Below are 57,671 nucleotides of genomic sequence, written 5' to 3'. Positions count from 1 at the left end.
CAACCAGAGCGACGCCCCGGCGCTGGACACCCGCGTGGACCCGGCCAAGGCCAGCCGCGCCTACCAGTTGAACGCACCGGCCCAGGCGCCGTCACTGCCGCTGGAAGATGCCAGCAACGCACTGCGCATCCTGCAGCAGATGTCCGCCGGCGTGCAGGACGGCGCGCAATCGTCGGTGGCACCAATGGAACAGGCGCTGGACCTGATTGCCGGCCGCGAAAGCAGCAGCGCGCACCGTGCGCTGGGCACCGAGGATCCGTACGCCAGCAACATTGGTGGTGCCGATTGGGCCGCCGCCAGCGACCAGTGGGCGCCTACAGCCAGCAACCGTGGCAGTACTGGCACCGCCGCCGACGCACTGGCCAGCCGCACCGCGGTGGCCCAGCTGGGCGCACACACGCCGGAAGGCTTCGTGGCCAGCATCTGGCCGCACGCGCAGAACGCGGCCAAGGAACTGGGCGTGGATGCCCGCGCCCTGGTGGCCCAGGCGGCGCTGGAAACCGGCTGGGGCAAGCGCCAGATCAAGCACGCCGACGGCAGCACCTCGCACAACCTGTTCGGCATCAAGGCCACCGGCTGGAAAGGCCAGAGCGCAGTGGCCGGCACCCACGAATACGTGGATGGCGTGCGCCGTAACGAAACCGCCAGCTTCCGCGCCTACAGCTCGCCGGCCGAAAGCTTCGCCGATTACGTGCGCCTGCTGAAGACCAGCCCGCGCTACCAGCAGGCCCTGCAGGCCGGCACCGACGTGCAGGGCTTCGCCCGTGGCCTGCAGCGCGCCGGCTATGCAACTGACCCGAGCTACGCCGCCAAGATCGCCGCCATTGCCGGTGGCCCGACCATCGAACGCGCGGTTGCCGCGGTGACCGATGCCGGCGCCCGCCTTGGCCAGACCTTCGCCAGCACCGCAACCGCGGCGCTGGGTATCACCCGCCGTTGAGGAACCCCATGTCCAGCGTCCTTTCCACCGGTACCAACGCGCTGCTCGCCTTCCAGCGTGCCCTGGCGACGACCAGCCACAACGTCGCCAACATCAACACGCCCGGTTACAGCCGGCAGAAGGTCGACTTTGCCACCGCCGATCCGCAGAACTTCGGCTATGGCGACGTCGGCAACGGTACGCGTATCGTTGATATCCGCCGCACCGCCGACCAGCTGGCGATTTCCCGCCTGCTGGACAGCAGCGGCGAACTGGCGCGGCTGAAGCAGCTTTCCACCATGGCCGACCGCGTCGATGCGCTGTTCTCGGACACCGCCACCAATGTGTCCGGCGTCTGGTCCAACTTCTTCGATTCGGTCAGCGGCCTGTCGTCCAACGCGTCGGGCAGCGCCGACCGGCAGAACGTGCTGGACAGCGCCAACACGCTGGCCAACCGCTTCCAGCAGCTCAACAACAGCCTGAACACGCTCAACAGCGAAGTGAACAACGGCCTGACCGCCGCCGCCACCGAAATCAACCGGCTGGCTGCGGAAATCGCCCAGATCAACGGAGTGATCGGCAGCAATGCGGCCACCGCTGCGCCCGACCTGCTGGACCGCCGCGACCAGCTGATCGCCAACCTGGTGGGCTACACCGGCGGCACCGCCGTGGCCCAGGATGGCGGCACCCTGAACGTGTACACCGCCGGCGGCCAGGCCCTGGTGGTCGGCACCACCGCCTCGAAGGTGACCACGGTCACCGACCCCTACCAGCCCGAGCGCCTGCAGTTGGCGCTGCAGACCCAGGGCGGCAAGATCACCCTGGACCCGAAGCAGCTGGGCGGCCAGGTCGGTGGCATGCTGGAATTCCGCGACACCGTGCTGACCCCGGCCCAGGCCGAACTGGGCAAGCTGGCCGTGGGCCTGGCGACCACGTTCAACGAGACCCACCGCAACGGCGTGGATCTGTACGGCAACATGGGCGGCGACCTGTTCAACATCGGCAGCCCGCGCGTGACCGGCAACACCAGCAACACCGGCACTGCCTCGATCACCGCCAGCTACGGCGACCTGTCATCGCTGGATGCACAGAACATCGTGCTGAAGTACGACGGCACGCAGTGGCTGGCGATGCGTTCGGATACCGGCGCCAGCGTGGCCATGACCGGTACCGGCACCGCCACCGATCCGCTGAAGATCAATGGCGTGGAGCTGGTGGTGAGCGGCACCCCGGCCACCAATGACCGCTTCCTGCTGCAGCCCACCGCGGGCGTGGCCGGCAGCATCGGCGTGGCGATCACCGATACCTCGCGCCTGGCCGCGGCCGCGCCGATCAAGGGCAGTGCCGCGCTGGCCAACACCGGCACCGGCAAGCTGAGCGACGTGAAGGTGGCCGACGCCAGCAACGCGAACCTGCGCAACCCTGCCGCAATCGTGTTCACCTCGGCCACCGAATACACCATCGATGGCAATGGACCGTTCACCTACACCGCCGGCCAGGCGATCACCGCCAATGGCTGGAGTTTCGTGCTCGATGGCGCGCCGAAGACCGGCGATACCTTCAACATCACCCCCACCCCGGTCGGTTCGTCCGACAACAGCAATGCCCTGGCCCTGGCCAAGGTCGAGGACGCCAAGGCATTCAACGCCGGCACCATCACGTTGAACGGCGCACTGGGCGGGCTGACCACGCAGGTGGGCGCCGCCGCCCGTGCAGCGGAATATTCGCTGGATGCGCAGCAGGTGATCACCGACCAGGCACAGTCCGCGCGCGATTCGATTTCCGGGGTGAACCTGGATGAAGAAGCTGCCGACATGCTCCGCCTGCAACAGGCCTACCAGGCCGCTTCGCAGCTGATTTCCACTGCCGACACCATGTTCCAGACCATCCTGGGAGCTGTATCGCGATGAACAACCGCATTTCCACCGGGATGATGTTCAGCCAGTCCGTCTCGCTGATGTTGTCCAAGCAGGCCAAGATGAGCCACCTGGAACAGCAGCTGGCCACCGGCCAGCGCCTGGTATCGGCCAAGGACGACCCGGTCGCCGCCGGCACCGCGGTCAGCCTGGACCGCGCCGTGGCCGAACTCGATCGTTTCAAATCCAACGCCGACGTGGTGCAGAACCGCCTGGGCCTGCAGGAAAACGCCCTGTCCGGCGCCAACGAACTGATGGCGCGCATTACCGAACTGACCCTGCAGGCCAACAACCCTGCCCTGTCGGCGGCGGACCTGAAGTCGATCGGCTCGGAACTGCAGACGGTGTACGACAGCCTGCTGTCGCTGGCCAACACCACCGACGGCACCGGCCGCTACCTGTTCGGCGGCACCGACGATGCCGACGCGCCATTCAAGCTGGGCAACGGCACGGTCAGCTACAACGGCGACCAGACCCAGCGCCAGGTGGAAGTGGCACCGGACACCTTCGTGAAGGACGCCCTGCCCGGCAGCGAGATCTTCCTGCGCATCCGCACCGGCGATGGCACCCTGGATGGTGCGGCTGCAGCCGGCAATACCGGCAATGGCGTGCTCACCACGTTCGGTTTGAATTCTTCTTCCGGCAATTGGAATGGCGGCAGCTATTCCTTGAACTTTACCGCTGCCGATCAGTACGAAGTGCTCGATTCCACCGGCACCGTGGTCAGCACCGGCACATTCAAGGCCGGCGAGGACATCAGCTTCGAAGGCGTGTCGATGCGTATCGAAGGCACGCCCGCGGCCGGCGACAGCTTCAGCATCGGCCCGTCGGGCACCCGCGATGTGTTTTCCACGGTGCAGGGCATGATCGATGCGCTGAACACCGCCGCCAACACCCCCGCCGAGGTGGCCAACCAGCAGAACGCACTGCAGTCGGGCATCCGCGATATCGCCCGCGCCGCCGAACAGTTCATCGACGCGCGCTCGGCCGGTGGTGCGCAGCTGAAGGCCATCGACGATGCCGCCGCTACCCGCGAATCGAACGCGGTCACCCTGAAAACCACGCTGTCGTCGATCCGCGACCTGGATTACGCCGAAGCCGTGGGCCAGTACCAGCTTGAGCAGATCGCGCTGCAGGCCGCGCAGACGATCTTTACCCAGATGCAGCAGATGTCGCTGTTCAACGCGATCCGCTGAGCAGGCGCCTTCGTCGCGCGGCACTCCCCCGGGCCGCGCGACGAAGGCCGCTGAACCGCAGCCCGCCTGGGCTGCGGCACCCAACCACCGCCCCTCGGGACGGTGGCGTTGGCGTTTGTGCTAAAGACCGCCTTCCTGGCGCCGTTACTGGACCTTGCAAACGCGAAACACCTTCGCGTCGTGCATCGGTCGGCCACCTGGCGCCGGCCTTCGCCCACAGGAAGAGAAAAAATGGCACAAGTCATCAATACCAACGTGATGTCGCTGAACGCTCAGCGCAATCTGTCCACCAGCGGCAACAGCCTGGCGACCACGATCCAGCGCCTGTCGTCGGGCCTGCGCATCAACAGCGCCAAGGACGACGCCGCCGGCCTGGCGATCTCCGAGCGTTTCGGCACCCAGATCCGTGGCCTGGACGTGGCCGTGCGCAACGCCAACGACGGCATCTCGCTGGCCCAGACCGCCGAAGGCGCGATGGTTGAAATCGGCAACAACCTGCAGCGTATCCGCGAACTGTCGGTGCAGTCGGCCAATGCCACCAACTCCGACAGCGACCGCGAAGCGCTGAACGCCGAAGTGAACCAGCTGGTTTCGGAAATCGACCGCGTTTCCCGCCAGACCAACTTCAACGGCACCAAGCTGCTGGACGGTTCGTTCTCCGGCGCGCTGTTCCAGATCGGCGCCGATTCGGGCCAGACCATCGGCATCAACAGCATCGTCGATGCCAGCACCAGCGCCCTGGGCGAAGGCAAGTACGCTGCCACCCAGACCAGCACCGCAGCCATCTACGGCGACGCGGCTGCCGCTGATGGCAAGGTGACCGGCCTGAAGGTAAACGGCCAGGACATCGGTGACATCGCCTTCAAGGCCGGTGATACCGCCCTGTCGGTGGCCAAGAAGACCGTCAATGCCATCAACGACAAGATGGACCAGACCGGCGTCTACGCCGAGCTGGACGACGCCGGCAAGATGACCCTGACCTCGCTGAAGTCGGGCCAGGCGCTGGAATTCACCGCCGGCACGACCACCGACGCCGATCTGGCCCCGGCCTTCGCCGGCATCTCGGCCACCAAGGTCGACGCCACCGAATCGTCCACGGTCAGCAAGGTCGACATCTCCAGCATCGCCGGCGCCCAGAAGGCCCTGTCGATCGTTGACGATGCGCTGAAGGCGGTGAACTCCTCGCGCGCCGACATGGGTGCGATCCAGAACCGCTTCACCTCCACCATCGCCAACCTGAACACCACCTCGGAAAACCTGTCCGCCTCGCGCAGCCGTATCCGCGACACCGACTACGCCAAGGAAACCGCTGAACTGACCCGCACGCAGATCCTGCAGCAGGCCGGTACCGCGATGCTGGCCCAGGCCAACCAGTCGCCGTCCAGCGTGATGAGCCTGCTGCAGGGCTGATCCCCCGCAACGGCTGATGCAACACGGAAAGGCCGCCTTCGGGCGGCCTTTCTGCGTTTGGGCGCGAGCGCGATCACGCCCCCGTTGACATTGGCAAAAAAACTTTTCGCTGATCCCTAAAGGTCCGGCGCGGGGTGTCGTTATTGGTATCAACGGGGCACAACACCCCAGCGGTCCTCCCCCGGGGACCTCCCCTTTCCAGCACCAGATACAACTCTCGGAGAACGGCAATGGCACAAGTCATCAACACCAACGTGATGTCCCTGAACGCACAGCGCAACCTGTCGACCAGCGGCTCCAGCCTCGCCACCACGATCCAGCGCCTGTCCTCGGGCCTGCGCATCAACAGCGCCAAGGACGACGCCGCTGGCCTGGCCATCTCCGAGCGTTTCGGCACCCAGATCCGCGGCCTGGACGTCGCAGTCCGCAACGCCAACGACGGCATCTCGCTGGCCCAGACCGCCGAAGGCGCGATGGTCGAAATCGGCAACAACCTGCAGCGTATCCGTGAACTGTCGGTGCAGTCGGCCAACGCCACCAACTCCGACAGCGACCGCGAAGCGCTGAACGCCGAAGTGAAGCAGCTGGTTTCGGAAATCGACCGCGTGTCCCGCCAGACCAACTTCAACGGCACCAAGCTGCTGGACGGTTCGTTCTCCGGCGCGCTGTTCCAGGTCGGCGCCGATTCGGGCCAGACCATCGGCATCAACAGCATCGTCGACGCCAGCGCCAATGCACTGGGCGGCGTGAAGTTCGACGCCAACGACTTCACCGTTGCAGCGCAGACCGCCGGCAACAATGCCGACGTCAAGATCACCGGCATGAAGGTGACCGGTTCGGACGGCAAGGAAATCACCCTGGCGGACATCAACGTGAAGGCCGGTGTTGACGAGGCCGCCACCCAGAAGGCCACCGCCGCTGCCATCGCCACCGCCATCAACGAGAAGATGGACCAGACCGGTGTGTACGCCGAGGTGGACGCCACCGCCGGCAAGATCAACCTGACCTCGGTGCAGAACACCATCGCTGACGACGGCACCTTCAACGCCATCGACATCGACTTCGGCACCTGGACCGGCAACACCGCGCCGACCGGCTACACCGCCACCGCCGCGGCCACCGGCATCGATGCCCAGTACGCCTCGAACCTGGACATCTCCAGCGTGGCCGGTGCACAGCAGGCCCTGTCGATCGTCGACAAGGCGCTGACCGCGGTGAACTCCTCGCGTGCCGACATGGGTGCGATCCAGAACCGCTTCACCTCCACCATCGCCAACCTGAACACCACCTCGGAAAACCTGTCGGCCTCGCGCAGCCGTATCCGCGACACCGACTATGCCAAGGAAACCGCTGAACTGACCCGCACGCAGATCCTGCAGCAGGCAGGTACCGCGATGCTGGCCCAGGCCAACTCGGCACCGCAGAGCGTGATGAGCCTGCTGCAGGGTTGATTCCTGCCGCCGCGCATTGAACGCAGAAAGCCGCCTTCGGGCGGCTTTTCTGCGTCTGCAGTTCCGCTGTCGGGCCACACCGCGCGCGCATGAACACACTCAGCAAAACACGGCCAAATTCCTGCTAAAGACGGTTGACATGTCGCCGTTATTGATTTCAGCCGAGGCATTCCAACTGCAGCGGCCCCTCCTACGGGAGGCCTCTCAACCGTCGGCGACATCATCGCCACCAGGAGCAAGAAAATGGCACAAGTCATCAATACCAACGTGATGTCGCTGAACGCCCAGCGCAACCTGTCCACCAGCGGTTCCAGCCTGGCGACCACGATCCAGCGCCTGTCTTCGGGCCTGCGCATCAACAGCGCCAAGGACGACGCCGCCGGCCTGGCGATCTCCGAGCGTTTCGGCACCCAGATCCGCGGCCTGGACGTTGCCGTGCGCAACGCCAACGACGGCATCTCGCTGGCCCAGACCGCCGAAGGCGCGATGGTCGAAATCGGCAACAACCTGCAGCGTATCCGTGAACTGTCGGTGCAGTCGGCCAACGCCACCAACTCCGACAGCGACCGCGAAGCGCTGAACGCCGAAGTGAAGCAGCTGGTTTCGGAAATCGACCGCGTTTCCCGCCAGACCAACTTCAACGGCACCAAGCTGCTGGACGGTTCGTTCTCCGGCGCACTGTTCCAGGTCGGCGCTGATTCGGGCCAGACCATCGGCATCAACAGCATCGTCAACGCCAGCGCCAACGCACTGGGCGGCGCCCAGTTCGACTCGAACTCGCTGACCATCGGCGCCACCGCCGTCACCGCTGGCGAAGGCCTGAAGATCACCGGCATGAAGGTGACCGGTTCGGATGGCAAGGCCATCGACCTGGGCGACATCGAGGTGAAGGCCACCGGCACCACCGCCGCTGACATGCAGGGCGCCGCCGCCAAGGCCGTGGCCGCCGCCATCAATGAAAAGATGGACCAGACCGGCGTCTACGCCCAGGTTGACGGCACCGATGCCACCAAGATCAACCTGACCGCGATCAAGGACAGCGTTAACGCCTCGGGCGCCTTCACCGCCTTCGGCGTGACCGCCGGCACCTGGACCAACACCGCCGGCACCCCGGCTGCCACCACCGCTCCGACCTTCACCGCTTCCACCGGCGCCCCGACCAACAAGACCTTTGCTGCTGACCTGGACATCGGCAGCGTGGCCGGTGCACAGCAGGCGCTGGCCGTGGTCGACAAGGCGCTGACCGCAGTGAACTCCTCGCGTGCCGACATGGGTGCGATCCAGAACCGCTTCACCTCCACCATCGCCAACCTGAACACCACCTCGGAAAACCTGTCCGCCTCGCGCAGCCGTATCCGCGACACCGACTACGCCAAGGAAACCGCTGAACTGACCCGCACGCAGATCCTGCAGCAGGCCGGTACCGCGATGCTGGCCCAGGCCAACCAGTCGCCGTCCAGCGTGATGAGCCTGCTGCAGGGCTGATCCCCTACGCCGGTTCATGCAGTACGCAAAGGCCGCCTTCGGGCGGCCTTTCTGCGTTTGGGGCGGCTGCCGGAACCGCACGCACCCCGGCTGGCACGGGCCTTGCAGCGGCGCATGCATCGGCGCACGCGCGTGCGCTCAAGCTTCCATTCCGGCGGCCGATAGCCATTGCAACGGCAGTGGCTTCGCCCGCCCACAGCACAAGGAATCCTCATGGCCATCGGAACCATCGGTACGGGTCTCGACATCCCTACCCTCGTCGCGCAGTTGGTCGCCAAAGAGCGCGAGCCGCAGGAAAACCAGATCAACGCGCTGGGCACGGCTGCGACCTCGAAGCTGTCGGCCATCAGCACCATCAAGAGTGGCCTGGCCAACCTGCAGACCGCGCTGGCCACCCTGGTGAAGAGCGCCGACAACCCCGGCTACAAGACCACGCTCGGCACCGATGCCACCTTCACCGCCGCGGTCGATACCGGCGACAACGCCACCAGCCCGGTGGCCGGCACCCACCAGGTGCAGGTACAGCAGCTGGCACAGAACCAGAAGCTCAGTTCCAAGGCCTTCGACAAGGATGCGGCGATCGGCGGCGGTAAATTGACGATCGGCTACGGCGACACCAGCCTGGAAGTGGATATTGCCGCCGACAGCAAGCTGGCCGACGTGGCCAAGGCGATCAACAAGGCCTCGGCCGGCAAGGGCGTGGTCGCTTCGGTGGTGACCGCCGACGATGGCCAGCACCTGGTACTGACCGCCGTGGATTCCGGCGAAGCCGGCGCGATCACGGTCACCCCGTCCGGCGGCAACGGCACCCTGGATGACCTGGCCTATGACGGCACCGCCGCCTCGAAGATGGAAGTGATGGTGGAAGCCAAGGACGCGATCGTGATCGTGGACGGCTTCACCCGTACCTCCAGCTCCAACACGATCTCCGACCTGGTGCCGGGCGTCACGCTCACGCTGACCAAGGCCAACCCGGACGTGAAGCAGACCCTGACCATCGGCCGCGACAACAGTGCGCTGAAGGCCAACCTGACCGCCTTCGTGACCGCCTACAACGCGATCAACACCACCCTGAAGTCGGCCACCGCCTATAACAGCGAGACCAACACGGCCTCGGCACTGACCGGCGATGCCATGGTGCGCGGCCTGCAGCAGCAGCTGCGCGGGCAGATGAGCCCCAACGTGAACGAACTGAAGGCGCTGGGCATCACCCTGGCCACCGACGGCACCATGAGCCTGGACAGCACCAAGCTGGACGCAGCCATCGCCAAGGATCCCGAATCGGTCAGCAACCTGTTCGGCGCCGACGGCAAGGTCGGCAAGTCGATGACCGACATGTTGAAGAGCAACCTGGACGCCACCACCGGCACCATCACTCAGCGCACCAACACACTGAACAAGCAGATCAAGGATCTGGAAAAGCGCCTGGACGATCTGGATGCGCGCATGGAACAGGTGTCCACCCGCTACACCAAGCAGTTCACCTCGATGGAATCGCTGGTCAGCCAGATGCAGACCACCAGCGACTACCTGACCCAGCAGCTGGCCAAGAAGACCAGCAGCTGAACCCGCACGGCGGCGCTCAAGTTTGGCGCTGCCGGCGCCGATACAAACAGCAACACAATGCAGGGCCCGTGGCGGGCCCTGATGCCACCGACAGGCCATGCGCCGGGTGGCCAACCAGGAGACTCATTCAATGTACGGTTCCAGCCGTCAGTACGCAGAGCAGTACCGCAAGGTCGGGGTGAACACCGCCGTGTCCGACGCCGACCCGCACAAGTTGGTTGCACTGCTGCTGACCGGAGCGTGCGAACGCATCCGCCTGGCCGAGGCCTGCATCGAGCGCAACGACCAGGCGCGCAAGGGCAAGGCGATCGGCGAAGCCTGCGCCATCGTCGGCCACCTCAATGGTTCGCTCGACCATGAAGCCGGCGGCGAGATCGCCGGCAATCTGTCGGCCCTGTACGACTACGTGCAGCAGCGCCTGACCGAAGCCAACCTGCACAACGACGTGGTGGCCCTGCAGGAAGCCCTGCAGCTGCTGACCGAGATCGACGCGGCTTGGAATGCGATTCCGCAGGACCAGCGCCAGCGCGCTGCCGGGGCACCTGCCTGATGGACGCCGTGCTTGCCCCGCTGCATGCCGAACTGGACGCGCTGGATGCCGCACTGACCACCGCGTCGGGCGAAGACTGCGCCACGCTGCTGGGCCAGTACGACGCCAACCTGCGCAAGGCCATGGACGTGCACGGCGCGATCCTGGGCGCCGATGCGCTGCAGGGCCTGCTGCAGCACCAGCACGACCTGAGCGCGCGCATGCGCCTGCTGCGCGATGAAGCGGCCAGCCACCTGCAGCAGGGCCGCACGTCCCTTCGCGCAGCCCATGCATATCTGCAGGCAGAATCGCTGGCATGACCCTGCTGCCGACCACCTCGCTGCACCACCCGGCCGAAAGCGAGCTGTTCGACGAAACGCTCAGCTGCGAACTGGCCCTGCCTGCCGAATTCCAGGCCGGCAGCGCGCTGGGCCGTACCGGCAATGCCGAAGCTCTGCTGCGCAGCCTGGCCCTGGTGGAAGACAGCAGGGTGGACGAGCACGAGGAGCGCAGCGAGGCCACCCTGCAGCTGCAGCGCCTGGAAGCCAAGCTGGACCTGACCATGGTGCTGCTGGGCCGGCTGGTGCGACAGCAGGGCCACGACCTGCCCCTGCGCCCGGTACGCTGGTCGCGCCGCGGCATCCGCCTGCAGCTGGGCCCGCGCAGCGGCGCCAGCCCGGGCCAGGCCGGCGTCGTCCGCCTGCAGCCCAGCGACTGGCTGCCCGACCATATCGACCTGCCGGTGGAGGTGGTGGCCGAAGCCGCCGATGGCAGTGGCGGGCATTTCCTCTGGCTGCGCTTCAGCCGCCTGGGCGATGGCCTGGAGATGGCCATGGAACGCCACCTTTTCCGTCTACACCGTCGACAGGTTGCCGAAGCGCGCCGGGCGCGCTGAACGCTGTCACGGTAGTGCGTGGCCGACGGGCCTTGGCGGGCCCGTTCAGCTAAGTTAAGGTGGACTCCCCTCACGGACCTGCTGCGTGCCTGTGCGAGTTCTCATCGTCGACGATCACACCCTGGTTCGCGCCGGCCTGGCGCGGCTGCTGCAGGGGTTTGCCGACGTGCAGCTGGTGGCCGAAGCCAGCAACGCCGAACAGGCGCTGCAACTGGCCCTGCAGCATGCACCGGACGTGGTGCTGATGGATCTTTCCCTGCCCGGCCGCACCGGCCTGGAAGCGCTGAGCGACATCCGCCTGCGCGCACCCGGCACCCGGGTGGTGATGATGACCATGCATGACGATGCCGCCCATGTGCGCGATGCACTGGACCGCGGCGCCGTGGGTTTCGTGGTGAAGGATGCCGCACCGCAGGAACTGGAACTGGCCCTGCGCGCTGCCCATGCCGGCCAGGTGTTCCTGAGCCCGCAGATCTCGGCCAAGATGCTGGCGCCCATGCTGGGCCGCGAAAAGCCCACCGGCATTGCCGCGCTGTCGCCGCGCCAGCGCGAGATCCTGCGGCAGATCGGCAAGGGCGAAAGCAACAAGGAAATCGCCGCCGACCTGGGCATCAGCGTAAAGACGGTGGAGACCCATCGCGCCCGCATGATGGAATCGCTGGGCTGCCGCCGCGCCAACGATCTGCTGCTGCTGGCCGCCCGCCACCAGCACGAGCTGGAATGATCGTCCGCCGGAAACCCCGCGCCTTGCGCGTTGGTCGACCAACGGTCGACCCTACCGACCCGGACCCTGCATTGGCGACGACTTCCCGTCACCCCGACAGACCCTGACAGGTTTCCGTACAGCCCGACCCACCTTTGCCCGGCTTTGCGCACCAGCAATCAACGATTTAGCCGCGGCCATCGTCAACTTCCCGCGCTTTCGTAGGGATTTCCCCTACAGCGTGTCGGGAACTCAACCAAGCGCCTCAGGAACCCCCCGATTCCGGACCTGCCGGATCAAAAGCAAGATGTGTTCCACAAGGCGCCGGGGAGCGGCGCCGGGGAACCACGATGAAGGCTGCACTCTCGACCCAGCTGGGCCAACAACTACACCTGACGCCGCAGCTGCTGCAGTCGATCCGCCTGCTGCAGCTCGATGGCCTGCACCTGGAACAGGAAATCCAGCGCCTGCTCGATTCCAATCCGCTGCTGGAGATCGAAGAAGCCGAGGCGCCCGTTGCCGACGCCAGCGATGCCACCGCCACCACCCTGGAAACGGCGGCGTTCGACGAGCTGCCCGAATCGTCCATGTGGGACGTGGCCGGCACCAGTTGGCAGGACGGCGATGATGACCGCATGGCGCGCATTGCCGCCGGCGAATCCAGCGATCCGCAGTTGCGCGTGCTGCAGCGCCTGGCGCTGGATATGGACGACCGTGGCCTGGCCATCGCCGCGTTCTGGCTGGAACACTGCGATGAAGCCGGCTACCTGCAGGCGCCGCTGGCCCAGCTGCACCTGCTGGCCAGCGCCCAGTTCGATGTCGACGCCGCAGGCGTGGAAGCGATCCGCCAGCAACTGCTGCACGGCGAACCGGCCGGCATGGCCGCGCAGGACCTGCGCGAATGCCTGCTGGCCCAGCTGTACAGCCTGCAGGGCCTGGTACCCGGCCGTCACCTGGCCGGGCGCATCCTGGAAGGCGCGCTCGACGCCCTGGCGGCCCACGACTACCTGGCCCTGGCCCGCCAGCACGACGCCGAAGTGGACGACGTGCGCGAAGCAGTGCGCCTGATCCTGTCCCTGCAGCCGCGCCCGGGCGACAGCCTGCAGACCGACAGCAACGTGGCCGTGGTGCCGGACGTGGTGGCCTGGCATGCCGACGAGCAGTGGAAGGTGGCGTTGAACCCGGCCACCAGCCGCCGCGTGTCGATCAACAGCCAGTACGAACAGGCCCTGGCCGACACCGCCGATGCTGCCCCTGCCCTGCGCGAAATGCTGCAGGAAGCCCGCTGGTTCAGCCGCGGCCTGTCCATGCGCTACGACACCCTGCTGCGCACCGCGCGGGTGATCGTCGAACGCCAGGCTGCCTTCCTGGTCCGTGGCGACGAAGCCATGGCACCGCTGACCCTGAAGGAAGTGGCCGAAGAAATCGGCATGCACGAATCCACCGTTTCGCGCATCACCACCGGCAAGTACCTGCAGACCCCGCGCGGCACCTTCGAACTGAAGCACTTCTTCGCCGTGCGCCTGGAAGGCGCCAGCGTGTCCGGGCAGGCCGTGAAAGCCATGGTGCGCCGCCTGATCGACGCCGAACCGGCCGGTCGCCCGCTGGCCGACGAGGCCATCGCCGGCCTGCTGTCGCGACAGGGGGTGAACATTGCCCGCCGAACCGTCGCAAAATACCGCGAACAACTGGATATCGCTCCGGCCCGCGAACGGCGCCGGATCAGCGCCAGGCAACCCCAGCTGGCCCGGGTGGGCTGAAAAGGATGTTGGACATGAACAAGCTCACAGTGCTGCTGGTCGATGACCACGAAGGTTTCATCAACGCCGCCATGCGTCATTTCCGCAAGATCGACTGGCTGCAGATCGTTGGCAGCGCCGGCAACGGGCTGGAAGCGATCGAGCGCTCGGAAAGCCTGCGCCCGCAGGTGGTGCTGATGGATCTGGCCATGCCGGAAATGGGCGGCCTGCAGGCCACCCGCCTGATCAAATCGCAGGATGATGCCCCGTACATCGTGATTGCCAGCCACTTCGACGACGTCGAGCACCGCGAACACGCGCTGCGCGCCGGCGCCGACAACTTCGTCAGCAAGCTGTCCTATATCCAGGAAGTCATGCCGATCCTGGAAGGCCTCAGGGAGGATAGATCGTGAGCGAATCGCGCATCCTGGTACTGGACAACGATGCCGTGCGCGCCGAGCGCACCGTTGCCCTGCTGGAATTCATGGATTTCAACCCGCGCTGGGTCTCCGACGCGGCCGATTTCGACCTGGGCCGCCAGCGCCAGAACGACTGGATGGCGGTGATCGTCGGCAGCCTGGACGAAAGCCCGGCCAGCACCGCGCTGTATGCGTGGCTGGGCGGCAGCAGCCTGCCGCCGCCGGTGCTGCTGGCCGATGGCGATGCCGCCACGTTCGCCCACCAGCATGGCCTGCACGAAGCCAACATCTGGCCGCTGGAAGCACCGCTGCGCCATGCGCAGATGGAAGCCCTGCTGCGCCGTGCCAGCCTGAAGCGGCTGGATGCCGAGCACCAGGCCGGCGCCGTGCAGGACCAGGGCCCGACCGGCACCGGCCCGGCGGTGACCACCCTGCGCACCATGATCGAACAAGTGGCCGCCTTCGACACCACCGTACTGGTGCTGGGCGAATCGGGCACCGGCAAGGAAGTCGTCTCGCGCGCCATCCACCAGCGCTCGCCGCGCCGTGACGGCCCGTTCGTTGCGATCAACTGCGGCGCCATTCCGGCCGATCTGCTGGAAAGCGAACTGTTTGGCCACGAAAAGGGTGCCTTCACCGGCGCACTGACCGCGCGCAAGGGCCGTTTCGAAATGGCCGAGGGCGGCACTTTGCTGCTGGACGAAATCGGCGACATGAGCCTGCCGATGCAGGTGAAGCTGCTGCGCGTGCTGCAGGAACGCAGCTTCGAACGCGTGGGCGGCAACCAGACCATCCGCTGCAACGTGCGCGTGGTCGCCGCGACTCATCGCGATCTGGAAACGCGCATCGCCGAAGGCAAGTTCCGCGAGGATCTGTTCTACCGCCTGAACGTGTTCCCGATCGACGTACCGGCCCTGCGCGAACGCCGCGAAGACCTGCCCGCGCTGGTGGAAACCATCGCCGCGCAGCTGGCCCGCACCGGCCGTGGCGAAGTGCGCTTCACCCCTGAAGCCCTGCAGGCGCTGGCCGGCTACGAATGGCCGGGCAATGTGCGCGAACTGACCAACCTGGTCGAGCGCCTGGCCGTGCTGCACCCAGGCGGCTCGGTGCGCGTGCAGGACCTGCCGGCCCGTTACCGCGGCGATGCCGCGCTGGCCCCGGTGGTGCCCGCCCCCGCCCCGGCGCCGGTGGCCAGCAGCGAAGACCGCCTGGACCTGCGCAGCTTCTCCTTCCACACCCCCGGCAGCGGCGGCCAGCCGGCGCTGGAGCACGGCATTGCGGTGAACCGCGCCAATGCCCCGGCAGCCCTGCCCGACGACGGCCTGGACCTGCGCAACCACATGGCCAACATCGAACTGGGCCTGATCAACGAAGCCCTGGAACGCACCCAGGGCGTGGTCGCCCACGCCGCCCAACTGCTCGGCCTGCGCCGCACCACCCTGGTGGAAAAGCTGCGCAAGTACGGCATCGAACGCGAACCGGCAGAACTGGCCAGCTGACCGCCATAGGGGTCAGATCCCTCCCGAAGGGAGGGCTCTGACCCCGCGCGATTCCAGAGGGGTCGGAGCCCTTTCCACGGGAAAGGGATCCGACCCTTTTGCATTTGCACGTTTTCCTAAAGACATCGGAATCGCGCTGCGGACCATGGCAGGGACACCCTACGGAGGTCCTACCATGCATCGCCCAGCACTGCTCATCGCCCTGCTCTGCCCGACCCTGGCCACCGCCGCCGATTGCACCTTGCCCGCGACACTGGACCAGCGCCAGTTCACCAACCTCAGCGATCCACTGTATGCGCCGGACAATCCCAACGCCGGACGCGTGGTGCAGGTCAGCTTCGGCACGAGCGCTTACACGCTCGATGTACTGGGCACCGATATCCGCATCGGCGGCACCTACCGCTACCAGCGCCTGGCCCCGCATGCCGCGGAAATCCACATGGTCGAAGCCCACCCCGATGGCCCAGCCCGCTACACCTTGCTACTGACCTGCCTGACCCAGCACCAGGGCCGTTTCATCTACACCCAGCACGACGGTCCCATCCCGCCCCGGCAGCGCCAGAATTCCGGCCGCTGGACCCTGCAGCCTTAGGCCAGAAAACCGACGCCGGTTAAATGACACCACGACCGGGGTCAGAGCCCGTTGCGTTGCAACGGGATCTGACCCCATCCCAGCGCTCTACTGTGTCGACCAAGGTCGACACCTACCAGAGCACGATGCCCTCCCGACAGATCGCAGAGAACTGTCGAAGGCGGGGTGGGTCCGGTTGCGGGGGTATCCGCGCCATGGATGGCGCGGCTAAGCCCCCATGGATGGGTGTACGGCGTCCCCCGCAACCGGACCCACCCCGCCAGCCCTCAGTGCATCGGCTGTTGACGTTGCTTCGGCAGGGCGCGGGGTGCAACCCCGCATACACCCACCCCACCCTCACCACTCTGAATCAAAAACCGGTTTCGGCACGCCGCTTGCACTGCTTCCAGACGAAAGCCCCCATCCCTGTTTCTGGAACCGTTGCAGATGTCCCACTCCGTCACTTCGATCCTTTCCCAGATCCGCTCCTATCAGACCCAGATGGGACAGCCCGCGCTCAACCCGCTGGCCGAAGCGCCGCGCAGCAATGCCCTGCCCAACGCGGTGCTGGATGCCCCGCAGGTGCAGCCGCCCAGCTTCACCGAAACCCTGCGCGGCGCCCTGTCCAGCGTGAACGACGCCCAGCAGACCTCCGGCGCCCTGGCCAAGGCCTTCGAAATGGGTGACCCCAGCGCCGACCTGGCCAAGGTGATGGTCGCCTCGCAACAGTCCCAGATCGCCTTCCGCGCCACCGTGGAAGTCCGCAACCGTCTCGTCCAGGCCTACCAGGACGTGATGAACATGCCGCTGTAAGGATCCAACCGCATGGCACTGACGCTCTCCAAGGAATCCCTGAACGCCGAAAAGGCCGGGCAGTGGTTCGATCGGCTGCAAAGTCTGCAGATCACCCGCCGCCTGGGTCTGATGGCGATGATCGCCGTGGCGGTGGCGGCAGGCCTTGCCGTGTTCTTCTGGGCACAGAAGCCGGGCATGGTGCCGCTGTATACCGGCCTGGACCAGAAGGCCACCGCCGAAGCCACCGACCTGCTGCGCGCCGCACAGATTCCGTTCGAACTGGACCCGGCCACCGGTGGCATCACCGTGCCGGAAAAGAACCTGCACGATGCGCGCCTGAAGCTGGCCGGTTCCGGCCTGACCGACAGCGGCAAGCTGGGCTTTGAACTGATGGAGCGCGACCCGGGCTTCGGCGTCAGCCAGTTCGTGGAGAGCGCGCGCTACCAGCACGCGATGGAAACCGAGCTGTCGCGCACCATCAACACCCTGCGCCCGGTGCGCGATTCGCGCGTGCACCTGGCCATTCCCAAGCCCAGCGCCTTCACCCGCCAGCGTGACGTGGCCAGCGCCTCGGTCACCTTGGAACTGCGTGGCGGCCAGCAGCTGGAACGCAGCCAGGTCGATGCCATCGTCCACATGGTGGCCGCCAGCATTCCCGACCTGGCCCCGGAACGGGTGACCGTGGTCGACCAGAGCGGCCGCATGCTGAGCGTGAGCGACCCCAACAGCGAAGCGGCCGTCAACGCCGCGCAGTTCGAACAGGTGCGCCGCCAGGAAACCTCGTTCAATCAGCGCATCCGCGAACTGCTGGAACCGATGACCGGTCCGGGCCGGGTGAATCCGGAAGTGAGCGTGGACATGGACTTCTCGGTGACCGAGGAGGCGCGCGAACTCTACAACGGTGAACCGCAGAAGCTGCGCAGCGAGCAGATGAGCGAGAACACCAGCACCACGCCGGGCCCGCAGGGCGTGCCGGGCGCGACCAGCAACAGCCCGCCGGGCCAGCCGGCCGCACCGCCGACCGCGCAGACCCCGACCGAAAGCAGCAAGAACGCCACCCGCAACTACGAGCTGGACCGCACGCTGCAGCACACCCGCCAGCCGGCCGGCCGCATCAAGCGCGTGTCGGTGGCGGTGCTGGTGGACAACGTGCCGCGCGCTGGTGCCAACGGCAAGGTCGCCCCGCAGCCGCTGTCGGCCGCCGAACTGACCCGCGTGGAAGCGCTGGTGAAGCAGGCCGTGGGCTTCAATGCAGAACGCGGCGATACCGTGTCGGTGATGAACGCGCCGTTCGTGCGCGATACCACCCCGGTGGAAGGCCCCGCCTGGTGGGAACTGCCGTGGGTACACGATGCCGGCCGCATGCTGCTGGGTGCCATCGTGGTGCTGGCGCTGCTGTTCGGTGTGCTGCGCCCTGCCCTGCGCGCCATCACCGGGCAGACCAAGAAGGACGACGACGCTGCACTGGAACCGCACAGCGCGGACGTGCAGCTGGTGGATGACGATGGCACCCCGCTGCCGGCGCTGGGCGCCGACCGGGTCAGCCTGGGCGGGGCCGAAGCACTGGCCCTGCCGGTGGATTCATATGAGGAACGACTGCGGATGGCCCGTGAAGCCGTAAAGACCGACTCCAAGCGCGTGGCCCAGGTGGTCAAGGGCTGGGTGGCCAATGACTGAGGCACAACTGACCGGCGTGCAGCGCGCTGCGGTACTGCTGCTGTCCCTGGGTGAACTGGATGCGGCCGAAGTGCTGCGCCACATGGAACCCAAGGAAGTGCAGAAGATCGGCATCGCCATGGCCACGATGACCGACATCACCCGCGAGCAGGTGGAACGGGTGATGGACCAGTTCAGCCAGGAACTGGGCTCGAAGACCTCGCTGGGCGTGGGTTCGGACGACTACATCCGCAACATGCTGGTGCAGGCGCTGGGCAGCGAAAAGGCCGGCAACCTGATCGACCGCATCCTGCTGGGCCGCAACACCACCGGCCTGGATGCGCTGAAGTGGATGGACCCGCGCGCGGTGGCCGATCTGGTGCGCAACGAGCACCCGCAGATCATCGCCATCGTGATGGCCCATCTGGAAACCGACCAGGCCGCCGATGCACTGAAGCTGCTGCCCGAACGTACCCGGGTGGACGTGCTGCTGCGCATCGCCACCCTGGACGGTATTCCGCCCAATGCGTTGAACGAACTGAACGAGATCATGGAACGCCAGTTCGCCGGCAACCAGAACCTGAAGTCGTCCAACATCGGCGGCGTGCAGTGCGCGGCCAACATCCTCAACTTCATGGACAGCGGCCAGGACCAGGCGATCCTGGGCGAGATCGCGCGCATCGACGCGCCGCTCAGCGGCCGCATCCAGGACCTGATGTTCGTGTTCGACGACCTGGTGGATCTGGACGACCGCGAAATGCAGCTGGTGCTGCGCGAAGTCAGCGGCGAGCGCCTGGGCCTGGCCCTGCGTGGTGCCGACATCAAGGTGCGCGACAAGATCACCCGCAACATGTCCCAGCGTGCCGCCGAAATCCTGCTGGAAGACATGGAAGCACGCGGCCCGGTGCGCCTGTCCGACGTGGAAGGCGCGCAGCGCGAGATCCTGGCCATCGTCAAGCGCATGGCCGATGAAGGCACGGTCACCATCGGTGGCAGCGCGGAGGCCATGCTGTGAGCAATGTCGTGCGCTGGCTCGCCCCGGACCTGCTGGCCCAGCCCGAACCCGAGCTGGAGCCGCAGGATGTGTTCGAACTGACCGAACCCGACCCGGAGCACGAGCCCGAGCCGGTACTGCAGCTGCCCACGCTGGAAGAGATCCAGGCGATCCAGGACAGCGCGGAGAAGGAAGGCTTTGCCCAGGGCCACAGCGATGGCTATGGCCAAGGCCAGGCCGAGGTGCGCCGTCTGGTCGCGCAGATCGAAGGCATCCTGGACAACTTCAGCCGCCCGCTGGTGCGCCTGGAAAATGAAGTGGTCGGCGCGCTGGGCGAGCTGGCCGTGCGCATTGCCGGCGCCCTGGTCGGCCGGGCCTACGAGGCCGACCCCGCGCTGCTGGCGCAGCTGGTGGGCGAAGCCGTGGATGCAGTGGGCGGCGCTACCCGCGAGGTGGAAGTGCGCCTGCACCCCGACGACATCGCCGCGCTGTCGCCGCTGTTGAACCTGTCACCGCAGCAGCGGCTGGTGCCCGACACCAGCCTGAGCCGCGGCGACCTGCGCGTGCACGCCGAAGCGGTGCGCGTGGATGGCACCCTGGAAGCACGCCTGCGCGGCGCCCTGGATGCGGTGATCCGCCAGACCGGAGCCAATGCATGAACACCGAACCGCATCTGCCGCCGCCGGCGGACTGGACCGTGGCCCGCAATCTGCGCCTGGCCGGCCGTCTGGACAGCCTGCGCGTGGACACCGCACACGGCCGCGGCCTGATCCGTGAGGGCGTGCTGCGCCGCGCGGTGGGCCTGACCCTGGAAGCGGTGGGCTGCGAAGCGCCGCTGGGCGCCAGCTGCAAAGTGGAAGTGGTCGATGGTGGCTGGGTGGATGCCGAAGTGGTCGGATTCGCCGGCGAACGCACCTACCTGATGCCCAGCGCGGAACTGCACGGCCTGCTGCCCAACGCACGGGTGGTGCCCTCGGCCCGCCGTGGCGGCGTGGAAGTGGGCGAAGGCCTGCTGGGCCGGGTGATCGACAGCGACGGCGTGCCGCTGGATGGCAAGGGCCCGATCCGTGCCGAAGGCCATGTCGGCATGGCCGGCGTGTCGATCAACCCGCTGGCGCGCGAACCCATCACCCAGCCGCTGGACGTGGGCGTGCGCGCGATCAATGCGCTGCTGCCGATCGGCCGTGGCCAGCGCGTGGGCCTGTTCGCCGGCTCCGGTGTCGGTAAATCGACGCTGCTGGGCATGATGACCCGCTACACCGCCGCCGACGTGATCGTGGTCGGGCTGATCGGTGAACGTGGCCGCGAAGTGCGCGACTTCGTTGAAACCACCCTGGGCGAAGAAGGCCTGCGCCGCGCGGTGGTGGTGGCCAGCCCCGCCGACCGGCCGCCGCTGGCGCGCCTGCACGGCGCCTACCGCGCCACCGCCATTGCCGAATGGTTCCGCGACCAGGGCTTGAACGTGCTGCTGCTGATGGATTCGCTCACCCGCTTCGCCCAGGCCCAGCGCGAGATCGGCCTGTCGGTGGGTGAACCGCCCACCACACGCGGCTACCCGCCGTCGGTGTTCGCCAAGCTGCCGGCGCTGGTGGAACGTGCCGGCAACGGTGCCAAGGGCCGCGGCTCGATCACCGCGTTCTACACCGTGCTGACCGAAGGCGATGACCCGCAGGACCCGATTGCCGATGCGGCACGCGCGATCCTGGACGGCCACATCCTGCTCTCGCGCCGGGTGGCCGACAGTGGCCTGTACCCGGCCATCGACGTGGAATCGTCGGTCAGCCGCGTGGTCACGGAAATCGCCGACGAGCCGTGGCGCCTGCGCATCCGCAAGTTGAAGCGGCTGGTGTCGGCCTACTCGGCCAACCGCGACCTGATCGCCATTGGCGCCTACCAGCGCGGCAACGATGCTGCGACCGACGAAGCACTGGAACGCTGGCCGGACATCATGGAATTCCTCGGCCAGGACGTGGCCAAGGCCGCCGATCTTCCGCACAGCCAGGCCGCGCTGCAGCGCCTGGTGGAACAAGAGAACTAAGCCATGACACAGTCCAAGCGCATCGACCCGCTGCTGAAGCGGGCGCAGGAACACGAAGACGCGGTGGCCCGCGACCTGGCCGAGCGCCAGCGCGTGCTGGACACCCATTTGTCGCGGCTGGATGAACTGCGCCGCTATGCCGAGGAATATGCCTCGCAACAGATGGCCAACGCACAGATGGCCGCCACCAGTCCGGCGCAGCTGCTCAACCGCCGTGCCTTCCTGGACCGCCTGGACAGCGCGGTGGAACAGCAGCAGCAGACCGTGAACGGCAACCGCGAAAAAGTGGAGGCCGAGCGCGCGCGCCTGATCCTGGCCAGCCGGGACAAGGCCGTGCTGGAACAGCTGGCTGCCAGCTACCGTGCACAGGAAAAGGTGGTGACCGACCGCCGCGACCAGCGCGAGATGGATGACATCGGCGCACGCCGCGCGCGCCTGGCGCAGGCCGCAGACCCGGACAGCGACCCGCAGGGAGGCCGCGCGTGATGCCTTCCCTGTTGACCGGCAACAGCACCGCCGCCGGCACCACCGGTTCCACCGGCAGCAGCGCACGCAGCAGCCGCAGCGACGGCAGCAGCGGCAACGGTTTCGACCAGATGCTGCAGGGCGGCGGCAATACGCCTGCGGCCAAGACCGCCAGCACCCCGTCGAAGCCGGCGAACAAGGCGGGCAACGCCGACGCGGGCAACCCGGATGCGCGCACGCCGCCGGCCAGTTCCGCCGATGCCACCGACCCCGACGCGGCAACCACCGAGGTGGCCGCCAGCACCACTGACACCACTGCGCCGGCCACCGACAAGGACGCAGCGACCGACAGCGATGACGCGCCCTGGCCGCCGCTGGGTCTGGCCGGGTTGGCGCTGATGGTGCCGCCGGTCGCCGATCCCAGCGTGCCTGCCTTGCCCACCGCCACCGGCGCCGATGCCGAGGCCCTGCCCAGCGCCGCGCCCGCGGCGCTTGCCACACTGCCCGCCGCGGCCACCACCGCTACGCCGGCCACCGCGCCTGCGGCCCCTGGCGTCGCCGCCGCGACCGCGGCACCGGATGCCGATGGCGAAGCCATCGAACTGCCGCTGCCCGGCACCGTGCTTGCACAGACCGCGCTGGATGGCGCGGACGATGCGGACAGCCTGTTCGGCAGCGATCGCAACGTGACCGCACCGTTGCAGGTGGCCCTGCCCGCCGCCCTGCAGGACCTGAAGGCCGCGCTGGCCAGCACGCCGGTGTTCAACGGCGAACCTACCCCTACCCCGGTGTTGGGCGATGATGGTTTCGACCAGGCCATCGGTGCACGCGTCGGTTGGCTGGCGGACCAGAAGATCGGCCACGCCCACATCACCCTGAACCCGGAAGACCTGGGCCCGGTGGACGTGCGCCTGCAGATGAACGGCGACAAGGTGCATGCCAGCTTCAGCAGCCCGCACGTGGATGTGCGCCAGGCACTGGAAAGCAGCCTGCCGCGCCTGCGCGAACTGCTGGGCGAACAGGGCTTCCAGCTGGCCCATGCCGATGTGGGCCACCACCACAGCGGCGACGGCGGAACGTCGGGCCAGAACACCGGCAGCGGCAGCGGCCGGATTGGTGACGGAGAACCGTCGCTGGGCGACACCACGGTGTCGGCGGCGCAGCTGATCCGCCAGCGCGGATTGCTGGACGCCTACGCGTAACCGGTGGCCAACCAAGGTTGGCCACTACCGGAACCGGGGCGCCGACGGAATTCCGTCGCCGCCCCTCCCCAGCATTGCGGCACACCCCTTGCATAGCCCTGTGAAGCAACCCCTGAGGAGCTTCACCCCGTGGCCGCAGCCGCTGACAAAACCAAGAAGACCGCCGACAAGGACAAGAGCGCCAAGCCGCGCAGTCCTCTGCTCATCACCGCCCTGGTGGCCGTCCTGGCCGCAGGTGCCGCCGGCGCCGGCGTCTGGTTCTTCACCCAGAGCAAGCACGAACCGGCCACCGCCGAAGCCCCGAAGAAGGGCGCCACCCCGGCCCCGGCCCAGTACTTCGCGCTGGAACCGGCGTTCGTAGTCAATCTGAACGGTCCGATCGACGGCCCGCGCTACCTGCAGGTGGAAGTGCAGCTGATGACCCGCGACGCCGCCGCGCTGGAGGCGATCAAGACCCATGCGCCGGCACTGCGCGCCAACCTGCTGATGCTGTTCTCGCAGGTCAGCCCCGAGCAGATTGCCGACGTGGCCGGCAAGCAGAAGCTGCAGGGCGAAGCGCTGGCCGCCGTGCAGAAAGTGCTGAAGGCCGAGACCGGCAGCAACGGCGCCGACGATCTGCTGTTCACCAGCTTCGTGACCCAGTAAGGGCCTACCGATGAATGACCTGCTGTCCCAGGATGAGATCGATGCCCTGCTGCATGGCGTGGACAGCGGCGCGGTCGAAACCGATCCGGAGCCGCCGTCCGGCGAAGCACGTTCGTACGACTTCGCCAGCCAGGACCGCATCATCCGCGGTCGCATGCCCACGCTGGAAATGGTGCACGAGCGTTTCGCCCGGCTGTGGCGCATCGGTCTGTTCAACCTGATCCGCCGCTCGGCCGAACTGTCCGTGCGCGGCATCGAGCTGATCAAGTTCAACGACTACATGCATTCGCTGTATGTGCCGACCAACCTGAACCTGATCCGCTTCAAGCCGCTGCGTGGCACCGGCCTGATCGTGTTCGAGCCGACCCTGGTGTTCGCCATCGTCGACAACTTCTTCGGCGGCGACGGGCGCTACCCCACCCGCATCGAAGGCCGCGAATTCACCGCCACCGAAATGCGGGTGATCCACCTGCTGCTGAAGCAGACCTTCGCCGATCTGCGCGAAGCCTGGGCGCCGGTGATGGAAGTGGATTTCGAATACATCAATTCGGAAATCAACCCGCACTTCGCCAACATCGTCACCCCGCGCGAATACGTGGTGGTGTGCCGCCTGCACGTGGAACTGGACGGCGGTGGCGGCGATATCCACGTCACCCTGCCGTACTCGATGCTGGAACCGATCCGCGAACTGCTGGACGCCGGTATCCAGAGCGATCGCAACGACCGCGATGCCAGCTGGGGCGTGATGCTGCGCGAACAGCTCAACATCGCCGAAGTCACCCTGTCCAGCGTGCTGGCCAGCAAGCGCATGACCCTGCGCGACCTGACCCAGCTGAAGGTAGGCGACATCCTGCCGATCGAGCTGAACACCCAGGTGCCGCTGTGCGTTGAGAACATTCCCGTGTTCACCGGCGAATTCGGCATCGCCAACGGCATGAACGCCGTGAAAGTCACCGCTACCCATCCGCCGGGGACCCGCCCGCGCGTACCCGTCATCCAGGAAGACCCGCAATGAACGATATCGACGCCCTCGAACCGACCCCGGCCCAGTTCGGCAGCCTGCAGGCCGATGAAACCCAGGGTCCGGACCTGAACCTGGACGTGATCCTGGACGTGCCGGTGACGCTGTCGCTGGAAGTCGGCCGCGCCCGCCTGCCGATCCGCAACCTGCTGCAGCTCAACCAGGGCTCGGTGGTGGAACTGGAACGCGGCGCCGGCGAATCGCTGGACGTGTTCGTCAACGGCACCCTGATCGCCCACGGCGAAGTGGTGGTGATCAACGACCGCTTCGGCGTGCGCCTGACCGACGTGGTCAGCCCGAGCGAGCGGATCCGGAGACTGCGTTGAGCCTGCTGCTCGCCACCGCGCAGGCCGCTGCGAAGGCAACGCCGCAGATCGGCCAGCATGCCGCCACCGCACCGAGTCTGTTCGGTGCGGTGCTGGCCCTGCTGGCCGTGCTGGCCCTGGTGGTCGGCCTGGGCTGGCTGCTCAAGCGCCTGCCCGGCAGCGGCTTCCGCCCGGCCGAAGGCATGAAGCTGGTGGCCAGCCTGACCGTGGGCGCCAAGGAGCGCGTGGTGGTGGTGGAAGTGAACGGCCAGCAGCTGCTGCTGGGCGTCACCGCCGGCAGCATCAACACCCTGCACACCCTGTCCGAGCCCCTGCCGCCGCCGGCGCCGGTGCGCGTGCCGGACCTGAAGAACCTGCCGAATTTCGCCCAGCTGCTGCAACAGCGGCTGCGCAAGGACCCCTGACATGTGCGTGACCCGTTCCCGCTTCGCCACCCTGATGCCGTGGCTGATCCTGATCGCCCTGTGCCTGTTGCCCGCGCTGGCGTTTGCCGCGCCGGGCGCACCGCCGTCGCTGCCCGATGTAAACGTGGGCAAGATCGGCGGCGCACCGGTCAGCCTGCCGCTGCAGACCCTGCTGCTGATGACGGCGATCACCCTGATCCCGTCGATGCTGCTGGTGCTGACTTCGTTCACCCGCATCATCATCGTGCTGGGCCTGCTGCGCCAGGCGCTGGGCACCGGGCAGACGCCGTCCAACCAGGTGCTGCTGGGCCTGGCCCTGTTCCTGACCGCGATGATCATGCTGCCGACCTGGGACAAGGCCTGGAGCACCGGCATGGCGCCGTACCTGAACGGTGATATCGACTTCCAGACCGCCTGGACGCTGACCACCCAGCCGCTGCGGGCCTTCATGCTGGCGCAGATCCGCGAAACCGACCTGATGACCTTCGCCGGCATTGCCGGTCACGGCACCTATGCCAGCCCCGATGCGATTCCGTTCCCGGTGCTGGTCGCCTCGTTCGTCACCAGCGAACTGAAGACAGCCTTCGAGATCGGCTTCCTGATCTTCATTCCGTTCGTGATCATCGATCTGGTGGTGGCCAGCGTGCTGATGTCGATGGGCATGATGATGCTGTCGCCGATGCTGGTGTCGGCGCCGTTCAAGATCCTGCTGTTCGTGCTGGTCGATGGCTGGGTGCTGACCGTGGGTACGTTGGCGGCCAGCTTCAATCCGGCTTGATTGCAGCAACAGCAGTCGAGCGTGGCTCGACTCTACAGAAGCGTCGCCGGGCATGGCCCGGCGCTACCAATGGAACAACGATGTCTCCCGAACTTGCCCTGACTGAGCTGCGTGGCGGCCTGATTACCGTACTGTGGGTAGCCGGCCCGCTGCTGCTGACCGTGCTGGTGGTTGGCGTGGTGGTGGGCGTGGTGCAGGCCGCGACCCAGTTGAACGAACCCACCATTGCCTTCGTCGCCAAGGCTGCGGCACTCACCGCTGTGTTGTTTGCGCTCGGCAGCCTGCTGATCGGCCACCTGGTCGAGTTCACCACGCTGCTGTTCCAGCGCATTCCACACCTGATCGGCTAGGAACCGCGCCGCCATGGACGCCGCCACCCAGATGGCCGCCGACGGCCTGCAGGCCTTCGGCATGATCGGCACCGTGCTGTGGACACTGCTGCGTTTCGGCGCGGTGGCCATGGCCATGCCCATGGTCGGTACCCGCGCGGTGCCGGCCCGCGTGCGGGTGATGCTGGCGGCCACGCTGTCCATCGCGCTGGCCCCGCTGCTGCCGCCGGTACCAGACTGGACCGGCTTCGACGCCGCCACTGTACTTACCATTGCCCGCGAGCTGGCCATCGGTGTGTCCATCGGCTTCCTGCTGCGGCTGATCTTCGAAGCCGGCGCGCTGGCGGGCGAACTGGTCGCGCAGGGCACCGGCTTGGCCTTCGCGCAGATGAGCGACCCGCTGCGTGGCGGCACCTCGGGCGTGATCGGGCAGTGGTTCTACCTGCTGTTCGGCCTGCTGTTCTTCACCGCCAACGGGCACCTGGCGCTGATCTCGCTGGTGGTGGACAGCTACCGCGCGCTGCCCATCGGCGCGCCGCTGCCCGACCCGCATGCCTTCTTCAGCATCGCCCCCACCTTCCTGCTGACCGTGCTGCGCGGCGGCCTTACCCTGGCCATTCCGCTGGTGGTGGCCATGCTGGCGGTCAACCTGGCCTTTGGTGTGCTGGCCCGTGCCGCGCCCGCGCTGAACCCGATCCAGCTGGGCCTGCCGGTGTCGCTGCTGCTGGGCCTGTTCCTGCTGGCCCTGCTGGCCGGTGAAATGGGCCCGCCGGTGCAACGCATGTTCGATGCCGCGTTCGAGGCTGCTGGCGCGGTCACTCAATGAGAACTTCATCACATCTTGTTGATTGCCCTGCCCCCCCTGTAACGCGTTACAGTGAATGCGCGGCGACCAGGGGGACGCCGCACGCGGCCCGCGTTCTGCACGGCCGCTTGCCGTAGCCTTGCCCCACCGTAGTTTTTCCGTTGACAGGCAGGTCCGGGAGACTGACGAATGCTGGTAGGCACGTATAACCCATGGCTGGTGGCCACCTCGCTGCTGGTTGCCGTCATGGCTTCGTATACCGCCCTGGCGATGGCCGGGCGCACGGTGACTGCACCTGGCCGCGGTGCCACCTGGTGGTGGCGGCTGGGCGGCGGGTTTGCCATGGGGCTGGGCATCTGGTCCATGCACTTCATCGGCATGCTGGCCTTCGACCTGCCCATTCCGCTGGGTTACGACCTGCCCATCACCCTGGTGTCGCTGGCGCTGGCCATCGCCTCATCGGTGTTCGCGCTGTGGCTGGTGTCACTGCACACCCTGCCGCATGGCCGCCTGGCCGGTGGCGCGGTGCTGATGGGCAGCGGCATTGCCAGCATGCATTACGTGGGCATGGCCGCGCTGCGCATGCAGCCGGGCATCGACTACCAGCCAGTGTGGCTGGCGCTGTCGCTGCTGGTGGCCGTGGCCGCATCGTGGACCGCGCTGTACGTGGCCTTCCGGCTGCGCGCGCAGAACACCCGCAATGTTGATCGGCTGACCGCCGCCGGCCTGCTGGGCCTGGCCATCGTGGGCATGCATTACACCGGCATGGCCGCCGCCCGCTTCCCCGAAGGCAGCGTGTGTGGTGCCGCCGTCGGCGACGGCCTGCGCAGCACCTGGCTGGCGGTGATGGTGGTGGTGCTCACCGTGGCCATCCTGGCGGTGGTGCTGGTGGTGTCCTGGCTGGAACAGCGGGTGGAGGCGCAGCTGCTGCGGCTGCGCAATTCGCTGCTCAGCACCTCGCTCACCGACGCCCAGCAGGAACTGACCCAGGCCGCCCTGCACGACCCGCTTACCCGCCTGCCCAACCGCCTGCTGCTGCAGCGCCGGATCGTGCAGGCGCTGGCCGAGGCCGAACAGCGCGGCAGCCGCTTCGCGGTGATGTTCATGGATCTGGACGGCTTCAAGCAGGTGAACGATGCCTATGGCCACCAGGCCGGCGATGCCCTGCTGGTGGCCGTGGCCGAGCGCACCCGCCAGCTGCTGCGGCCCAACGACATGCTGGCGCGACTGGGCGGTGACGAGTTCGTGCTGGTGGTGCGCATCGAACACGATGAAGACCTGCCGACCCTGGCCCGGCGCATCCTGGAAGCGGTGGGCGGCGGCCCGCTGCTGCCCGACAACGAACTGCAGGTGACCGCCAGCATCGGCGTTGCCATCTGTCCCGACCACGCCGCCAGCGAACGCCAGTTGATGGCCTTTGCCGATGCGGCGATGTACCAGGCCAAGGAATCGGGCCGCAACGCCTTCGTGCTGTTTTCCGACTGGATGAACGACAGCGCCGAACAGCAGTTCCGCCTGCTGGCCGACCTGCGCCGGGCGATCGGTACCGACCAGTTGTTCCTGCACTACCAGCCGAAGATCCGCGTGGCCTCGCAGGCCGTGGCCGGCGCCGAGGCACTGATCCGCTGGCGCCATCCCGAACAGGGCCTGATCCCGCCGGACCGCTTCATCCGCCTGGCCGAGCGCAGCGGTGCCATCCACGATATCGGCCGCTGGGCGCTGGAACAGGCCTGCCAGCAGCTGCGTCGCTGGCACGATGCCGGCCATGACGGCTGGTCGATGTCGGTGAACCTGTCGCCGGTGCAGTTCAGTTCACCGCACCTGCTGCGCGATGTGGAAGACGTGATCGAACGCTACGCCATCACCCCGCGCCACCTGGTGCTGGAAATCACCGAAAGCACGGTGATGCGCGATACCGACACCAGCCTGCGCCTGCTGCAGAGCCTGTCGGCGCTGGGCGTGGGCATTTCCATCGACGATTTCGGCACAGGCTATTCCAGCCTGCTGTACCTCAAGCGCCTGCCGGCCACCGAAATCAAGATCGACCACGCCTTCGTGCGCGATCTGGAACACAGCCCGGAAGACGTGGTGATCGTGTCGGCCATCGTGGCGCTGGGCCACGCGCTGGACATGGACATTGTGGCCGAGGGCGTGGAAACCGCCCCGCAGCGCGCCTATCTGGAACGGCTGGGCTGTGACTACCTGCAGGGCTACCTGCTGGGCCGGCCGGTGGACCCGGCCCGCTTCATGCAGCTGCACGACCTGCCGCGGCCGCGGGTGGAACTGGCCAACCCACCGCCGCGCTGACGCGCCCGCCCGCCGGGCATGGCCCGGCGCTACCACCCTGCTCTGGTAGGTGCCAACCTTGGTTGGCACTTCTCACCCCGCCGGGCACGGCCCGGCGCTACCGCCATCTTCCGGTGGGTGCCATCCGCCGGGCATGGCCCGGCGCTACCGCCCCTGCTCTGGTGGGTGCCAACCGCCCCCAACCTGGTGGGTGCCAACCGCCCCCATCCTGGTGGGTGCCAACCTTGGTTGGCACTGCTCTACCGTCACGGAACAGTTCTTGCACGCACCCCGGCACTCCCCGCCGTAGTGCACCGCGATGTCCGAGAACGAAGACGCAGGCGAAAAAACCGAACAGCCAACAGAAAAACGCCTGCGTGACGCCCGTGAACAGGGCAACATCCCGCGTTCGCGCGAGCTGGCCACCGTGGCAGTGTTCGGCGCGGCGGTCATCGCCATCATGGCCACCAGCAGCTCCATTGCCGCCGGCGGCCATGCCTGGATGCGCGCCGCGCTCAGCCCCGAGCCGGCCCTGTGGCAGAACCCGCAGGCCCTGTTCGGCCACTTCGGCTGGCTGTTCCTGCGCCTGATGATGGCCTGCTGGCCGCTGCTGGTGGTCTGCTTCCTGGCCAGCTTCCTGTCGCCGCTGGTGATGGGCGGGCTGCGCTGGTCGAACAAATCACTGATGCCCGACCCCAAGCGGCTCAGCCCGATCGCCGGCCTGAAGCGCATGTGGGGTGCCGAGGCCGTGGCCGAGTTCACCAAGTCGCTGCTGCGCGTGGGCTTCGTCGGCGCCGCGGCCGCGCTGGTGTTTGCCAGCAGCTTCGATGCCCTGCGCGGCCTGCTGCACCAGCCGCTGGAATCGGCCATCGGCCATGGCCTGGCCTTCACCCTGAAGCTGCTGCTGGCCACCGCCGGCGCCATGCTGCTGCTGGGCGCCATCGATGCGCCGTACCAGCGCTGGAACTGGATGCGCAAGCTGAAGATGACCCGTGAAGAGCTGCGCCGGGAAATGAAGGAAAGCGAAGGCAGCCCCGAAGTGAAGGGGCGCATCCGCCAGCTGCAGCAGCAGATGGCCAACCGCCGCATGATGGAAGCGGTGCCCATCGCCGACGTGGTGGTGGTCAACCCCACCCACTACGCCGTGGCCCTGAAGTACGAAGGCAGCCGCATGAGTGCCCCCACCGTGGTCGCCCTGGGCGTGGACGAAACCGCCCTGCGCATCCGTGAAGTGGCCGACGGCAACAAGGTGGCCATTGTCTCGGCCCCGCCTTTGGCACGCGCCTTGTATCGGGAGGGTCAACTCGGCAAGGAAATTCCCGTGAGACTGTATTCAGCCGTCGCCCAGGTGCTGTCCTACGTCTACCAGCTGCGCGGCTGGCGGACCGGCCCGATGCCGTCCACTCCCCACATCGACGTGGATGAATTCGGCACTGGAGGCCGCCCGTGAACGCCCAGACCTCTGGTTTCAACAGCCGCCGCGTGCTCGACATGATCCGCCAGGGTCTTGGCGCGCCGCTGATCGTGCTGGCCCTGCTGGCCATGGTGGTGGTGCCGCTGGCCGCCCCGGTGCTGGATGCGCTGTTCACCTTCAACATCGCCATCTCGCTGATGGTGCTGCTGGCGGTGGTCTACGTGAAGCGCCCGCTGGATTTCACCATTTTCCCCATCGTGCTGCTGGTCACCACCATGCTGCGCCTGGCGCTGAACGTGGCCTCCACCCGCGTGATCCTGCTCAACGGCCAGAACGGCCACGAAGCAGCCGGCAAGGTGATCGCCGCCTTCGGCGAGTTCGTGATCGGCGGCAACTACGCGGTCGGCATCGTGGTCTTCGCAATCCTGACCATCATCAATTTCGTGGTCATCACCAAGGGTGCCGGCCGTGTTTCGGAAGTGACCGCCCGCTTCATCCTGGACGCCATGCCCGGCAAGCAGATGGCCATCGACGCCGATCTGAACGCCGGTTTGCTGACGCGTGAAGAGGCCAAGGCCCGCCGCGAGGAAGTGCGCGAGGAAGCCGACTTCTACGGTGCGATGGACGGCGCCAGCAAGTTCATCCGCGGCGATGCGATCGCCGGCATCCTGATCCTGTTCATCAACATGCTGGGCGGCTTGGCCGTGGGCGTGCTGCAGCATGGCATGCCGTTCGGTGAAGCGGCGGCCACCTACACCCTGCTGTCCATCGGTGACGGCCTGGTGGCGCAGCTGCCGGCCCTGCTGGTGTCCAGCGCCGTGGCCATGCTGGTCACCCGCGCCTCGCGTTCGCAGGACATGGCCCAGGCCATGACCGGCCAGGTGTTCGGCCAGTACCGCGCGCTGGCCATCACCGCCGGCATCATCGGCCTGGTCGGCCTGGTACCGGGCATGCCCAACGTCGCTTTCCTGACGCTGGCCGCGATCCTGGGCTTCATCGCCTGGAAGCTGTACCGCAAGACCCAGCTGCCGGCCGACGATGCCGCCGCCAAGGCCGGCGAGAACGCCCCGGTGAATGCTCTGGGCCGTCCCGCCGCGCCGGCACCGACCGCCGAACTGAGCTGGGACGAACTGCGCCCGGTCGACCCGCTGGGTCTGGAAGTGGGCTACCGGCTGATTCCGCTGGTGGACAGCAACCAGGGCGGCGAGCTGATGGCGCGCATCAAGGGCGTGCGCCGCAAGCTGACCCAGGACGTCGGCTTCCTGATTCCCTCGGTGCATATCCGCGACAACCTGGAACTGGCCGCCAACGCCTACCGCGTGCTGGTGCACGGCGTGCCGGTGGCCACCGCCGAAATCCATCCCGACCGCGAACTGGCGCTGGACCCGGGCAGCGCGCTGGGCCCGCTGGACGGCATTGCCGGCAAGGACCCCGCCTTCGGCCTGGATGCCACCTGGATCCAGCCGCACCAGCGCGCACAGGCCGAAACCCTGGGCTACACCGTGGTCGACCCGGCCACCGTGGTTGCCACCCACCTGTCGCACCTGATCCGCGAACACGCGCCGGAACTGCTGGGCCACGAAGAAGTGCAGCACCTGCTGGCCAACCTGGGCAAGAGCGCGCCCAAGCTCGTCGAAGATCTGACGCCCAAGGCGCTGCCGCTGTCGGCGGTGGTGCGTGTGCTGCAGAACCTGCTGATCGAACGCATTCCGATCCGCCAGCTGCGCAAGATCGCCGAAGCGCTGGTCGAGCACGCCCCGTCCAGCCAGGACCCGGCCACCCTCACCGCTGCCGTGCGCAACGCGCTGGGCCGCTTCATCGTGCAGGAGATCGCCGGAATGTCGGCGGAGCTGCCGGTGTTCACCCTCAACCCGCAATTGGAACGTGTCTTGCAGGAGTCCACGCAGGGCAACGGCGCCGCGCTGGAACCCGGACTCGCTGAGCGACTGCACCAGAGCCTGGCCGAATGTGTCAGCAAGCAGGAAGCCCGCAACGAGCCCGCGGTTGTGCTGGTACCGGGCCCGGTGCGCGCCGCGCTGGCGCGCCTGGTCCGCCACAGCGTTCCGTCGCTGTCGGTCCTGGCCTACAGCGAGGTGCCGGAGGACAAGCGCCTGAAGCTGGTCGGAACGATCAGCTGACGCCGCCCACCGCAGCGCCAGAAAACAGACACCACTCTTCACTTGCAGCAACCGACAGATTCCAAGGGGAACCCGAACCGTGCAGACCACCGACCACCCGCGTTCTCCGACCGCCAATCCGCCGTCTTCGACCCGTGATCACAGCATGAAAATCAAACGCTTCGTCGCCGCCGACATGCGCTCGGCCATGAACCTGGTGCGCAAGGAACACGGGCCCGATGCCGTGATCCTGTCCAACCGCCGGATCGAAGAAGGCATCGAAATCGTGGCCGCCGCCCATTACGACGAAGGCGTGGTGCAGCGCGCACTGGATGCCTCGCGCCGCGATGTCGCGCCGCCGCCGGCACCGAAGCCGCGCACCGCCGCCGATGCCGTCATCGCCGCGGTCACCCGCCGCCGCAGCGCCACCCCGGCGCCGGAACCGATCGCGGCCACCACCTCGGCCGTGGCCGCCCTGGCCCGCGCCGCCGTCGGTGCCACCGGCCGCACCCTGGACAGCGCCGACGAGATCGTGCCGACCCGCGGCAGCACCGGCTTCGCCGACACCCTGGCCCGCGCCAGCGTCAACGAACCGGCACTGCCGGAACAGATCTTCGCCCCGTTCGCCCAGGCCATCGTCGCCCCGCCGGCACCGGCCGCTGAGGCCGCTGCACCGGCCCCGATCAACCGCGCCCGCTTCCTGATCGATCCGCCGCACAACGAAGCGCAGGATGCTGCCGCCCTGCCGCCGCCGCTGCCGATGACGGCCGAGGCGCCGACGGCCGCCGTGATCGCCGCCGAGCCGGCGGTGACCGCCGAGCAGCCGATCCCGGTACTAGCCGAAGCCACGCCGCAGCCCGAGCCCGCCCCGCAGCTGATGCCGGCGCCGGTGGTGACCGTGGTGGCCCAGGATGACGCCGAGATCCGCCAGCTGCGCCAGGAAGTGGCTGGCATGCGCCAGGTGATCGAGCGCGAGATGAACCGCTTCACCGACGAACGCCTGCGTGGCAACGCAGTGCGCGGTGCGGCGCTGGACCTGATGGACGAGTACGGCTTCGATGCCGGCCTGGCCCGCGATGTGGCCATGCAGATTCCGGCGGAAACCGAGGCCCACCGCGGCCGCGGCCTGATGCTGGGGCTGATCTCGCGCAAGCTGCCGATCGCCCCGGTCGATCCGCTGGAAGAAGGCGGTGTGATCGCCCTGGTCGGCCCCACCGGCGCCGGCAAGACCACCACCATCGCCAAGCTGGCCTCGCGCTTCGCCGAAAGCCACGCTGCCCGCGATGTGGCCCTGGTCACCACCGACACCCTGCGCGTGGGTGCCCGTGAGCAGCTGTACGGCTACGGCCGCCAGCTCGGCATCGCGGTGCACGAAGCCAACAGCGGTACCGACCTGGACCAGCTGCTGGAACGCCTGAAGGACTACAAGCTGGTGCTGATCGACACCGCCGGCCTGGGCCCGCGCGACCGCGCACTGGCCGCCCAGCTGCAGTGGCTGCGCGCCGCCCGCCAGGTGCGCACCCTGCTGGTGCTGCCGGCCAACACCAGCTTCGGCGACATGGACGAGGTGGTCCGCCGCTTCGGCGCGGCCAACCTGCAGGGCCTGGTGCTGAGCAAGCTGGACGAGACCGGCCGCTTCGGCAACGCCCTGTCGGTGGCCGTGGACCACCAGCTGCCGATCACCTGGGTGACCGATGGCCAGGACGTGCCGGACGACCTGCACCGAGCATCTGCAGCCAATCTTGTACTTCGCCTTGAAGATTTGCGCCGAGCGGCCGATATGCCCTGCAACCCGGAGTTGAACCATGCCGTCGCGTGAGTACGCCAAGCTGACCACCACCTTCCCGCTGACGGCCACCCGCAGCGAGCCGCTGGGCCCTGTGCGCACCATTGCGGTGACCGGCGGCAAGGGCGGCGTGGGCAAGACCAACGTGTCGGCCAACCTGGCCGTGGCGCTGGCGGGCATGGGCAAGCGCACCCTGTTGCTGGACGCCGACCTGGGCCTGGCCAACATCGACGTGATCCTGGGCCTGAACCCGACCTTCACCCTGGCCGACCTGGTGGCCGGCCGCTGCTCGCTGGACGATGTGATCATCGAAGGCCCCAACGGCGTGCTGGTGGTGCCGGCCGCGTCGGGCCGCCGGCACATGGCCGAACTGGCCCCGGCAGAGCACGTGGGCCTGGTCAACGTGTTCTCCGAACTGGAACGCGAGCTCGACATCATGGTGGTGGACACCGCCGCCGGCATCAACGACGGCGTGCTGACCTTCTGCCAGGCCGCGCAGGACACCGTGGTGGTGGTCTGCGATGAGCCGGCCTCGATCACCGACGCCTACGCGCTGATCAAGGTGCTGTCGCGCGAACGTGGCGTGGACCGCATCCAGGTGGTGGCCAACATGGTGCGCGACCCCAACGAAGGCCGCGTGCTGTATGAAAAGCTGACCCGCGTCTGCGAGAAGTTCCTGGCCGATGTCTCGCTGAACTACCTGGGCTGCGTGCCGCAGGATGACTGGCTGCGCCTGTCGGTGCAGCGCCAGCAGCCGGTGGTGAAGGCCTACCCGTCCAGCCCGGCCGCGCTGGCGATCACCGAGATCGCCCGCCGCACCGCGCGCTGGCAGGCCCCGACCGAGCCGCGCGGCGGCGTCGAATTCTTCCTGGAACGCATCCTGAAGCAGCGCGGGGTGACCGCATGAAAGGCGCAGCCCAGTACAAAGAGGTGCAGCGCGCCTCGGCCACCGACGTGATCGTGCAGCACTCGGACCTGGTGCGGCGCATCGCCCACCACCTGGCCGCGCGCCTGCCGGCCAGCGTGGAAGTGGACGACCTGATCCAGGCCGGCATGATGGGCCTGATCGAGGCCTCGCGCAGCTACGACGCCGACCAGGGCGCTTCGTTTGAAACCTATGCCTCGATCCGCATCCGCGGCTCGATGATCGACGAGATCCGCCGTGGCGACTGGGTGCCGCGTTCGGTACACCGCCGCGCACGCGATGCCGCCGCCACCATCCGCCGCCTGGAACAGAGCAGTGGCCGCGCCGCCAGCGCCACCGAAGTGGCGGCGGCCATGGAAATGCCACTGCCCGATTACCTGCGCCTGATGGAAGACGCCTCGCGCGGGCAGGTGCTGAGCCTGGAATCGCGCATCGAAGACCAGGGCGAGCTGGACACCATCGCCCAGGGCGGGCCCACCCCGCAGCAGGTGCTGGAGCGCGGCGAATTCGGGCGCGAGCTGGGCAAGGCCATCGGCCACCTGCCCGAACGCGAACAGCTGGTGCTCTCGCTCTACTACGAGCAGGAACTGAACCTGAAAGAGATCGGCGCGGTGCTCGGCGTGAGCGAATCGCGGGTCTGCCAGATCCATGGCCAGGCAGTGCTGCGCCTGCGTGGCCGACTGAAAGTCTTCGAGGCGGCCGACGCCGGCCTCGAGAATTGAACAACAAAGGAACTCTGCTTTGAACAAGAACATGCGCATCCTGATCGTTGACGACTTTTCGACCATGCGTCGCATCGTCAAGAACCTGCTGGGCGATCTGGGCTTCACCAATACCGCCGAAGCCGAGGACGGGCATGCTGCGTTGTCACTGCTGCAGAGCCAGCCCTTCGATTTCGTGGTGACCGACTGGAACATGCCGGTCATGACCGGCATCGAACTGCTCAAGGCCATCCGCGCCGACGCCAAGCTGAAGACCCTGCCGGTACTGATGGTCACCGCCGAAGCCAAGCGCGAGCAGATCATCGAAGCGGCACAGAACGGGGTGAACGGCTACATCATCAAGCCGTTCACCGCGCAGACGCTGGAAGAGAAGCTGGGCAAGATCTTCGAACGCCTGGCGGCCAGCGCCTGATGGATACCACGGTCGACAAGAGCGCCCTGGCCCTGCGCCTGCAGGAAGCACTGGATGCACTGGAAGCGGGCGACGAGAGCGCCTGGCGCCAGCGCATCGACAGTCTGGTGGCCGCGCGCACCCAGCCGATGATGAGCGGCCTTTCGCGGCTGGCCCGCGAACTGGGCCAGGCCCTGGGCGAGCTGCCGACCGTGCCCGACGAAGCCGGCGAGCTGGACGACGCCTGCGCGCGCCTGGACCACGTGGTGGCCATGACCGAACAGGCCACCCACCGTACCCTGGACCTGGCCGAAGAATGCCGCGCCCTGACCGAACAGCTGCGCGCCGATGGCCTGCAGCCGGGCCAGGACGTGCAGCTGGAGCGCATCCGCCACAACCTGACCGAGATCGCCCTGACCCAGAGCTACCAGGACCTGACCGGGCAGATCATCCGTCGCGTGGTCGGCATCGTCCGCCGCGTGCACGAAGGCTTCGGCGCGCTCGGCCTGCCGCCGGAACAGCATCGCACCGACCCGGAACTGGCCGGGCCGGCACTGAAGGGACTGGACCGCCACGCGGTCTCGCAGAACGACGCCGACGACCTGTTGTCGGACCTGGGGCTGTAAGCATGAGCGCGGTTGCCGACGACATCACTGCCGATTTCATCATCGAAGCACAGGAGATCCTCGATCGCCTGGGCGAACAGCTGGTGTCGCTGGAACAGGCACCGCAGGACAGCGAACAGCTCAATGCCGTGTTCCGCGGCTACCACACGCTGAAGGGCGGCGCCGGCTTCCTCGGCATCACCGCCATGGTCGAGCTGTGCCACGCCGCCGAAGAAGCACTGGGTTCGGCCCGTGCCGGCCAGGCCGTGCTGCAATCGCACCACTTCGACGCGGCGCAGCAGTCGCTGGATTACCTGCAGTCCATGCTCGACGCCGTTTCATCCGGCACCGAGCCGGGTTACGCACCGCCGGAACTGATCGCCCAGTTCGACGTGCATGGCGGCGCCGCACCCGCGACCAGTGCCAGCGCGGCCGCGGCACCGGCTGCCGGCGGCAGCGACCTGATCACCGACGATGAGTTCGAAGCGCTGCTGGACCAGTTGCACGGCGGCGGCGCGCCCACGGCCGTGGCCCCGGCGAAGAAGGCCGACGATGGCCTGATCAGCGAAGACGAATTCGAAGCGTTGCTGGACCAGCTGCATGGCGGCGCCGCACCCGGCAGCAAGCCGGTGGCTGCAGCGCCGGCCCCCACGCCGGCGCCGCGCCCGACGGCGACCCCTGCCGCTGCGTCGGCCAAGCCCGCCGCGGCCAAGCCGCTGGCCGAGGCCGAACACACCGTGCGCGTGGACACCAAGCGCCTGGACGCCATCGTCAACCTGATCGGCGAACTGGTGCTGTCACGAAACCGCCTGAAGACGCTGCGCACCCGCCTGCGCGATGAAGAGCTGGACCGTGCCGTGTCCACCCTGGATATCGCCACCGCGCGCCTGCAGTCGGCGGTCATGCGCACCCGCATGCAGCCGGTCGGCAAGGTGTTCTCGCGCTTCCCGAAGGTGGCCCGCGATGTGGCCCGTTCGCTGAAGAAGGAAGTCGATCTGGAACTGATCGGCGCCGAAACCGAGCTGGACCGCAACCTGGTGGAAGCGCTGGCCGATCCGCTGGTGCACCTGGTGCGCAACGCCATCGACCATGGCGTGGAAATGCCGGACCTGCGCGAAGCACAGGGCAAGCCGCGCATGGGCCATGTGCGCCTGTCGGCACAGCAGGAAGGCGACTACGTCAGCATTGAAGTGCAGGACGACGGCGCCGGCATCGACCCGGAAAAGCTGCGCGCCAAGGCGCGCGAGAAGGGCCTGATCGACCCGGAAGCCGCCGCCCGCCTGAGCAGCGAGGAATGCCTGCACCTGGTGTTCCTGCCCGGGTTCTCCACCAAGCAGCAGGTCACCGATATTTCCGGCCGCGGCGTGGGCATGGACGTGGTGCAGTCGCGCATCCGCGAACTGAGCGGGCAGATCCAGATCCAGTCCGAACTGGGTCGTGGCAGCCGCTTCCTGATCCGCGTGCCGCTCACCCTGGCCATCCTGCCGACCCTGCTGGTGCAGGCCGGCGAGGATGTCTACGCCCTGCCCCTGGCCCGCGTGATGGAAGTGCTGCATGCACCGCGCACCTCGCTGGGCTGGTTCGATGGCCGCGCCGTGCTCGACCGCCGCTCGCACACCCTGCCACTGATCGACCTGCGGCAGTGGCTGGATGTCACCCCGGCCGCCTCCAGCCTACTGACCATCGTGGTGCTGCAGGCCGGCGAGGCCCGTTTCGGGCTGGTGGTGGACCAGGTGCGCGGCCGCGAAGAAGTGGTCATCAAGCCGCTGCCGAAGGCGCTGCGCGGCCTGCGCGGCTACGCCGGGGCAACGCTGATCGGCGATGGCCGCATGGCCCTGATCCTGGACGTGGACGGGCTGAGATGAACCCGGCCGGGCCCTGCCCGGCACCCCGAAAACTGTGACTACCGTCTGTACACGCGCCACCGGTGTCTCAAGTCCCATTCACACACGCCGATACCGGACCCATGGATAGACTCAGCCTCATTGGACTTTTCCTTGCCCTGGCCTCACTGGTCGGCGGCAGCATCCTGAAGGGCGCCGGCCTGGCCTCGCTGTGGTCGCCGGCCGCCTTCGTGATCGTGATCGTCGGTACCGTGGCGGCCATCCTGCTGCACACCGCCCCGGCCGTGTTCAAGCACGCCTTCAAGATCGTGCGCTGGGTCGTGCGCCCGCCGCACAGCGACCGTCGCGAACTGATCCAGCAGATCGTGGAATGGAGCAACATCGCCCGCCGCCAGGGCCTGCTGGGCCTGGAATCGCAGGTGGAAGCACAGCGCGATCCGTTCCTGCGCAAGGGCCTGCAGCTGCTGGTGGACGGCGTGGAGCCCGAATCGATCCGGCACATGCTGGAAATCGAACTGGGCAGCCAGGAGCACCAGGACCAGGCCGGCGCCAAGGTGTTCGAAGCCATGGGCATCTATGCGCCCACGCTGGGCATCATCGGTGCCGTGCTTGGGCTGATCGCGGTCATGAAGAACCTGGCCGACCCCAGCAAGCTGGGCCACGGCATCGCCGCCGCGTTCACCGCCACCATCTACGGCATCGCCTCGGCCAACCTGCTGTTCCTGCCGATCGCGGCCAAGCTGAAGGGCGTGATCGCCCACAACTCGCGCGACCGCGAAATGGTCATCGAAGGCCTGATCTCGATTGCCCAGGGCGAGAACCCGCGCAACATCGAAACCAACCTTTCCGGCTTCCTGCACTGACATGGCCCGCCGCAAGCACCACGAAGAGCACGCCAACCATGAAGCATGGGCGATCCCCTATGCCGATCTGATGACGTTGCTGCTGGCGTTCTTCGTCGTGATGTACGCCATTTCCTCGGTGAACGAGGGCAAGTACCGCATCATGGCCGATGCGCTGACCGATGCCTTCGGCGGCGCTCCGCGCACCATCAACCCGGTGCAGGTGGGCAACAAGCAGGTGCAGGGCGGCGGCTGGGACAGCCCCTCGGTCATCAAGTCCGGCACCAAGATCGGCCCGTCCGCGCCGGCGCCTTCGCACGACCCCACCCTGCTGCCTTCGATGGCCTCGCAGATGCGCATGCCGGTGTCGGTGCACAACCAGGAACAGATCGCCCGTGCCGAGCGCCAGCTCAACAGCATCGCCGACCGCCTGACCGCCGCACTGTCGCCGCTGATCGACCGCGGCATGATCAGCGTGCGCCGCACCGAACTGTGGATCGAGGTGGAGATCAACAGTGACATCCTGTTCCCCACCGGTTCGGCGGCACTGGACGTGCATGCGCGGCAGACCCTGGCCAGCCTGGCCGAGGTGCTGCGCGATGTGCCCAACAGCGTGCGCGTGGAAGGCCACACCGACAATATTCCGATTGCCACCGCAACCTTCCCGTCCAATTGGGAACTGTCGGCCGGTCGCGCCGCCAGCGTGGTCCACCTGTTCGCCGACCAGGGCGTGCAGCCCTCGCGCCTGGCCATGGTCGGCTACGGCCAGTTCCGCCCGCGCGATGCCAACGACAGCGCCCAGGGCCGCAACCGCAACCGCCGGGTGATGGTCATCATCCTGGCTGACACCAGCCACGCGGTGGACCCGCTGGGTGAGCGCCTGAACGCCGCCACTGGCCAGACCGATGCCGCTGCACCTGCGGCCAGCACCGCCGCTGCGGCGACGGCACGCACCCCTTCCCCTTCCCCCCTTGCACCGGTGCAGTTGCCGCCGGTGTCGGCAGGCAGCCATGTCGGCGCCGCCGTTCCCCCTGCAATGAAGGAGTAATCCGATGCGCATCTGGGCAGTCGCCAACCAGAAGGGCGGTGTCGGCAAGACCACCACCACCCTCGCCCTCGGTCGCGGCCTGGCCGCACTCGGCCACCGGGTCCTGCTGATCGATCTGGATCCGCACGCCTCGCTCACCCGCGCCTTCGGCGTGCCGGTCGAGCCGGCGCCTGCCGGGGTACTGGAACTGTTCGGCGCACCGCCGGCCGATCTGGCAACGCTCAGCCACCCCAGCCCGATCAACGGCCTGGACTACGTCTGCGCGCAGGCCTCGCTGGCCACGCTGGAACGCCGCAGCGCCAACCAGCCCGGCCTGGGCCTGGCCCTGCAGAACGCCCTGGCCCGCCACCAGGGCCAGCACGATTACATCCTGCTGGACTGCGCGCCCACCCTGGGCCTGCTGATGATCAACGCACTGGCCGCGGCCGATCGCCTGATCATTCCCACCCAGGCCGAACCGCTGGCGCTGCACGGCCTGGACGGCATGGTGCGCACCGGTGAAATGGTCGAGCGCTCGCGCCGCCGCCCGCTGCCGATCTCGATCCTGCCGACCCTGTTCGACCGCCGCACCCGCGCGGGCAACGAATCGCTGCGCAGCATGCAGGACCGCCACATCGGCCGCGTGTGGGAAGACGCCATCCCGCTGGACACCCGCATCAGCAACGCCACCGGCCTGACCCTGCCCAGCGTGGGCGAGGACTACCCGGGCCGCGGCCTGGCCGCGTACCGTCGCGCCCTGAACTGGATCCTGGGCGAAGACGAGCGCGCACTGGAGCAGGCGGCATGAGCACCACCGGCGTGCTGGACGACTATCTTGACGAACTGCTGGGGGAAGCCATCGTGGCGCCGCCGGTTGCCGTCGCCGTGGCCGCCGAACGCGAGCCCACCTGGGACGATCTGCCGGCCGAAGTGATCTACGAAACCAAAGACACCGACGGTAGCGCCGGGCCAGGCCCGGCGAGCGCAGCGGTGCCCGAACCCGCCGTCGCCGCTCCCGAACGCGAGCCCACCTGGGACGACCTGCCGGCCGAAGTGATCTACGAAACCGAAAACACCGACGGTAGCGCCGGGCCATGCCCGGCGAGCGCAGCGGCGCCTGCACCCGCCGCCGCAACGACCGGCCCTGAACCGACCTGGGACGACCTGCCGGCCGAAGTGATCTACGAAACCGAAGACGTTCCAGCCGCCGCGCAGAGCGACAGCGCAGCGCTGGAGGCCGCCTTCGACGCCGTGGCCCTCGCCGCTCCAGAACGCGAACCGACCTGGGACGACCTGCCGGCCGAAGTCATTTACGAAACCGAAGACACCGACGGTAGCGCCGAGCCACGCCCGGCGAGCGCAGCGGCGCCTGCACCCGCCGCTGCCCCGGCCGGCGCCGAACCCACCTGGGACGACCTGCCGGACGAAGTGATCTACGAAACCGACAGCGCCGACAGCCACGCCCTGGCCCACATCGACAGCCCCGCCCTGCAGGCCGCCTTCGAAGCCGCCGCAGAAGGTGAAACGGTAGCCGTGCCTGCCCCCGCCACGGTGGCACCGGCGCTTCCGGCCGCCGCCGTCGCAACCCCGGTCGCCCGCGCCGCTGTGGCGCCGCCGCCGCGCGTGGCAGTGAACGCCCCGGCAGGCGCCCGCCCGTCCAGCTGGCAGGAACTGCAATCGCAGGCCCAGCAGCCGGCCAGCAGCCCGCACCCGCAGGCCCGCCGCGCCGGCGAGCGCACCTCGCGCTGGCTGCGCCTGCGCTGCGGCGTGCAGGCCTACGCGCTGGAGCTGCTGAAGGTGCAGGAAGTGGTGCTTCCCGTGCCCCTGCTGCCCCTGCGCGGCACCGCCGCCGCCATGCTGGGCATCATGAACCTGCGCGGCCAGGTGGTGCCGGTGATGGACCTGGGCCTGCACCTGGGCACTACCACCGCCGAGGACGACGCGCAGACGCGCATCGTGGTGCTGGAAGAAAACGGCGAGATCCTGGGCCTGCGCGTGTCGGCCGTGGAAGACGTGGCCAACCTCACCGATTCGCAGATTGAACCGCCGGACACCGCGCGCATCTGCCAGATTTCCAACGACCTGTTCCGCGGCGTAGCCCGCATTGGCCAACGGCCGATGATCCTGCTGGATGCGACGCGTCTGTTGGGGTGAAGCCCATCCACGCATGGCGTGGATCTACACGCCGGCGTTGCCCGGGGCGATCAACACCATGATCGCCCAGGTAGATCCACGCCATGCGTGGATACCCAGACATCGAGCCCCCGGTAGATCCACGCCACGCGTGGATACCCCCCGAAACAATCCTAAAGAACCCCGCCGGTGTGCCGTTATGGATCTCGGAACCGTTTGTCCGGAGCAATCATGAGCACTGTCGAACTGGGTGATGATCTCGGCATCGAGAGCAGCACCGAGCTCAAGAACCGCCTTTCGCCCCTGGTGGCGGAAGCAGGCGAGCTGACCCTGGACGCAAGCCAGGTCGGCCGCATCCACACCGCCAGCGTGCAGGTGCTGTGCGCCTTCGTGCAGGCCCGCCGCGAGGCCGGGCTGGACACCGGCTTCCACGGTTGCACCGCAACCTTCCGTGACGCCGCACGCCTGTTGGGCGTCACCCAGGCCCTGGGCCTGGACGTACCCCATGACAACCTGAAATCTGTGGAGAACGCTGCATGAGCGCACGTATCTTGGTGGTGGACGATTCGGCGTCGATGCGCCAGATGGTTTCCTTCGCCCTCACCTCGGCCGGTTTTTCCGTCGAAGAAGCCGAAGACGGCGCCGTGGCCCTGGGCCGCGCCAAGGGCCAGCGCTTCAACGCGGTGGTCACCGACGTCAACATGCCGAACATGGATGGCATCAGCCTGATCCGTGAACTGCGCCAGCTGCCGGACTACAAGTTCACCCCGATGCTGATGCTGACCACCGAATCGGCTGCGGACAAGAAGTCCGAAGGCAAGGCCGCCGGCGCCACCGGCTGGCTGGTCAAGCCGTTCAACCCCGAACAGCTGGTCGCCACCGTACAGAAGGTGCTGGGCTGATTGCCCGGCACTGCTGAACCGCCCCTTCCCCACGTTTCCGGATTACCGCTGCCATGAGCATGGACCTGCAACGCTTCCACGCCACCTTCTTCGAGGAGAGCCGCGAAGGCCTCGACGCCATGGAGGCCGGGCTGCTTGCCCTGGAATCGGGGCAGCAGGATCCGGAAATCATCAATTCGGTGTTCCGCGCCGCCCATTCCATCAAGGGCGGCGCCGGCACCTTCGGCTTTGACACCATTGCCGGCCTGACCCACGTGCTGGAAACGCTGCTCGACGAGCTGCGTGCCGGCAAGCGGGCCCTGGAAGCCACCGCAGTGGACGCCATGCTGTCCTCGGTGGACGTGCTGCGCGCACTGCTGCGTGAAGCCGAACATGGCCAGGCCGCCGACCCGGCGTCGGTGGCCGCAGTGAAGGCCCGCCTGGAAGCGGTGCTGTCCGGGCAGGCTGCGGCCAGCACCCCGGTAGCAGCGGCCGCCCCGGTCGATGACACCCCCGAGGCCTGGCAGATCGGCTTCACCCCGGCGCCGTCGCTGTTCATGAGCGGCAACGATCCGCTGCGCATCATCCGCGAGCTGGAACACCTGGGCTCGCTGCAGGTGGCAGCACGCATGGACCGCCTGCCGGGCTTTGCCCAGCTGGACCCGCTGGAAGCCCACCTGGCCTGGGACCTGGGCCTGGTCGGCAAGGTGCCGCGCAGCAAGATCGAAGACACTTTCGCCTGGGTACTGGACGACTGCGAACTGGATATCCGTCCGGCCGCACCGCCCAGCCTGGCCACCAAGGCACCGCCGGCACCCGCCGCCACGGCGGCCGCTGCACCTGCAGCCGCACCTGCAGCTGCCGCTGCAGCCACTCCGGCCGCTGCCGAAGCAGAGACCTCGATCCGCGTGAGCGTGGACAAGGTCGATGCCCTCATCAACCTGGTGGGCGAACTGGTCATCACCCAGGCCATGCTCAAGCAGGTATCGCATGCGATTGATCCGGTGCATGCCGAACGTCTTTTCGCCGGCCTGGACCAGCTTGAACGCAATACCCGCGACCTGCAGGAAGCGGTGATCGGCGTGCGCATGCTGCCGGTGGACGCGGTGTTCCGCCGCTTCCCGCGCCTGGTGCGCGATCTGTCCAGCCGCCTGGGCAAGCAGGTGCGCCTGCGCACCATTGGCGAAGGCACCGAACTGGACAAGGGCCTGATCGAAAAGATCGCCGACCCGCTGGTCCACCTGGTGCGCAACTCCATCGACCACGGCCTGGAAATGCCCGACGTGCGTCGCGGCGCCGGCAAGGACGAGACCGGCACCATCACCCTGGCCGCTTCGCACCAGGGTGGCCACATCGTAATCGAAGTCAGCGACGACGGCCGCGGCCTGAACCGCGACAAGATCCTGGCCAAGGCCCACGAGCGCGGCCTGAGCGTGCCGGACAACCCCACCGATTCGCAGGTCTGGGACCTGATCTTCCAGCCCGGCTTCTCCACTGCCGATGCAGTGACCGACCTGTCCGGCCGCGGCGTGGGCATGGACGTGGTCCGCCGCAACATCCAGGCGCTGGGTGGCGAAGTGCAGATCGAAAGCAGCCTGGGCAGCGGCACCCGCACGCTGATCCGCCTGCCGCTGACCCTGGCGATCCTGGACGGCATGACCGTGGCGGTGGCCGGCGAAACACTGATCCTGCCGCTGGCCTACGTGCTGGAAGCGCTGCAGCCGCAGCCCGAGGACATCCGCAGCATGGCCGGCGAAGGCCGCGTGCTGCGCGTGCGCGGCGAATATCTGCCCATCCTGTCGCTCACCGAGTACTACGGCTACGGCAACCGCCGCGCCAACAGCGAATCGCTGGTGGTGGTGGTGGAAGGCGATGGCCAGAAGATCGCGCTGGAAGTGGACGAACTGGTCGGCCAGCAGCAGGTGGTGGTCAAGAACATCGAGAACAACTACCGCCGCATCGGCGGCGTATCGGGCGCCACCATCCTCGGCGATGGCCGCGTGGCCCTGATCGTGGACATCGGTGGCCTGGTGCGCTCGCTGCGCATGCCGCAGGCCGCCTGACCGCCGCCTACATCGCCGTGCACCACCCAACCGCCGCCCACCTGGGCGGCGGTTCTGTTTGCGGGGCCAGATCCCGGGGTCAGATCCCTTTTCGCAGAAAAGGGCTCTGACCCCTGAACCGTGACACCGGTCACCCCAGCAGTTTCCCCAGCAACCATCCAGATACCCCAAGGCCCCCGCCCCACAAGGCCTGCAGGCGCCCATCCCTACGCCAGCGAATGTGACATCCGTCCATAAAGTCCCCGCGCGCAGCGCCGCTATCTCGCTTTGACGGCTTTCACCGAACCCCCACCGGCACGACCGTTCCCTCCTGCAACCACCCCCTACGCCGCCGCACCCGCGCCGGCACCTGCCCATCCGGAGCACCCTGCATGAAGTGGTTCCACGATCTGCCCATCGCCCGCAAGCTGGCGGTGGGGTTCACCCTGACCACCCTGATGACCGTCATCCTGGGCGTGTTCGCCCTGGTGCGCCTGTCCGAGGCCAACGCGCAGCTGCGCGCGATGGCCACCAACGATATTCCGTCCGTGCAGTACCTGGGCGAAGTGCGCTCGCAGCTGGGCGAATTCCGCACCTACGAGCTGGCCCAGCTGAGCATGCTCGACAAGCCGGAAAAGGTAGCCGAGTACAACACGCGCATGGCCGACACCGCCAAGATCGTTCGCGATCAGTTGGCCGCCTATGCCGCCCTGCCGTCGGGCGAGAAGGAACGCGCGCTGTACCAGCCGGTGCAGGCCGACGTGGATGCCTACTTCGCCGCCAACACCAAGCTGCGTGACGCCGCCACCGCCGGTGACGCCGCCCTGGCCCAGCAGGTATCCGACGAGCAGTCGCGCCCGCTGCGCCGCAAGGCCTTCGAAGACATGAAGGCGCTCAGCTCCTATCTCAGCTCGCAGATGCAGGGCAAGATCGACGATGCCAACGCCACCCACCGCAACAGCCTGATCGCCATCATCAGCTGCATCGTGCTGCTGTCGCTGGTCGCCGCAGCCTTGGCCGTGGTGATCTCGCGCGCCGTCACCGGTCCGCTGGGCAAGGCCGTGCAGGCCATCCAGGCCGTTTCGCGCGGTGACCTGAGCGTAACCACCCAGGCCACCAGCAACGACGAGGCCGGGCGCATGCTGGCCGCCACCAGCGAGATGACCGCCATGCTGCGGCGCTTCTCGGAACAGACCCAGCTGATGGCACAGATGCATGCCGGCCCGGATATCAGCCACCGCATTCCGGAAGATTTCCCCGGCGTGTACGGCCAGCTGGCCGGCGGCATCAACACCGTCATCTTCGAACACCTGGATGCCATCCGCGATGCCATCGACGTGCTGAACCAGTACGCCGCCGGCAACCTGACCGAAGATGCGCGCCGCCTGCCGGGCACCCGCGCCTTCCTGCACGAAGCCATGGATGCGGCCAAGTCCAGCCTGCTGGCCATCAACACGCAGATCCAGCAGCTGGCCAGCGCTGCCGCCGCCGGCGATTTCAGCCAGCGCGGCGATGCCGATCGTTTCGCGCACGACTTCCGCGCCATGATCGACAACCTGAACACCATGATGCAGGTGGCCGACGGCAACCTGGGCCAGCTGTCCACGCTATTGCAGGCCATCGCCGAAGGCGACCTGACCGCGCGCATGGACGGCCAGTTCAACGGCGTGTTCGCCCGCATGCGCGATGATGCCAACACCACGGTCGCCCAGTTGACCCAGATCGTCGGCCAGATCCAGGCCAGCACCTCCAGCATCACCCTGGCCGCCGGCGAAATCGCCTCGGGCAACAGCGACCTGTCGCGCCGTACCGAACAGCAGGCCGCCAACCTGGAAGAAACCGCCGCGTCGATGGAAGAGCTGACCTCCACCGTGCGCCAGAACGCCGAACACGCCCGCCAGGCCAACCAGCTGGCCATCGGCGCGCACGGCGTGGCCTCGCAGGGCGGCGAAGTGGTCGGCCAGGTGGTCACCACCATGTCGGCCATCGAAGCCTCGTCGAAGAAGATCGCCGAGATCATCAGCGTGATCGATGGCATCGCCTTCCAGACCAACATCCTGGCGCTGAACGCCGCTGTCGAAGCCGCCCGTGCCGGCGAACAGGGCCGTGGTTTCGCCGTGGTCGCCAGCGAAGTGCGTACCCTGGCGCAGCGCTCGGCTGCAGCGGCCAAGGAGATCAAGGGCCTGATCGATGATTCGGTCGGCAAGGTCAACGAAGGTTCGGCGCTGGTGCACCAGGCCGGTGCGACCATGGGCGAGATCGTGGCCTCGGTGCAGCGCGTGACCGACATCATGGCCGAAATCTCCGCCGCGTCGCAGGAACAGAGCGCGGGCATCGAACAGGTCAACCAGACCGTGGTGCAGATGGACGAAACCACCCAGCAGAACGCCGCGCTGGTGGAAGAAGCCACCGCTGCCGCACGTGCCATGGAAGACCAGGCCGCGCAGCTGGGTGAAGCGGTGGCGCGATTCCGCCTTGCCACCCCGGGTCTGTCCAGTGCACCGGTCCGTGTCGCGGCGCCGCCGGTGCCTGCGCCGCGCAAGGCGGTCAGCGCACCGGCCGTGGCCGCGCCGCGTGCGCGCAAGGCGGCACCGCAGCCGGCCCTGGCCGGCGACGGTGACTGGCAGGAGTTCTAAGCGCAGGCGCCGGGGTTTGCCCGGCGCCGGTGTTGTAGAGCCGAGCCATGCTCGGCTTCCCCGTGGAAAAGGCGCCGGGCCCGTCCCGGCGCCGTGATGCGATCGCCCTTCAGCTTCACGCCGCACCGGCCGCTAACGAACTACGGCCCAACGCGTGCACGCCCATGTCCGCCCGCCCCACCGCCCCTGCGAAACCGGTTCGAGACTGGCGCCCGCTGGCCGGGGTGCTGCTGCTTTCACTGTGGCTGGGCTGGACCCTGCCCTTGCTGTGGACGCAATCGCGCGCGGCAGCACCTGAACCGGGCGGCTGGAATGCCACCGATCTGCTGGCGCAGCTGCCGCAGGACGTGCTGACCGCCAGCGCCCAGCAGCCCTTGCTGCTGCGCCTGCCCGACCACTGCCCCTGTGATGGACACGATGTACTGCCCACCGGCAGCGCACTGCAGACCAGCGCCTTGGCCCTGCCGTTCGATTGGCTGGTCCTGCACCAGCAGCAACTGGTCTATGCCGGCCCCGCCCGGCTCGACCCTGGCTGCGGCGGCACCGGCCCTGCGGCCGCGCGCCTGGTGAACCATCTGCTGGCACAGCCGCAGGCAGCCGTGATCCTCGCCACCCCATGCCCATGCCTCAAGGAGTAGTGCATGCACGCATCCCCTGCCCCTCATGCAACGCCCGTCCGCGCCGGATCGCTGCCGTTCCTGCGCGCGCTGTCCACCACCGCCGACCGCCTGTTCCTGGTCGTCACCGCCGGCCTGGTGCTGGCCTCGCTGGTGCTGGCGGTACGCAGTGGCGCCTGGGCGCCGTGGCTGGGGGTCGCGCTGCCGGCACTGCTGGTCACCACGCTGCAGGTCTACTGGCTGCCGGGCACCCGGCTCAGCCGCTGCACCGTGGCCCTGGCCTGGATGGTGCTGTCGGCCACGCTCATCCACCAGACCCACGGGCAACTGGAAACGCACTTCACGGTGATCGTGCTGATCGCACTGCTGCTGTACTACCGCGACTGGTTGCCGATCGTGGTCGCCGCCGGCGCCATTGCCGTCCATCACGTGCTGTTCTACGCACTGCAGGTGCAAGGCCTGCCCTACCCGGTGTTTGCCGCCGGCAGCGGGCTGGGCACCCTCGCCCTGCACGCCCTGTACGTGGTGGTTGAAGCCGGCCTGCTCAGCCTGATGGCCGTGCAGATGCGCCGTCAGTTGCTGCTGCTGGGCCACGATCCGCAGCAGCTGGCACAGCTGGCGCGCGGCCTGGCCGAAGACCAGCCGGTGCCCGATCACCTGCAGAACGCCCGGTTCCCGCCGGACTCGCTGGCAGCTGCACTGGTGCAGACCGGTGACCGCCTGCTGCAACGTCGCGAAAGCGAGCAGCAGACCACGCGCGAATCGCTGCGCATCCGTACCGCGCTGGACGATGTCACTACCCACGTGATGATCGCCGACCGCGAGCGCAACATCGTGTTCGTGAACCGCCCGCTGCAGCACATGCTGGCCGCGGCCGAAGCGGACCTGCGCCGCGACCTGCCGCAGTTCAGCGCCGCCGACCTGATCGGCCGCAGCATCGACATCTTCCATCGCAATCCCGCCCATCAGGCCCGGCTGCTGGACGAGCTCACCGGCACCTGGCGCGCACAGATCCGCGTCGGCGGCCGCAGCATGCGCCTGATCATCAATCCGATCATCGGCGACGACGGCCAGCGCCAGGGCTTCGTGGTGGAATGGGCCGACCGCACCAGCGAACTGCAGGTGGAAGAAGAGCTGGGGCGTATCGTTGAAGCGGCCGCCCAGGGCGACTTCAGCCAGCGCGTGGGCACGGCGGGCAAGGAAGGCTTCTACCTGCAGCTGGCGCAGCGCCTGAACAGCCTGCTGGACGCCAACGCCTACAGCATCGAGCAGATCTCGCAGCTGCTGGCGGCGCTGTCACGCGGCGACCTGACCGCGCACATGCAGGGCGATTTCCACGGCGTGTATGCCCGCATCCGCGATGATGCCAACACCACCATCGCCCAGCTCACCGCCATCGTCGGCAGCATCCAGACCGCCTCGGGCAGCCTGACCGGCGCGGCCGCCGACCTCGCCCGCGGCAACGACCACCTGGCCGACCGCACCGAACAGCAGGCGGCCAGCCTGGAAGAGACCGCGGCCACGATGGAGGAGCTGACTGCCACCGTGCGCCAGAATGCCGAGCACGCACGCCAGGCCAACCAGCTGGCCAGCGGCGCCGCCGCCGTCGCCCACCAGGGTGGCGACGTGGTGGGCCAGGTGATCAGCACCATGAGCGCGATCCAGGCCGCATCACGAAAGATCGGTGACATCATCTCGGTCATCGATGGCATCGCCTTCCAGACCAACATCCTGGCCCTGAACGCTGCCGTGGAAGCGGCGCGTGCCGGCGAACAGGGCCGTGGCTTTGCCGTGGTGGCCAGCGAGGTACGCACCCTGGCCCAGCGCTCGGCCGCGGCCGCCAAGGAGATCAAGGGCCTGATCGACGATTCGGTCGGCAAGGTCGACGAAGGCTCCACCCTGGTACGGCGCGCCGGCGACACCATGGGCGAGATCGTCGCCTCGGTGCAGCGGGTGACTGACATCATGGGCGAGATTTCGGCCGCCTCGCAGGAACAGAGCGCCGGCATCGAACAGGTCAACCAGAGCATTGCGCAGATGGATGCCAACACCCGCCAGAACGCCACGTTGGTGGAGGCCTCGGCGCACGCCACCCAGGGCATGGGCGAACAGGCCACGGTGCTGGCGCAGGCGGTGGCACGCTTCCATCTGGACAACAGCCGCCACCTGCGCAGCGTCGAACGCGGGCCACGGCCGGTGTCCCGCCTGCCCGGCTGACCACGGCAGCGGGTTGGACGGGCTACATATTTCCGGCGCGCGGCCGATACCCCCAGTAAGCCGCGCGCCAACACGCGCTGGCGCCCGCCCCAGACCCAAGATTCCATGTCCGACGGCCACGACATTGCATTGAGTGACACCCACGCGGCCGACGCCGCCGACGAGCGGTTCCTGGTCCGCAACCCCCGCCAGCTGCGCCAGTTGCTGCGCTCGCTGATCGACCAGCGTTCCCTGATCAACGCCCATATCGACGGGCGCGATCGTTCCTTCCCTACCGCCCTGCTCGACCTCGACGAGGACGAAGACACCCTGCTGCTGGACGGCAGTCCGCAGGAGGCGTCCAACCGTGCCGCCGAACAGGCCGACCATCTGCTGTGCTTCGCCCAGCTGGAACGGGTGCTGGTGCGGTTCCGGCTGCAGGCATTGGAGCGCGTGGACAACGACGGTCACGTCGCCTTCCGCGCACACCTGCCCGAGGAGCTGGTACACCTGCAGCGCCGCGAGCTGTACCGCCTGGAAACCCCCATCACCGACTCGCCGCAGCTGAGCCTGGCCGCCGGTGAAGCCGGTGCCGACGCACTGTCCATGCGCGTGGTGGATATCAGCGGCGGCGGCCTGGCCATCACCGTGCCCAGCGACTGCGCGCTGTTCACCCTGCAGAAGCGCTACGCCGCCACCCTGTCCATGCCCGACGGCCCGGACCTGCCGATCAGCCTGGTGGTCTGCAACATGCTGCCGCAGCGCCAGCCCAACGGCATCGAAGTGAAGCGGATCGGCATGCGCTTCGACGACCTGCCACGCGGCGGCGACAGCGCCATCCAGCGCTACATCTTCCGCATCGACCGCCAGCGCAAGGCGCGCCAGAACGGCGAGCTGTAGCGCCGCAGGGCTGCGGTAGCGCCGGGCCATGCCCGGCGGATCACCCATGCACCGCCGGGCATGGCCCGGCGCTACCGATCGTCCCACGCCACGCGTGGATGTCCCACCCACCGGTAGATCCACGCCATGCGCGGATGCCCCACCCACCGGTAGATCCACGCCACGCGTGGATGCCCCACCCACCGGTAGATCCACGCCATGCGCGGATGCCCCACCCACCGGTAGATCCACGCCATGCGCGGATGCCCCACCCACCGGTAGATCCACGCCACGCGTGGATGCGCCCAACCCCACCTAAAGTCCCCCGCCGCGGGGCCGATATCGAGGCTGACACCGGGACTACCGGCCGAACCAGGACCCTCGATGAACGACAAGACCAGCTCCACCGCCAGCGCCGGTGGCGAATTCCTCAGCTTCACCCTTGGCGCCGAGCACTACGGCGTTGACATCCTCAAGGTGCAGGAAATCCGCGGCTACGACGCGGTCACCCGCGTGCCCGACGCGCCGGATTACATCAAGGGCGTGATCAACCTGCGCGGCACCATCGTGCCGGTCATCGACCTGCGCCTGAAGCTGCGCCTGGAAAACGCGCGCTACGACGCCTTCACCGTGATGATCGTGCTGAACGTGGAAGACCGCGTGGTCGGCATCGTGGTGGACAGCGTCTCCGACGTCATTCCGCTGGCCGCCGAGCAGATCCGCCCGACCCCGGAATTCGGCGCCGCCGTGGACACCCGCTTCATTTCCGGCATCGGCACCCAGGACGACCGCATGCTCATCCTGCTGGACATCGAAACCCTGCTCGACAGCGCCGACATGGGCCAGGCGGCCCTGCTGGAAGACGCCGCCGCCTGAGCACGCGGACTTTTTTCACACTTCGACAAAGGTCCCCTTCAGTTCCCCGTCAGCTTGCCGATAGGGGGACAGAAGCCGGGTGCGCAGGAGCGCATCAGCCCGGATCGACTGTCCACACCATCCCCGGAGAATCACCTCGATGAAGTCCCTGCTTGTGTTCGTTTCGGCTGCCCTGCTGGCCACCACTGCTGCTTCTGCCTTCGCCCAGTCGGCCGACATGATTCCGCCGGAACTGGCCCCGCGTCAGGTCGGCAAGGACGGCATGGTCTGCGGCAAGGTGGAAAAGGCCCGCTTCGCCGAAGGTTCCGAAGGCCAGCCGACCTTCCTGTACATGGGCGGCGCCTTCCCGCGCCACACCTTCTCGGCACGCATCGCCGGCGAGAACCGCGGCAAGTTCAACTTCCCGCTGGAATCGCTGGAAGGCAAGACCGTGTGCGTGATCGGCAAGATCCAGCGCGACGCCTCGCGCGCTGAAATCGAAGTCAGCTCGCCGTCCAGCCTGAAGCTGGCCAACATCAAGTAATCCGCTGTCCGTCCTGCCACGCCGGCCGCCGGTCGGCGTGGTTGCTGCAAGCGGGCCCGATGCCCGCGCGCGTCTGCCTATGGAGATCGCAACGCCCATGCCGTGGATCAACAATCTGAAACTGATGCCGAAGCTCATGCTGACCTTCGGTGTCCTCCTGCTGGTGATGCTGCTGCAGGGCATCGTCGCCTATCGCGGCCTGCACTCGCTCAACAATGTCACCACCGAGCTGGCCGGCTCGCGCATGGAGAGCATCCGCCTGGCCGGCGAGATGCGCGGCATGATCGGCGAAATCCGCAACTCCGAATACCAGCAGCTGGTGCGCGCCAGCGCCGAAGTGAAGGCCGAAGCCCATGGGCGCGTGGCCGAGCTGCGCACCAACCTGGACAAGGCGATCAAGACCTATCCCGGGCTGATCGACAACCCGCAGCAGAAGAAGCTGTTCGAAACGTTCGCCAACGACTGGAAGGACGCCCTGACGTCCTACGACAGCGTGTCTGAAATGCTCGAACTGGACCTGCCGGACGACGCCATCGATACCTTCGTCGGCGAAACCCGCACCAAGCACCGCAAGGCCACCGCCTCGCTGGAAGCGCTGATTGCCGAAGACAACCGCCTGGCCCGCGCCGCCCGCGAAGAGGCATCGAGCACCTATTCGGCCTCGGCCGTGCTGACCGTCATCGCCCTGCTGGGTGGCGCCGCGCTGGGTCTGGTCCTGGTCTGGCTGTTCGCACGCGCCCTGGTGGGCAGCGTGCGCGGTGCCGTCTCGGTCGCCAACGACGTGGCCGGCGGCAAGCTCGATGGCCATATCGATGTCAGCCGCCAGGACGAAGTGGGCGAGCTGATGCAGGCCATGCAGCGCATGCAGCGCGACCTGCGCGAGCGCATCGAGACCGACGCTGCCGTGGCCCGCGAAAACCTGCGTATCCGTACCGCCCTGGATTACAGCTCCACCGGCGTGTACCTGACCGACCCGAACAACACCATCGTCTACAGCAACCGCGCCCTGCAGCAGACCCTGTCGCAGTACCAGGACGAGCTGCGCCGCGACCTGCCCGACTTCGATGCCCAGGCCTCGCTGATCGGCAAGCCGGTGACCGTGCTGGAACACCGCGGCGAAATGGACCACACCCTGCTGGCCAACCTGAAGCAGCACGGCGTGGCCCGTCGCCCGATGCAGTACGGCGATGCGCAGTTCGCCCAGGTGGTGTCGACCATCCGCAACGAAGACGGCGACACCGTCGGCTACGTGGTGGAATGGCGCGACCGCACCCAGGAATCGCAGGTGGAAGCCGAAGTGGCGCGCGTGATCGCCCAGGCCGCCGCCGGCGACCTGTCCGGCCGCATCGACGCCGACGGCAAGGAAGGTTTCTTCCTGCAGCTGGCCCAGCAGATCAACGGCCTGCTGGACGCCAACGCCGGCAGCATCGAGCAGATTTCCGGCCTGCTGGCCGCCCTGTCGCAGGGTGACCTGACCGTGCGCATGCACGGCGACTACCAGGGCGTGTTCGCCCGCATGCGTGACGACGCCAACGCCACCGCCGCACAGCTGAGCGAGATCGTTACCCGCATCAAGCAGTCCAGCCGTGCGATCAGCTCGGCCGCCGGCGAAATCGCCTCGGGCAACAGCGACCTGTCGCGCCGCACCGAACAGCAGGCCGCCAACCTGGAAGAAACCGCCGCGTCGATGGAGGAACTGACCTCCACCGTGCGCCAGAACGCCGAACACGCCCGCCAGGCCAACCAGCTGGCCATCGGTGCACACGGCGTGGCCTCGCAGGGCGGCGAAGTGGTCGGCCAGGTGGTCACCACCATGTCGGCCATCGAAGCGTCGTCGAAGAAGATCGCCGAGATCATCAGCGTGATCGATGGCATCGCCTTCCAGACCAACATCCTGGCGCTGAACGCCGCAGTGGAAGCAGCACGTGCCGGCGAACAGGGCCGTGGTTTTGCCGTGGTCGCCAGCGAAGTGCGCACCCTCGCCCAGCGCTCGGCTGCAGCGGCGAAGGAGATCAAGGGCCTGATCGATGATTCGGTCGGCAAGGTCAACGACGGCTCGGCACTGGTGCACAAGGCCGGCGCCACCATGGGCGAGATCGTCGCCTCGGTGCAGCGCGTGACCGACATCATGGCCGAGATTTCCGCCGCTTCGCAGGAGCAGAGCGCCGGCATCGAACAGGTCAACCAGACCGTGGTGCAGATGGACGAAACCACCCAGCAGAATGCCGCGCTGGTGGAAGAAGCCACCGCTGCCGCCCGTGCCATGGAAGAACAGGCCGGCCACCTGAGCGAAGCCGTGTCGATCTTCGTGCTGGACGAAGCCGAAGCCGTGGCCGCCCCGCGCGCCCCGGCACCGCGTGCAGCAGCACCGGCCGCGCCGGTCGCAGCCGCCGCACCGGCCCGTCGCAGCACCGGCGGTCGCCCGATGGCCACCGAACTGGCCGACGGCGACTGGCAGGAGTTCTGATCCCTGCCCGGGGTCGGATCCCTTTTCCAAAGGAAAAGGGCTCTGACCCCCGCCTTCCCAAGACGCCCTGGCCCGTGCCGGGGCGTTTTCGTTTCCGGGGTATCGATAGATCCAGCCAACGGCGAAGCCCCTCGGGGTGGACGCGCTTCTGCTGGGTTCCGTGGGGTGGCCGGGTGGGTGGGCCGCGCAGGGGACGCCGTAAACCCGTCCTTGAAGTGACCCCCGGGAGTTGGACACCTAATCCGACCCCGAGGTTTGCATGAATAGATATGAGGTTTGTTTCAAATTGCAGGTCGCCGAAGAGGCCTGTAACACCTCCACATCGGTCAAGGCCGTTGCCCGCCGCCATGGCCTGGAGTTCTCCACGGTGAGGCGCTGGGCAGCGACCTACCGGCTGCATGGGCGACCGGGGTTTGAGCGCAAACCCCGGTCCTACGATCTCCAGTTCAAGCTGGCCGTCTTGGAGAAGATGAGTCAGGACGGCATGTCCGCGCGTGAGGCCACCACTTTCTTCCAGATCGGCAGCGCCGGCGCGGTGGGTGAGTGGCGGCGGTTGTATGCTGACGGGGGTGCCCAAGCGTTGGCACTGCCACCATTACCGCCTCAAAAGCCGATGAAAAAGACCCGCTCGTCCAAGCCCGCCGAGGACATGAGCCGCGATGAGCTCCTCAAGGAAGTGGCCTACCTGCGTGCGGAGACCGCTTAC

General features: G+C 67.6%; 53 protein-coding genes (1 of these 53 running past the window's edge). All 53 read left to right on the top strand.

Features of this window, described 5'->3' with window-relative positions; all coding sequences use genetic code 11:
- Positions 1 to 940, top strand: the 3' portion of a protein-coding gene (gene flgJ / locus C1931_RS09600; RefSeq protein WP_108756139.1) for a flagellar assembly peptidoglycan hydrolase FlgJ. Its footprint begins 257 nt before the window's first position; the window shows 940 of its 1,197 coding nt (coding positions 258-1,197); its start codon lies beyond the left edge, outside the window; it ends in the stop codon at positions 938 to 940.
- A gap of 8 nt (positions 941 to 948) precedes the next feature.
- Positions 949 to 2,829, top strand: a complete 1,881-nt coding sequence (gene flgK, locus C1931_RS09595) for a flagellar hook-associated protein FlgK (RefSeq protein WP_049461056.1) — start codon at positions 949 to 951, stop codon at positions 2,827 to 2,829.
- On the top strand, positions 2,826 to 4,031 hold the full coding sequence (flgL, locus tag C1931_RS09590; RefSeq protein WP_108756138.1) for a flagellar hook-associated protein FlgL: 1,206 nt from the start codon (positions 2,826 to 2,828) through the stop codon (positions 4,029 to 4,031). The genes flgK and flgL overlap by 4 nt, the downstream gene beginning before the upstream one ends.
- A gap of 231 nt (positions 4,032 to 4,262) precedes the next feature.
- Positions 4,263 to 5,441, top strand: coding sequence for a flagellin (locus C1931_RS09585; protein WP_108756137.1), 1,179 nt, complete (start codon positions 4,263 to 4,265; stop codon positions 5,439 to 5,441).
- A gap of 230 nt (positions 5,442 to 5,671) precedes the next feature.
- The gene (locus C1931_RS09580) at positions 5,672 to 6,892 is read left to right on the top strand and encodes a flagellin (RefSeq protein ID WP_108756136.1); all 1,221 of its coding nucleotides are present in this window, start codon (positions 5,672 to 5,674) and stop codon (positions 6,890 to 6,892) included.
- A 243-nt stretch (positions 6,893 to 7,135) separates the two neighbouring features.
- Positions 7,136 to 8,377: a flagellin gene (locus tag C1931_RS09575; RefSeq protein ID WP_108756135.1), complete on the top strand. Its 1,242-nt coding sequence runs from the start codon at positions 7,136 to 7,138 to the stop codon at positions 8,375 to 8,377.
- Positions 8,378 to 8,584: 207 nt separating this feature from the next.
- The gene (gene fliD / locus C1931_RS09570) at positions 8,585 to 9,943 is read left to right on the top strand and encodes a flagellar filament capping protein FliD (protein ID WP_199913928.1); all 1,359 of its coding nucleotides are present in this window, start codon (positions 8,585 to 8,587) and stop codon (positions 9,941 to 9,943) included.
- 130 nt (positions 9,944 to 10,073) lie between these two features.
- Positions 10,074 to 10,493, top strand: coding sequence for a flagellar export chaperone FliS (gene fliS / locus C1931_RS09565; protein ID WP_049460610.1), 420 nt, complete (start codon positions 10,074 to 10,076; stop codon positions 10,491 to 10,493).
- Entirely contained in the window at positions 10,493 to 10,792 is a 300-nt protein-coding gene (locus tag C1931_RS09560; RefSeq protein WP_108756133.1) for a hypothetical protein, read from the top strand. Before fliS ends, C1931_RS09560 begins: the two co-directional genes overlap by 1 nt.
- On the top strand, positions 10,789 to 11,367 hold the full coding sequence (locus C1931_RS09555; RefSeq protein WP_108756132.1) for a PilZ domain-containing protein: 579 nt from the start codon (positions 10,789 to 10,791) through the stop codon (positions 11,365 to 11,367). Before C1931_RS09560 ends, C1931_RS09555 begins: the two co-directional genes overlap by 4 nt.
- Before the next feature lie 91 nt (positions 11,368 to 11,458).
- Positions 11,459 to 12,091: a response regulator transcription factor gene (locus C1931_RS09550; protein WP_049460605.1), complete on the top strand. Its 633-nt coding sequence runs from the start codon at positions 11,459 to 11,461 to the stop codon at positions 12,089 to 12,091.
- 329 nt (positions 12,092 to 12,420) lie between these two features.
- Positions 12,421 to 13,830 (top strand): RNA polymerase factor sigma-54, encoded by a 1,410-nt coding sequence (gene rpoN, locus C1931_RS09545; RefSeq protein WP_108756131.1) that lies wholly within the window; start codon positions 12,421 to 12,423, stop codon positions 13,828 to 13,830.
- Positions 13,831 to 13,844: 14 nt separating this feature from the next.
- Positions 13,845 to 14,222, top strand: coding sequence for a response regulator transcription factor (locus C1931_RS09540; RefSeq protein ID WP_049460600.1), 378 nt, complete (start codon positions 13,845 to 13,847; stop codon positions 14,220 to 14,222).
- On the top strand, positions 14,219 to 15,727 hold the full coding sequence (locus tag C1931_RS09535) for a sigma-54 dependent transcriptional regulator (protein ID WP_108756130.1): 1,509 nt from the start codon (positions 14,219 to 14,221) through the stop codon (positions 15,725 to 15,727). Before C1931_RS09540 ends, C1931_RS09535 begins: the two co-directional genes overlap by 4 nt.
- Before the next feature lie 175 nt (positions 15,728 to 15,902).
- The gene (locus C1931_RS09530) at positions 15,903 to 16,319 is read left to right on the top strand and encodes a hypothetical protein (RefSeq protein ID WP_108756129.1); all 417 of its coding nucleotides are present in this window, start codon (positions 15,903 to 15,905) and stop codon (positions 16,317 to 16,319) included.
- A 426-nt stretch (positions 16,320 to 16,745) separates the two neighbouring features.
- On the top strand, positions 16,746 to 17,111 hold the full coding sequence (gene fliE / locus C1931_RS09525; protein ID WP_108749563.1) for a flagellar hook-basal body complex protein FliE: 366 nt from the start codon (positions 16,746 to 16,748) through the stop codon (positions 17,109 to 17,111).
- Between the two features lie 12 nt (positions 17,112 to 17,123).
- Positions 17,124 to 18,770, top strand: a complete 1,647-nt coding sequence (gene fliF / locus C1931_RS09520; RefSeq protein ID WP_108756128.1) for a flagellar basal-body MS-ring/collar protein FliF — start codon at positions 17,124 to 17,126, stop codon at positions 18,768 to 18,770.
- 7 nt (positions 18,771 to 18,777) lie between these two features.
- Positions 18,778 to 19,764, top strand: coding sequence for a flagellar motor switch protein FliG (gene fliG / locus C1931_RS09515; protein WP_108751550.1), 987 nt, complete (start codon positions 18,778 to 18,780; stop codon positions 19,762 to 19,764).
- Positions 19,761 to 20,402, top strand: a complete 642-nt coding sequence (locus tag C1931_RS09510; RefSeq protein ID WP_108756127.1) for a FliH/SctL family protein — start codon at positions 19,761 to 19,763, stop codon at positions 20,400 to 20,402. Before fliG ends, C1931_RS09510 begins: the two co-directional genes overlap by 4 nt.
- Positions 20,399 to 21,781, top strand: a complete 1,383-nt coding sequence (locus C1931_RS09505; protein ID WP_108756126.1) for a FliI/YscN family ATPase — start codon at positions 20,399 to 20,401, stop codon at positions 21,779 to 21,781. The genes C1931_RS09510 and C1931_RS09505 overlap by 4 nt, the downstream gene beginning before the upstream one ends.
- Positions 21,782 to 21,784: 3 nt before the next feature.
- Entirely contained in the window at positions 21,785 to 22,267 is a 483-nt protein-coding gene (gene fliJ, locus C1931_RS09500) for a flagellar export protein FliJ (protein ID WP_108756125.1), read from the top strand.
- Complete coding sequence (locus C1931_RS09495; protein WP_108756124.1) at positions 22,267 to 23,448, top strand: flagellar hook-length control protein FliK; 1,182 nt, start codon at positions 22,267 to 22,269, stop codon at positions 23,446 to 23,448. Before fliJ ends, C1931_RS09495 begins: the two co-directional genes overlap by 1 nt.
- 129 nt (positions 23,449 to 23,577) lie before the next feature.
- Positions 23,578 to 24,093 (top strand): flagellar basal body-associated FliL family protein, encoded by a 516-nt coding sequence (locus tag C1931_RS09490; RefSeq protein ID WP_108749557.1) that lies wholly within the window; start codon positions 23,578 to 23,580, stop codon positions 24,091 to 24,093.
- A gap of 10 nt (positions 24,094 to 24,103) precedes the next feature.
- Positions 24,104 to 25,108, top strand: coding sequence for a flagellar motor switch protein FliM (gene fliM / locus C1931_RS09485; protein ID WP_108749556.1), 1,005 nt, complete (start codon positions 24,104 to 24,106; stop codon positions 25,106 to 25,108).
- Entirely contained in the window at positions 25,105 to 25,440 is a 336-nt protein-coding gene (fliN, locus tag C1931_RS09480) for a flagellar motor switch protein FliN (protein WP_108753035.1), read from the top strand. The genes fliM and fliN overlap by 4 nt, the downstream gene beginning before the upstream one ends.
- A complete protein-coding gene (fliO, locus tag C1931_RS09475; RefSeq protein WP_108756123.1) occupies positions 25,437 to 25,844 on the top strand; it encodes a flagellar biosynthetic protein FliO in 408 nt (135 codons plus the stop codon). The genes fliN and fliO overlap by 4 nt, the downstream gene beginning before the upstream one ends.
- Position 25,845: 1 nt before the next feature.
- The gene (fliP, locus tag C1931_RS09470; protein ID WP_108756122.1) at positions 25,846 to 26,622 is read left to right on the top strand and encodes a flagellar type III secretion system pore protein FliP; all 777 of its coding nucleotides are present in this window, start codon (positions 25,846 to 25,848) and stop codon (positions 26,620 to 26,622) included.
- An 80-nt stretch (positions 26,623 to 26,702) separates the two neighbouring features.
- Positions 26,703 to 26,972 (top strand): flagellar biosynthetic protein FliQ, encoded by a 270-nt coding sequence (locus C1931_RS09465; RefSeq protein WP_005413254.1) that lies wholly within the window; start codon positions 26,703 to 26,705, stop codon positions 26,970 to 26,972.
- Positions 26,973 to 26,985: 13 nt separating this feature from the next.
- A complete protein-coding gene (gene fliR, locus C1931_RS09460; RefSeq protein ID WP_108749552.1) occupies positions 26,986 to 27,777 on the top strand; it encodes a flagellar biosynthetic protein FliR in 792 nt (263 codons plus the stop codon).
- 168 nt (positions 27,778 to 27,945) lie between these two features.
- A complete protein-coding gene (locus tag C1931_RS09455; protein ID WP_108756121.1) occupies positions 27,946 to 30,063 on the top strand; it encodes a bifunctional diguanylate cyclase/phosphodiesterase in 2,118 nt (705 codons plus the stop codon).
- Positions 30,064 to 30,361: 298 nt separating this feature from the next.
- Complete coding sequence (flhB, locus tag C1931_RS09450) at positions 30,362 to 31,492, top strand: flagellar biosynthesis protein FlhB (RefSeq protein ID WP_108756120.1); 1,131 nt, start codon at positions 30,362 to 30,364, stop codon at positions 31,490 to 31,492.
- A gap of 41 nt (positions 31,493 to 31,533) precedes the next feature.
- The gene (gene flhA, locus C1931_RS09445) at positions 31,534 to 33,594 is read left to right on the top strand and encodes a flagellar biosynthesis protein FlhA (protein WP_199913926.1); all 2,061 of its coding nucleotides are present in this window, start codon (positions 31,534 to 31,536) and stop codon (positions 33,592 to 33,594) included.
- Between the two features lie 145 nt (positions 33,595 to 33,739).
- Positions 33,740 to 35,392 (top strand): flagellar biosynthesis protein FlhF, encoded by a 1,653-nt coding sequence (flhF, locus tag C1931_RS09440; RefSeq protein WP_108757716.1) that lies wholly within the window; start codon positions 33,740 to 33,742, stop codon positions 35,390 to 35,392.
- Entirely contained in the window at positions 35,379 to 36,266 is an 888-nt protein-coding gene (locus C1931_RS09435; RefSeq protein WP_108749548.1) for a P-loop NTPase, read from the top strand. Before flhF ends, C1931_RS09435 begins: the two co-directional genes overlap by 14 nt.
- The gene (locus tag C1931_RS09430; protein ID WP_108749547.1) at positions 36,263 to 37,006 is read left to right on the top strand and encodes an RNA polymerase sigma factor FliA; all 744 of its coding nucleotides are present in this window, start codon (positions 36,263 to 36,265) and stop codon (positions 37,004 to 37,006) included. The genes C1931_RS09435 and C1931_RS09430 overlap by 4 nt, the downstream gene beginning before the upstream one ends.
- A 19-nt stretch (positions 37,007 to 37,025) precedes the next feature.
- On the top strand, positions 37,026 to 37,418 hold the full coding sequence (cheY, locus tag C1931_RS09425) for a chemotaxis response regulator CheY (protein ID WP_005413247.1): 393 nt from the start codon (positions 37,026 to 37,028) through the stop codon (positions 37,416 to 37,418).
- Positions 37,418 to 38,023, top strand: coding sequence for a protein phosphatase CheZ (locus C1931_RS09420; RefSeq protein ID WP_108749546.1), 606 nt, complete (start codon positions 37,418 to 37,420; stop codon positions 38,021 to 38,023). Before cheY ends, C1931_RS09420 begins: the two co-directional genes overlap by 1 nt.
- A 2-nt stretch (positions 38,024 to 38,025) precedes the next feature.
- Complete coding sequence (locus tag C1931_RS09415) at positions 38,026 to 39,867, top strand: chemotaxis protein CheA (protein WP_108756118.1); 1,842 nt, start codon at positions 38,026 to 38,028, stop codon at positions 39,865 to 39,867.
- Between the two features lie 101 nt (positions 39,868 to 39,968).
- Positions 39,969 to 40,709 (top strand): flagellar motor protein, encoded by a 741-nt coding sequence (locus tag C1931_RS09410; RefSeq protein ID WP_108749544.1) that lies wholly within the window; start codon positions 39,969 to 39,971, stop codon positions 40,707 to 40,709.
- A gap of 1 nt (position 40,710) precedes the next feature.
- On the top strand, positions 40,711 to 41,736 hold the full coding sequence (gene motD, locus C1931_RS09405; protein WP_108756117.1) for a flagellar motor protein MotD: 1,026 nt from the start codon (positions 40,711 to 40,713) through the stop codon (positions 41,734 to 41,736).
- A 4-nt stretch (positions 41,737 to 41,740) separates the two neighbouring features.
- Positions 41,741 to 42,523, top strand: a complete 783-nt coding sequence (locus C1931_RS09400) for a ParA family protein (RefSeq protein ID WP_108756116.1) — start codon at positions 41,741 to 41,743, stop codon at positions 42,521 to 42,523.
- Positions 42,520 to 43,869 (top strand): chemotaxis protein CheW, encoded by a 1,350-nt coding sequence (locus C1931_RS09395; RefSeq protein ID WP_108756115.1) that lies wholly within the window; start codon positions 42,520 to 42,522, stop codon positions 43,867 to 43,869. The genes C1931_RS09400 and C1931_RS09395 overlap by 4 nt, the downstream gene beginning before the upstream one ends.
- A 210-nt stretch (positions 43,870 to 44,079) precedes the next feature.
- Complete coding sequence (locus C1931_RS09390; RefSeq protein WP_108749540.1) at positions 44,080 to 44,388, top strand: STAS domain-containing protein; 309 nt, start codon at positions 44,080 to 44,082, stop codon at positions 44,386 to 44,388.
- A complete protein-coding gene (locus C1931_RS09385) occupies positions 44,385 to 44,750 on the top strand; it encodes a response regulator (RefSeq protein ID WP_038688521.1) in 366 nt (121 codons plus the stop codon). Before C1931_RS09390 ends, C1931_RS09385 begins: the two co-directional genes overlap by 4 nt.
- A gap of 53 nt (positions 44,751 to 44,803) precedes the next feature.
- Positions 44,804 to 46,792, top strand: a complete 1,989-nt coding sequence (locus tag C1931_RS09380) for a chemotaxis protein CheA (RefSeq protein ID WP_108756114.1) — start codon at positions 44,804 to 44,806, stop codon at positions 46,790 to 46,792.
- A 371-nt stretch (positions 46,793 to 47,163) separates the two neighbouring features.
- Positions 47,164 to 49,407, top strand: a complete 2,244-nt coding sequence (locus tag C1931_RS09375) for a methyl-accepting chemotaxis protein (protein ID WP_108756113.1) — start codon at positions 47,164 to 47,166, stop codon at positions 49,405 to 49,407.
- 164 nt (positions 49,408 to 49,571) lie between these two features.
- Positions 49,572 to 50,045, top strand: coding sequence for a hypothetical protein (locus C1931_RS09370; protein WP_159093583.1), 474 nt, complete (start codon positions 49,572 to 49,574; stop codon positions 50,043 to 50,045).
- 3 nt (positions 50,046 to 50,048) lie between these two features.
- Complete coding sequence (locus tag C1931_RS09365) at positions 50,049 to 52,241, top strand: methyl-accepting chemotaxis protein (protein WP_108756111.1); 2,193 nt, start codon at positions 50,049 to 50,051, stop codon at positions 52,239 to 52,241.
- A 105-nt stretch (positions 52,242 to 52,346) separates the two neighbouring features.
- Entirely contained in the window at positions 52,347 to 53,120 is a 774-nt protein-coding gene (locus C1931_RS09360) for a flagellar brake protein (RefSeq protein WP_108753014.1), read from the top strand.
- Between the two features lie 363 nt (positions 53,121 to 53,483).
- The gene (locus C1931_RS09355) at positions 53,484 to 53,975 is read left to right on the top strand and encodes a chemotaxis protein CheW (protein ID WP_108749534.1); all 492 of its coding nucleotides are present in this window, start codon (positions 53,484 to 53,486) and stop codon (positions 53,973 to 53,975) included.
- A gap of 217 nt (positions 53,976 to 54,192) precedes the next feature.
- Positions 54,193 to 54,498, top strand: coding sequence for a hypothetical protein (locus tag C1931_RS09350; protein WP_234412378.1), 306 nt, complete (start codon positions 54,193 to 54,195; stop codon positions 54,496 to 54,498).
- Positions 54,499 to 54,595: 97 nt separating this feature from the next.
- Positions 54,596 to 56,965, top strand: coding sequence for a methyl-accepting chemotaxis protein (locus C1931_RS09345; RefSeq protein WP_108757715.1), 2,370 nt, complete (start codon positions 54,596 to 54,598; stop codon positions 56,963 to 56,965).
- 259 nt (positions 56,966 to 57,224) lie between these two features.
- On the top strand, positions 57,225 to 57,671 hold a 447-nt coding region (locus C1931_RS09340), incomplete at its 3' end, for a helix-turn-helix domain-containing protein (RefSeq protein WP_159095463.1).

This window comes from Stenotrophomonas sp. YAU14A_MKIMI4_1, assembly GCF_003086855.1.
In the GTDB taxonomy this organism is placed as follows: Bacteria; Pseudomonadota; Gammaproteobacteria; order Xanthomonadales; family Xanthomonadaceae; genus Stenotrophomonas.
This window is presented reverse-complemented; position numbering and strand designations above follow the sequence as displayed.

What these genes read in the sequence shown, in the direction of transcription:
- C1931_RS09355 (WP_108749534.1), top strand. Translation starts at nt 53,484, where the DNA reads ATGAACGACAAGACCAGCTCCACCGCCAGCGCCGGTGGCGAATTCCTC.
- C1931_RS09540 (WP_049460600.1), top strand. Translation starts at nt 13,845, where the DNA reads ATGAACAAGCTCACAGTGCTGCTGGTCGATGACCACGAAGGTTTCATC.
- C1931_RS09560 (WP_108756133.1), top strand. Translation starts at nt 10,493, where the DNA reads ATGGACGCCGTGCTTGCCCCGCTGCATGCCGAACTGGACGCGCTGGAT.
- rpoN (WP_108756131.1), top strand. Translation starts at nt 12,421, where the DNA reads ATGAAGGCTGCACTCTCGACCCAGCTGGGCCAACAACTACACCTGACG.
- fliM (WP_108749556.1), top strand. Translation starts at nt 24,104, where the DNA reads ATGAATGACCTGCTGTCCCAGGATGAGATCGATGCCCTGCTGCATGGC.
- C1931_RS09350 (WP_234412378.1), top strand. Translation starts at nt 54,193, where the DNA reads ATGATTCCGCCGGAACTGGCCCCGCGTCAGGTCGGCAAGGACGGCATG.
- flhF (WP_108757716.1), top strand. Translation starts at nt 33,740, where the DNA reads ATGAAAATCAAACGCTTCGTCGCCGCCGACATGCGCTCGGCCATGAAC.
- fliF (WP_108756128.1), top strand. Translation starts at nt 17,124, where the DNA reads ATGGCACTGACGCTCTCCAAGGAATCCCTGAACGCCGAAAAGGCCGGG.
- C1931_RS09415 (WP_108756118.1), top strand. Translation starts at nt 38,026, where the DNA reads ATGAGCGCGGTTGCCGACGACATCACTGCCGATTTCATCATCGAAGCA.
- flhA (WP_199913926.1), top strand. Translation starts at nt 31,534, where the DNA reads ATGATCCGCCAGGGTCTTGGCGCGCCGCTGATCGTGCTGGCCCTGCTG.
- flhB (WP_108756120.1), top strand. Translation starts at nt 30,362, where the DNA reads ATGTCCGAGAACGAAGACGCAGGCGAAAAAACCGAACAGCCAACAGAA.
- C1931_RS09375 (WP_108756113.1), top strand. Translation starts at nt 47,164, where the DNA reads ATGAAGTGGTTCCACGATCTGCCCATCGCCCGCAAGCTGGCGGTGGGG.
- C1931_RS09575 (WP_108756135.1), top strand. Translation starts at nt 7,136, where the DNA reads ATGGCACAAGTCATCAATACCAACGTGATGTCGCTGAACGCCCAGCGC.
- C1931_RS09580 (WP_108756136.1), top strand. Translation starts at nt 5,672, where the DNA reads ATGGCACAAGTCATCAACACCAACGTGATGTCCCTGAACGCACAGCGC.
- flgK (WP_049461056.1), top strand. Translation starts at nt 949, where the DNA reads ATGTCCAGCGTCCTTTCCACCGGTACCAACGCGCTGCTCGCCTTCCAG.
- C1931_RS09420 (WP_108749546.1), top strand. Translation starts at nt 37,418, where the DNA reads ATGGATACCACGGTCGACAAGAGCGCCCTGGCCCTGCGCCTGCAGGAA.
- C1931_RS09390 (WP_108749540.1), top strand. Translation starts at nt 44,080, where the DNA reads ATGAGCACTGTCGAACTGGGTGATGATCTCGGCATCGAGAGCAGCACC.
- C1931_RS09360 (WP_108753014.1), top strand. Translation starts at nt 52,347, where the DNA reads ATGTCCGACGGCCACGACATTGCATTGAGTGACACCCACGCGGCCGAC.
- flgL (WP_108756138.1), top strand. Translation starts at nt 2,826, where the DNA reads ATGAACAACCGCATTTCCACCGGGATGATGTTCAGCCAGTCCGTCTCG.
- C1931_RS09370 (WP_159093583.1), top strand. Translation starts at nt 49,572, where the DNA reads ATGTCCGCCCGCCCCACCGCCCCTGCGAAACCGGTTCGAGACTGGCGC.
- C1931_RS09395 (WP_108756115.1), top strand. Translation starts at nt 42,520, where the DNA reads ATGAGCACCACCGGCGTGCTGGACGACTATCTTGACGAACTGCTGGGG.
- C1931_RS09400 (WP_108756116.1), top strand. Translation starts at nt 41,741, where the DNA reads ATGCGCATCTGGGCAGTCGCCAACCAGAAGGGCGGTGTCGGCAAGACC.
- C1931_RS09380 (WP_108756114.1), top strand. Translation starts at nt 44,804, where the DNA reads ATGAGCATGGACCTGCAACGCTTCCACGCCACCTTCTTCGAGGAGAGC.
- C1931_RS09455 (WP_108756121.1), top strand. Translation starts at nt 27,946, where the DNA reads ATGCTGGTAGGCACGTATAACCCATGGCTGGTGGCCACCTCGCTGCTG.
- fliP (WP_108756122.1), top strand. Translation starts at nt 25,846, where the DNA reads ATGTGCGTGACCCGTTCCCGCTTCGCCACCCTGATGCCGTGGCTGATC.
- fliR (WP_108749552.1), top strand. Translation starts at nt 26,986, where the DNA reads ATGGACGCCGCCACCCAGATGGCCGCCGACGGCCTGCAGGCCTTCGGC.
- C1931_RS09505 (WP_108756126.1), top strand. Translation starts at nt 20,399, where the DNA reads ATGAACACCGAACCGCATCTGCCGCCGCCGGCGGACTGGACCGTGGCC.
- C1931_RS09345 (WP_108757715.1), top strand. Translation starts at nt 54,596, where the DNA reads ATGCCGTGGATCAACAATCTGAAACTGATGCCGAAGCTCATGCTGACC.
- C1931_RS09410 (WP_108749544.1), top strand. Translation starts at nt 39,969, where the DNA reads ATGGATAGACTCAGCCTCATTGGACTTTTCCTTGCCCTGGCCTCACTG.
- motD (WP_108756117.1), top strand. Translation starts at nt 40,711, where the DNA reads ATGGCCCGCCGCAAGCACCACGAAGAGCACGCCAACCATGAAGCATGG.
- C1931_RS09435 (WP_108749548.1), top strand. Translation starts at nt 35,379, where the DNA reads ATGCCGTCGCGTGAGTACGCCAAGCTGACCACCACCTTCCCGCTGACG.
- C1931_RS09465 (WP_005413254.1), top strand. Translation starts at nt 26,703, where the DNA reads ATGTCTCCCGAACTTGCCCTGACTGAGCTGCGTGGCGGCCTGATTACC.
- C1931_RS09495 (WP_108756124.1), top strand. Translation starts at nt 22,267, where the DNA reads ATGCCTTCCCTGTTGACCGGCAACAGCACCGCCGCCGGCACCACCGGT.
- fliJ (WP_108756125.1), top strand. Translation starts at nt 21,785, where the DNA reads ATGACACAGTCCAAGCGCATCGACCCGCTGCTGAAGCGGGCGCAGGAA.
- fliE (WP_108749563.1), top strand. Translation starts at nt 16,746, where the DNA reads ATGTCCCACTCCGTCACTTCGATCCTTTCCCAGATCCGCTCCTATCAG.
- C1931_RS09365 (WP_108756111.1), top strand. Translation starts at nt 50,049, where the DNA reads ATGCACGCATCCCCTGCCCCTCATGCAACGCCCGTCCGCGCCGGATCG.
- C1931_RS09430 (WP_108749547.1), top strand. Translation starts at nt 36,263, where the DNA reads ATGAAAGGCGCAGCCCAGTACAAAGAGGTGCAGCGCGCCTCGGCCACC.
- C1931_RS09530 (WP_108756129.1), top strand. Translation starts at nt 15,903, where the DNA reads ATGCATCGCCCAGCACTGCTCATCGCCCTGCTCTGCCCGACCCTGGCC.
- C1931_RS09385 (WP_038688521.1), top strand. Translation starts at nt 44,385, where the DNA reads ATGAGCGCACGTATCTTGGTGGTGGACGATTCGGCGTCGATGCGCCAG.
- C1931_RS09585 (WP_108756137.1), top strand. Translation starts at nt 4,263, where the DNA reads ATGGCACAAGTCATCAATACCAACGTGATGTCGCTGAACGCTCAGCGC.
- fliS (WP_049460610.1), top strand. Translation starts at nt 10,074, where the DNA reads ATGTACGGTTCCAGCCGTCAGTACGCAGAGCAGTACCGCAAGGTCGGG.
- fliN (WP_108753035.1), top strand. Translation starts at nt 25,105, where the DNA reads ATGAACGATATCGACGCCCTCGAACCGACCCCGGCCCAGTTCGGCAGC.
- C1931_RS09555 (WP_108756132.1), top strand. Translation starts at nt 10,789, where the DNA reads ATGACCCTGCTGCCGACCACCTCGCTGCACCACCCGGCCGAAAGCGAG.